Below are 55800 nucleotides of genomic sequence, written 5' to 3'. Positions count from 1 at the left end.
GGCGATCTTCGCCGGCGCCGGCGCCGCGACTCTCGTCGGCGGACCGGTGGCGGGACTCACTGCCGCGGCTTGGCTGTCGCTGGTGGACCCGAAGAACGAGGCCGTGAGTCTGCTCGACGCCCTCGTGAACACCGTGTCGAAGCGCTTGCGCGGCAGCCGCGAGAAGGACCAGCTGGACCTGGTCGTGGCCGCGCACACCATCACGGCCGTCTCGTCGTTCTTCGACGCGCTGCCGCAGGTCACCGGGCCCGCGCACCGCGACCTCACGCTGACGGACCGCGAGCGCAGCCGGCTGATGGAGGTGCCCGGAACAGACCACGCCGACCTGTTCGACGTCGCCGTACCGATGTCGTCGCCGGAGCTCGGGCTGGACGAGAACCTCGAGCGCAACCTGAAGCCGTACTACGAGCGCCTCGCGCGTCGGTGCGTCGACTTCTTCTCCGGTCTGGAGGCGTGGTCTCGCGACCCGGCGCCACCGGCCGGCGTACGGGACGCGATCGTGGTCCGGGCGGTGCAGCTCTACCGGAGCCGGATGCTGGAGCTCAGCCCGTCGGCGCCGTTCGGTCTGTGGGTCACGCTGAACGAGTTCGCCGCGACCCGCGCGGAAGTCCGTGCGCAAGGCGACGTCCAGGCGGCGGCGCTCGGTGAACTCCGGACGATGCTCACGATGGTGATGCCGGGCTCTCCGACCGGCCGGAACTGTTACCGCGAGAAGCTGGCGCTCGCGGCACGCGAAGTACTCGACGAGCCGCTGCTGCGGTCCCGTACCCAGTCGATCGCCTCGCCGACGGTCCGGGACGGGTTCGTCGAGCCGTCCTTCCACCACGCGATCGCGGATGACGCGTCGCAACCCGCGGACGAGGACTGGTGGTCGGCGCAGCCCGAATACTCGTCGCTGGTCGAGTACCTCGCGAGCTATCTCGCCAGTCCGGACGGTGCCCGGCGGCCGCTGCTTCTCCTCGGCCATCCCGGGGCCGGCAAGTCGTTGCTGACCGAGGTGCTGGCGGCGCAGTTGCCGGCCGATGCGTTCGCGGTGGTGCGGGTGCCGCTGCGTTCCGTCAATCCGGACGACGACCTCACGCTGCAGATCAACAAGGAGCTGCAGCGCACGCTCCAGCGGCCCAACGCCGACCTGGACGAGCTACGCCAGGAATGCGGCGCGTGCGAGACGTGCGGCGATCCCGACACGTGTCCGCACCGGTGCCATCTCGTCGTACTGCTCGATGGTTTCGACGAACTCGTCCAAGCGACCGGCGTGACCCAGTCGGCGTACCTGTCGAAGGTCGAGGCCTTCCAGAAACGCGCCCGCACCCTCGGCACCCCCACCTTGGTCATCATCACCTCCCGAACCGTCGTCGCCGACCGCGCCGAGATCGCCCCCGGCACCCCAATGATCAAGCTCCGCGAATTCGACGAGCCCCGCATCGCCCAATGGCTTGCAACCTGGAACGCGGCACACGACAGCATCGCGGGCTTCGCACCGCTCAAGGTCGCCGAGATGACGGCATCGGACGAGATCCGCGAGCTGACCGCTCAGCCGCTACTCCTGCTGATGCTCGCCGTCTACCTCGCCGAGCTGGGCACCAGCGAGCTGGGCAGTGCCGAACTCACCCGGAGCGAGCTCTACCGGCGGATCATGGACCGCTTCATCGCCCGGCAGATCACCGAGAAGTCCGCGCCGGACCGCCCACTGAGCGAACAGGAGCTGCTGCAGCGTCAACTCCGCCGCCAGCTGCAGTACGCCGCGATCGGAATGTTCAACCGCGGGCGTCAGCACATCACGGACAACGAGCTGAACGCCGACCTCTCCGCGCTCGAACCACGCCCCGCTGAGACGGCCTCGGACATCCAACCGCTGACCGCAGGCGACCGCGTACTCGGCGAGTTCATGTTCGTCCACAACGCCCGAGCCGACCGCGAACAGCGCAACGCCTACGAGTTCCTGCACGCAACGTTCGGCGAGTTCCTCGTCTCGGAGCTGGTCCTGGAACTTCTCGTGCAGCTGATGCGCCACCGCGACCTCGAAGCGACCGCGCTCGTCCCACAGTCCAACGGCCTCAACGACGACCTCCTCCGCCGCCTCCTCAGCCACCAGCCCCTCACCACCCGAGCCCCGATCACAACCTTCGTCACCGAACTCTCCAAGGGCCTCCCGGAGTCTCAGCGCCCGTCACTGCTCGCGACGATCGCCGAGCTGCTTCGTCGGGAGCTCACCCGCCCCGACAGCGGCGACCAGCTCTACCACCCGCTCCCCTACGACCCGGTCCGCCGCCGAGCTTGTTACACCGCCAACCTCACCCTGCTCCGCGTCCTGCTGGACGAGAACTCCGTCCCGGTCGAAGAACTCGTCGGCCCGGACGCAGCCGACCGCTGGCGCCCACTGGTCCGGCTCTGGAAAGCAGGACTCGACGGCGCCGGCTGGTTCAGCCTCATGGATTACCTCGGCGTCGAGGACTCGGCCAGCCCCGTTCCGTGGTGGGAGCTGCGGCTGTGCCTGCGCCTCGTGTCCGGGACCGATCCGCAGATCAACGAAGCGGAGCTGCTCGGAGACCTCGCGCACAAGGCCACGCTCAAGATCGGCGACGCCGCTACCCGGGCGGTCGACGAACCCTGGAGCGAGGCGGACGTGGCGGCGATCCACCAGCTCTCGGTGATCTTCTTCGGGAGCACCGGGACGCCGTACTTCGGTCGTCCGCTTCCCTTCGACTACGGGTGGTACCGGTCGCTGCTCAGCGACCTCTCCGGCCGGTCCGAGGTGAACGGCAACGTCAAGCAAGCGATCCTGATGCTGCTCTCCCGGACGAGCGCGGACCTCCCCGTCGAGTACGTCGCCGAACTGCTCGCGCACACCTTTCCCTTGCCCTCGTTCATGCGCTGCGACGTCGAACTGACGGCTGTCGTCGCCTCCCATCCGGTCTTGCTCGACAAGCTGCCCGAGGTCGAGGACACCCTGGTAATGGCAGAACTGGACATCGCGTCGACGGTCGTCGCCATGCTGTGGTGCGCTGAGCGGCGGGCTTCCGGCAGCGAGCGGGACCGGCTCCGTGAGTTCAGGCTGGCTCTCGACCGCCTGCACGCCGACAGTGGCCCGACCGGTTGCGTGGCCCCCTACTTCGCGCCCGAGTTCGCGACCTATCTGCGCGTCGAACAGCCACCGCACTGGACACCCGAGCTGCCGGTTCCACGGATCTTCGAGCGGCTCGACGGACCGATCCTCGCAAGCGTCGCGCCCGAGGATGCGCTATACGTCGCGGAGACCTGGACTGACCACGCGGGTGACTTCGTCACGAACTACTTGGCCAGCCGGAGCGTACCGCTGGATCACGCGGACGATCCGGTCGCCGTGCTGCGGGAGCTTGTGCGGAGCTGAGGGGACGCTGAGAGGGCCCGGAGTTGGCGTGCCAACCAGTTGATGTTGTGTCGCGTCTGGGGGGTGGGTCTACCTGATCTTGGAGGGGCTGAATGAGCGTTTCGCTGCTGAGCGGATGGTTCCCGCTGGTGCTGGATGTCGTGGCTGCCGGGGTGCTGGTGCTGGCCGTGGGGTGGCGGGATCGGCGCTGGCGGTTCCGCGTGCTGCCGTGCATCGCCGGTGGGGCCGCGCTGGTCGCGTTCATCGCGGCGTACCCGGGGGCGCGGTGGACCGGGATCACCGATCCGTTGCCGTTCTCCGTGTGGTTGTGGTTCGGGCTCGCTGTGGCGGCGCTGATCGTGCTCGCCGCGGGCTGGCGGACGGCGCAGTGGTGGCGGCGCGGTACGGCGGTACTCGCAGCGGCGCTCGCCGCGCTGGTGTGCGCCAACGGCGTCAACCAGTTCGTCGGCTACTACCCGACCATCGACTCTGCGGTGAACGACTGGACCAACACGCCGCTGCCGGGTCAGGTATCGATGGCGGGTATCGCTCACGACGCCGGAAGCAAGAAGCTGCCCGCGGCGGGCCGGCTGGTCGCCGTGAACATCCCGGCGACATTCAGCCACTTCCACCACCGCCAGGAGCTCGTCTACCTGCCTCCGGCCTGGTTCGGGGGCGGCCGCCATCGGCCGGCGTTGCCCGTGGTGGAGCTGGTCGGTGGCGAGCGGGGTGGCCCGGGTGACTGGGTGCGACTCGGCAACGCCGTACAGGTGTCCGACGCGTACGCGCACCAGCACCACGGGTGGGCGCCGATCCTGGTGTTCGCGGACGCGACCGCGCGGTTCGACAACGACACCGAGTGCGTGAACGGGCCGCGCGGGAACGCGGCCGACCACCTCGACCAAGACATCCCGCGGTACATCGAGAGAACGTTCGGCGCCGCCAAGGACCCGCGGCAGTGGGCCGTCGCCGGGTTCTCGATGGGCGGCACCTGCTCGCTCGACCTGGTCGTCGAGCACCCGAACGTGTTCGACCACTTCGTCGACATCTCCGGCGACCTCGTGCCGTACACCAGTACACCGGCCGCCAGCCTGCAGGATCTGTACGGCGGGAACGTGGCGCTGGAGAAGGCCAACGAGGCGCTGCTCGTGATGCACGCGCACGGCAAGTACACGAACGTGAAGGGTCTGTTCCTGACCAGCACCGAGGAACTGCGCCACCAGCACGAGGCGGAGGAACTGTCCAAGGCGGCCGCGAAGGTCGGGATCTGGTCCCGCGTGGAGATCTCCCCGGGCACCCACGTCTGGCAGTTCGCCGCGCCCGCTTTCGCGTCGGCCTATCCTTGGCTGGCGAACCAGCTTGCCCTCCCGGTGAGCCCGCACCCTGAGACGAGGCACACGAAACCGGCGTGATCCCCACACTGCGACGGCTGTCCATCGGCCTGCTGCTGATCGTGCTCGTCGCCGCCTTCCACGACGGCGACACGCTCAGCGAGGTCGTACGGCCGCAACCGCCGGGCGCGATCGACGTGGTCGCGCTCGGCGACTCGGTGACGTCAGGGACCAGCTGCAACTGCTCCGGCTTCCCGCAGATGTACGGCGACCTGCTGCACGCCCGGACCGGTCGGAACGTGCACGTCGACAACCTCGGCGTCGGCGGCCTCGACTCCAACGGTCTGCTCCAGACCCTCAACCAGACGAACTCCCCCACCCAGGTGGCCACGGCGCGCGCCTCCGTCGTACTCCTGACGATCGGCGCGAACGACTACGGCGATCACCAGAAGGACGTCACCAGTGGTCAGTGCGACACCGACTGTGTCGCCGACGACTTCGAGCAGCTCACCGTCAACCTCGACCGGATCCTGAACCGGATCCACAGTCTCCGCGACGGCCTTCCGACGACGATCCTGGTCACCGGCTACTGGAACGTGTTCCAGGACGGCGACGTGGCCGCGCGGCAGTACCCGACGAGCGGCCGGGTCGCCAGCGACCAGCTCACCCTCCGCACCAACGCCGCGATCGCCGCCGCGGCGGCCGCGGACGACGCGATGTACGTCGACATCTACACGCCGTTCGAGCACAGCGGGAACATCACGTCGCTGCTCGCCGACGACGGCGACCACCCGAACGCGGCCGGCCACGCCCTGATCGCCAAGATCCTGCTCGCCGCAACACCCAACCCTTTGCCGCCGTCCTCACGTCAGGGAGGGTAGACAGACCAAGGGGGACGAGATGGCCGACCCGACGGCGTTCGCCGAGTTCGCCACCAGCCGGCACGGCGCGCTCTACCGGTACGCCTATCTCCTGGCCGGCGACCGCGGCCTCGCCGAGGACCTCGTCCAGGAGGCGCTGGTCAAGACGTACGTCGGATGGCATCGCCTCCGGGACCCGAACAACGCCGAGGCCTACACCCGCCGCGTGATCACGACGACCGCGATCGGCTGGTGGCGCCGCAAGTCGTGGCGGGCCGAGCAGCCGCACGACGACGTGCCCGATCGTCCGGCTGACGGCGATGACGCGACCGCGCGGGTCTGGTTGTGGCACGAGCTGCAGAAGCTCCCGCCACGGCAGCGAGCGGCGCTGGTACTGCGCTACTACGAGGACCTCACCGAACCGCAGACCGCCGAAATCCTCGGCTGCTCGGTCGGGACCGTGAAGAGCCAGGTTTCCGACGCGCTCAAGAAGCTCCGGACCCGTCTGGGGGCCGACGTCGTGCTGAAGGCAGGGATGACCGAATGACCGAGCTCCTCAGGGACACCCTCGCCGAGCGGGCGCAGGGCGTCGAACCGGCCCCGCTCGACCTGGACGCGATCGTCGCGGCCGGAAACCGCCGGGCCGGCCGACGCCGCGCACTCGGCGTCATCGGCGGCGCGGTCGCGACCGCGGCAGTCGCCGTCAGCGGAGCGACCGCCCTCCGACCCCGCGACACCCGGCCGCAGCCGGCCCGACCGCAGCCGACCCGACCGGCGCCGTTCGCCCAACGCCGGGCGACCTTCGCGCTCGGCAACAAGATCCACTACGGCGACGAGATCATCTCCGTCGGTTCGCACCGGATCGGCGCCTTCGCGCAAACCGACGCCGGCTTCGTCTTCCTGGACGACAGCAACGGCATCCACGTAGCCGACCGCTCCGGCGTCCACGACCTCGGCAAGAGCGCCTGGCGGGTGACCACCGACTTCCACGGCAACCTGGTCGCCTGGGTCGAAAGCTTCAACGACCACTGCGAGTCGGTCGTGTACGACGTCGCCGGCCGCCGCGAGCTCGTCCGCACCGCGATCGGCAACAAGATCCCGCCGAACGCCAGCCTCGCGGTCTCTCCGCGCATCGTCGCGATCGACGGAAGTTCGGCGTACTTCGGAACGCTCGACGGCCTGTACCGCTGGGACATCCCCACGAACAAGGGTGTCCTGATGGCCGACGTGTCCCCCAACGCCGTCCGGACGGTCACCTCGGGACAGCTGGTGTATCAGCAACCGCTCGCCCAGGCCGTCGGCCTCGCGCTCAAGGTCGGTCCTACGCTGACCACCGGAACCAAGACCACGTTCAACGGGCAGCAGGCGTTCCTCTCACCCAACGCGACGTACCTCGTCACCCAACCGGATGACGCCCGGATGGGTATCCAGCCGAGCTGGGCGGGGCTCCAACTGTTCGGCGTGAAGGTCCAGCACACCGGCCAGCTGCCGCGACCGTACTGGACGTTCGTGTTCGGTCAGTGGCTCGACGACACGACGTTCATCGCGGCCGGAGTGCGGTATACAGCTCGGGTGAACGTGGTCGACCTGCTGACGGTGTCCGCCACGACCGGTGCACACACGGTCGTGGCACGCGAGTTCTCCACGTTCACCTTCAGTACGAGCGCACCCCGCCGGACGCCGTTCGCGATGCCGACCGGCGCCCCCATCCTCGACCTGTACTGATCAGCTCTTTGGTCAGCTCTTGGCGGCTGCTTGAGCCGTCTGCTCCTGCTCCGGCGTCGCGTTCTCCGGGAAGTGGCACGCGGTCTGGTGTCCCTCGGACAGCTGGATCAGCGGCGGCTCGACCGTCTTGCAGATCTCCTGCGCCTTCCAGCAGCGGGTGTGGAAACGGCACGCCGGCGGCGGGTTGATCGGGCTCGGGACGTCACCCTGCAGCCGGATCCGCTCCTGCTTGGCCTTACGTTTGGTGTCCGGAACCGGCACGGCCGACAGCAGCGCGACCGTGTACGGGTGCATCGGGTTCTCGTACAGGCTGACCCGGTCGGCGAGCTCGACGATCTTGCCCAGGTACATCACCGCGACCCGGTCCGACACGTGCCGCACGACCGAGAGGTCGTGGGCGATCATCACGTAGGTCAGGTCGAACTCGTCCTGCAGGTCCTCGAGCAGGTTCACCACCTGCGCCTGGATCGACACGTCCAGCGCGGACACCGGCTCGTCGGCCACGATCAGCTTCGGCCGCAGCGCGAGCGTCCGGGCGATCCCGATCCGCTGCCGCTGACCGCCGGAGAACTCGTGCGGGTACCGGTTGTAGTGCTCCGGGCTCAGACCGACCAGCTCGAGCAGCTCCTGCACGGCTCGCTTCACGCCGTGCTCGGTCTTCACGTTCTGCAGCCGGAACGGCGCGCCGACGATCTTGCCGACGGTGTGCCGCGGGTTCAGCGAGCCATACGGGTCCTGGAAGATCATCTGCACGTCGCGACGCAGCGGCCGCATCCGCCCCTCGCCGAGGTGGCTGATGTCGCGCCCCTCGAAGACGATCTTGCCGGCCGTCGGCGTCTCCAGCCGGGTCAGCAGCCGGCCGGTCGTGGTCTTGCCACAGCCCGACTCACCCACCAGCGACAGCGTCTCGCCGCGGCTCACGCTGAAGGACAGTCCGTCAACGGCCTGGACCGCTCCGACCTGGCGCTGTAGCAAACCCTTGCGGATCGCGAAGTGCTTGACCAGGCCGTCGACCGACAGCAGCTCCTCGCCCAGCTTCGGGACCTTCGGAGTCGATTCGGCGTCAGTAGATGTCACAGTCGGCGTCCCATTCCCAGTGCCGCTCACAGCTTCGGCTTGATGTCGGTCTCCCACGCCTTCTGGCGGTTCTGTGGGGAGAGGTGGCAGGCGACCAGGTGACCGTCACCGGTGTCGAGCAGCTCCGGCCGCTCGGTCTCGCTGGCGCCGCCGTTCAGGTGCGCGTAGTTGCAGCGCGGGTTGAACGCGCAGCCCTTCGGCACGTTGATCAGGCTCGGCGGCGTGCCCTTGATCGGGATCAGCCGCTCGGTGCGCTCCCGGTCGATCCGCGGCATCGAACCGAGCAGACCCCAGGTGTACGGGTGCAGCGGCCCGTCGAAGATGTCCTCCGCGGTGCCGTACTCCGCCGCGCGGCCGGCGTACATCACCTGGATGTCGTCGGCCAGCTCGGCCACCACGCCGAGGTCGTGGGTGATGATGATGACGGCCGAGTTGAACTCCCGCTGCAGGTCCCGGATCAGGTCCAGGATCTGCGCCTGCACGGTGACGTCGAGGGCCGTGGTCGGCTCGTCGGCGATCAGCAGGTCGGGGTCGCAGGACAGCGCCATCGCGATCATCGCGCGCTGCCGCATGCCGCCGGAGAACTGGTGCGGGTAGGCGTCCACGCGCCGGTCGGGCTGCGGGATGCCGACCCGGTCGAGCATCTCGATCGCGTGTTTGCGCGCGACCGCCTTGCTGACGTCGTTGTGCACCCGGTAGGCCTCGATGATCTGGTGGCCCACCGTGTAGAAGGGGTGCATCGCGGACAGCGGGTCCTGGAAGATCATCGCCATCCGCTTGCCGCGCAACTGCCGGACCTCCTCGCGCGACGAGGACACCAGGTCCTGGCCGTCGAGGAAGATCTGGCCGCTGATCTTCGCGACCCCCGGCTTGTGCAGCCCCATGATCGACAGGCTGGTGACGCTCTTGCCGGAGCCGGACTCGCCGACGATCCCGAGCGTCTTGCCGCGCTCCAGCTTGAAGGAGATCCCGTCGACGGACTTCACCACACCGTCGTCGGTCGGGAAGTGCACCTTCAGGTCCCGGACATCGAGGAACGCCTCGCCGCGCGCGACCCGGTGGACGGGATCCTGGACAGAATCCTGGACTTCTTCGATCGGCTCGTTCACGAGATCCGCACCCTCGGGTCGACTACGGCGTACAGCACGTCCACGATCAAGTTCGCCATCACGATGAAGAACGCGGCGACGAGCGTCACCCCGAGCACCTTCGGCAGGTCGTTGGCCTGCAGCGCGATGACGGCGTACTGACCGATGCCCGGCAGCGAGAACGTGGTCTCGGTCAGGATCGCACCACCCAGCAACAGGCCGAGGTCCAGACCGAAGATCGTCAGGATCGGCGTCAGCGCCGACCGCAGCCCGTGCTTGATGATCACGTCCCGCTCGCCCAGGCCCTTCGCCCGCGCGGTCCGGACGAAGTCCTCGTTCATCGTCTCGAGCATGCCGGCCCGGGTGAGTCGCGCGTACGCCGCGGCGTACAGGAACGCGAGTGTCACCCACGGCAGGATCAGGTCGTAGGCCCACCACAACGGGTTCGTCTCGTCGAGTGGATTCGTCCCGCCCTGCGCGGTCCAGCCGAGGCCGTAACTGAAGATGGACAGTGACAACAGGCCGGTGAAGAAGATCGGCAGCGAGACCCCGGCCAAGGCCACGCCCATGAGTGATCGGTCCAGGACCGAGCCGCGTCTCAATGCCGAGACGATGCCGGTCCCGACTCCGGTGACCAGCCAGATCAACGCCGCACCACCCGCCAGTGAGGCAGTCACCGGTATTCGCGCGACCAGGTCCGGCCACACCGGGGTCTGGGTCAGGTACGAGTACCCGAAGCAGGGCGCCGGACAGTGCTCGGTGCCCGGACCGTAGTTGTACTCCGTGCCGACGAACAGGCCCTTGATGAACCGGCCGTACTGCACGTAGAGCGGGTCGGTGAAGCCGAGCTTGACCGCGGTCTGGTGGATCTGCTCCTTGCCGACGCTCCGGCCGACGTACCGCGAGGCCAGGTCGTCCGCCGTGGCACCGCCGAGCCGCGGGACCAGGAAGAAGATCGAGAACGTGACAGCCGTGACGATGAAGAGCAGGATCACTGCCCCGATCACCCGGCGGATCAGATATGCGAGCACCGTGCGCGGCCTGGTGGCCGATGGTCATCGAAGACGATCATCGGCCACCGTCAGCCTTCACCTACCTCTGCTGGCGAAATGATGGTTGGTCAGAGCAACTACTTCTGGGCGAGGCCGATCGCCGCGTAGTCGTACATGTTCTGACCGTCGTTGCTGAAGACGTTGGCCAGCGTGTCCGGACGGTACAGCAGGCCCTTGGCCCAGATGCCCGGCAGCGCCGCCGCCTGCTCCATGACCTTCTTGTCGATGTCCACCCAGATCTTGTTCCGGGCGGTCTCGTCGGTCGTCTTGAGGGCCTGGTCGATCATCGCGTCGACCTCGGGGATACGGATACCGAGGTTGGTGTTACCACCGGAGTCGCGGATCACCCGGCTGTCGACGATCTGGCTCAGGAAGCCGAAGCCGTCGTTCCAGTCGGCGCCCCAGCTGTAGACGATCAGGCCGAGCTTGTTCGCCTTCGCGAAGTCCGGCTTGCCGGCGTACAGCTTGGTGTAGTCACCGGTCGGGTAGGGCTTGGTGGTCAGGTTGATGCCGACCCGCTTCAGCGACTGCTGCAGCGTCTCGGCAACGGCCTTCTCCTTGGCCCGGTCGGTGCGGTAGGTGATGTTCATCGCGAAGCCGTTCGGCTGGCCGCACTGCTGCAGTTCCTGCTTGGCCTTGTCGACGTTGCCGTTCTTGTCGGTCTTGAAACCGTAGTCGTCGAACTGCTCCGACCCGGAGACGCCCGGCGGCATCAGGTTCGTCGCGATGTCGCCACCGATCGGACCGCCGTACGCGCGCTGGTAGCCCTCGTGGTCGGCGGCGTACAGCACGGCCTTGCGGCAATGGATGTTGTCCAGCGGCGGGACCTGGCTGTTGATCACGGTCCAGTTCAGCCGCGGCGCCGGCACGTTGTCGGCGTGTGCCTTCAGCTTCGGGTCGGCGAGGATCTTCGCCTGGGTCTCCGGCTGCACACCGGTACCGGCGAGGTCGACGTCCAGGTCACCGGCCAGCAGCCGGTTGTCGATGTCGGTGCCCTCGACGTTGTACGCGATGGTGATCTGGTCCGGCAGCGCCTTGCGGCCCGAGTCCGGGTCGGTCGCCGGGTCGTACTGGTCGTTGCGGACCAGGTTGAAGCCGCTGTTCGGGTTGTAGGTGCCGAACTTGTACGGGCCGGTCGCGATCGGGTGTTCCTTGTACTTCGCACCGGTGTCCTTGGCCTGCGGCACCGGGGCCGTCGACGGCAGCTGCGCGAAGTAGTCGAAGGACGCGAACGGCTTGTTCAGGTGGAACACGATCGTCTGGTCGTCCGGCGTCTCGATCGCCTTCGCGACACCGGCCAGCGACTTGTCCTTGTAGACGCTGTAGCCCTTCGGGATGTCCAGCAGGAAGTCGTTGAAGTACGTCGGGCCGTTGGGCAGCGTGACCTTGTCCAGCGAGCGCGCGACGGCGTACTTGACGTCCTTCGAGGTGACCGGCGTACCGTCCTCGAACTTCACGCCCTTGCGGATCTTGTAGGTCCACGTCTTGGCGTCGTCACTCGGTACACCCGGCGCCTCGGCCAGGTCCGGCACCGGCTTGGCACCCTCGGCGCCCGGCTTCGCCGCGAACGTCATCAGCGGCCGGACATAGTTGCGCACCAGGTTCCAGGACAGGCCGTAGTAGGTGTCGCCCGGGTCGGTCGAGTCCCATTGCTGGGTGATCGCCATCCGGAGCGTGCCACCCTTCTTGTCACTCGGGTTGAACACCTTGCCGACCGCCGCGTTGTACTCCGCCGTCGCGCCCCCCTCGGAGGAGGAGCCGCCCGGCTTCGCCTTCGGTCCCCCACAAGCCACCAGGCTGAGGGCGACGGCCGCACTGACGGCGGTCGCCGTCGTGATGCGATTCCATCTCATCTCTTGTAGCACCCCTTTATTAGTGAGAGCCCAGGCTCCCTGGTTGGAGAGAAGTCCTACCGCGACCGCGGGTCGAGTGCGTCGCGCAGCCCGTCGCCGAACAGGTTGAAGGCCAGCACCGTGACGAAGATCGCCAGGCCCGGCGAGATCATGTACCAGGGGTCGACCGAGTACCACTTCGCCGCGATCGACAACATGTCGCCCCAGCTGGCGGTCGGCGGGCGGACACCGACGCCCAGGTACGACAGCCCAGCCTCGAAGAGCACGTTGGTCGGGATCAGCAGCGTCGCGTAGACGAGGATCGGGGCGATCAGGTTCGGCAGCAGCTCGGAGAACAGGATGTACGGGCGTCGCGCGCCCAGGCTCCGGGCCGCGTCGACGAACTCCCGCTCACGCAGCGACAGCGTCTGACCACGGATGATCCGGCCGATGTACGGCCAACTGAAGAACCCGATGATGAACACGATCAGGCCGACCCGCAGCGAGTCACCGCTGAGCCCGAGGATGGAGTCCGGTACGGCGCCGACCAGCGCCAGCGCGAACAGCACCAGCGGGAACGCCAGGAAGATGTCCATCACCCGGCTGATCAGCGTGTCCACCCAGCCACCGAAGTACCCGGCGGTGATGCCCATGACGACACCGATCACCACCGACACCAGCGTGGCCAGGAACGCGATCAGCAGCGAGATCCGGGCGCCGTAGACGATCCGGGCGAAGATGTCGCGGCCGTTCACCGGCTCGACGCCCAGCGGGTGGTCCCAGCTGACGCCGCCGAACTTGCCGATCGGCGTCTGCAGGGACGCATCGACGAGGTCCTGGTGAAAGTCGTTCGGTGTGACGCCGACCAGCTTGCACAGCAGCGGCGCGAAGATCCCGACCAGGATCAAGAGCAGGACGACGAAACCTCCGGCGATCGCGACTTTGTCCCGCTTCAGTCGCATCCAGGAGATCTGCCAGAGCGACCGGCCCTCGATCTTGCCGGCGCCTTCGAGTACCGCCTCCGGCTGTGCCGACGATGATCCCGGCTCGACCTCGAGTGGCGTGCTCACGCGCTGTGTACCCCTGCCTCGGTTCGGGTGAACCGGAACGAAATCCGGTGTGGCTGCGGCCTTAACCTGCCGCCATTACAGCGCGGAGTCAAACGCGGAAAGTGCTGCGTTGCCCGATCGTGATCGTCAGGAAATCGTCCCGGAATGTGGACTTTCCGCAGTAAACCACGGCGTCGCACCGACGGTCGCGGGAGCCTCGCGAACCGTTACTGCCATGGCATTTTTGTGTCAGCCCGAGGTCAGCGGCGTAATCCGGAGAAATACAGGAACGACAGCGGGTCGACGGCCGTCTTCACGTTCTCCACGTCGTTGCTCGCGACCACCGCGAGACGTCCCTGCCAACTCGGGATCACCGGGGCGTCCAGCGCGATCACTCCCTGTAGTTGCGCGATCAGGTCGTCGCGCTTCAGACCGTTCTGCTCGGTCCGTTGCTGCTGCAGCAGCTTGGTCGCCGCGGCCGAGCGGTACCCGTTGGCCGCGAACGCGCCGTCACTGGCGATGAACGGAGCGAGATAGTCGTCGGCGTCCGGGTACTCCGGCACCCACCCGCCCTGGAACAGGTCGTACGCCCCCGCCTTGGTCCCCACCTGGTACTGCGGCCACTCGGCGCTCCGCAATGTCACCCGGAACAGCCCCGACGCCTCCAGCTGACGCTTCAGCTCGAGTACTTCGGCCTTCGCGCCGGCCCCGTACTGCGTCGGCGTCCAGCCGACCGTCAACGGGACCGGTACGGCGATGTTCGCCTGCTTCAGGATCGCCGCGGCGGCCGCCTTGCTCGGCTGCTTGTACTCGGTCCGGAACGCGTCGACCTGCCCACCGAAACCGGGCGGCACGACCGAGTACAGCGGCGACACATGGTCGCCGTACGCCCGCTTCGCGATCGCCTGGCGGTCGATCAGCTGCGCGACGGCCCGCCGTACGGCCGGATTGCGGGCCAGCAGCGACTTCATCTGGAACGCGAAGAACCGGATCTCCGCGGAGTTGGTCTCGACGACCTGGACCTTGTCGGACTTGCGCAGCTTGTCCAGCAGGCTCGGGCCGAACCCGTGGAACGCGAGGTCCGCCTTGCCGGTGGTGACGGCCTGGTAGAGCGCGGCCGAGTCCTTCATCAGGCTGATCGTGACGCCGTCGTTCTGCGCCGCCCGCGGACCGCGGTATCCGGAGAACTTGGTGAGGGTCACTTCCGACCCCGGCTTGTACGCCGCCAACTGGTACGGCCCACTGCCGACGGCCTCGGTCTTCAGCAGCTTGTTGGCCGGGTACACCTGCTCGTCGACGATCGAGGACGCGGTCGTGGTGAGCAGGTACGGGAGCCGGGCGTCGGGGGTGGTCAGGTTGAACACGGCCGTCAGGTCGTCCGGCGTACTCACGGACTTCACCGACGCGAACAGCGAGGCCGCTCCCCCGGGTGTCTTCAGCCGGACCAGCCGGTCGAAGCTGAACTTCACGTCCGACGAGGTCAACTCGTGCCCGTTCGGGAAGGTCAGGTGCTCCTTCAGGCTGCACGTGTACGTCGTCGGCGAGTCGAACTGGCAGTCGGCCGCGTCCGGCACCGGCGTGGGCTTGTCCGGGAGGATCGTCAGCAGGGTCTGGTACAGGTTCGCCTGGACGGTCCGCGAGCCGACGTCGTACGGACCGGCCGGGTCGAGGGACGAGATCGCGTCCGTGGTGGCGAGCCGCAGCATCGCCAGCTTCGGCGTCTGCTCGCCCGGCAGCGGCGCCTTGTCGTCCGGCTGACCGCATGCCGCCAGCGACACGCCCAACGCCCCCACCGCCGCGGCCGCCGATACCCGGCGCACCCACTCGCTCACCGTCTCACCTTTCCCAGCCCGTTACCCCAACAACGCCCCCGAGGGCACCAAGTGACGGTAGCTCCTCAATGGAGCAGAGCGCGCAGAGACTCCGGTGTGAGCGGCTCGAGCGACTTCACCACGAGCCGGCGCGGCGCCTCCGGAACGGTCACCAACTGCGGTACGGCGACCACGTACAGCCCCGCCGCGGTCGCGGCCTGCGTACCGGTCACCGAGTCCTCGATCGCCACGCAGTACGCCGGATCGACGCCCAGCCGCTCCACACCGGTCAGGTACGGCTCCGGGTGCGGCTTGCCGAGCGTCACCTCGTCGCCGGCCACGATCACGTCGAACGGGTCCGGCGGCAGATGCCCGAGCACCGCCTCGATCATCACCCGGTACGACGCGGAGACCAGCGCGCACGGGATCTCCTCCTTGCGCAGCGCCTGGAGCAGCTCCAGCGCCCCCGGCATGAACGTGACCTGCTTGCGCAGCGCCTCGACCACCTCGGAGAACATCCGGTCGGCCAGCTCGTCGGCGGTGATCACGCCTTCCGGGATCCGCGCCAGCCACACCTGGACCGCGTCCCGCAGGTCGCTCCCGATCAAGGTCATGCAGTCCTCGATCGTCCAGGTCGCGCCGAGCTCGGCCATCAGCTCGAGCTGCACCTCCGCCCAGACCGTCTCGGAGTCGACCAACGTCCCGTCCATGTCCCACAACACCGCTTGCAGGGCCGGCAACTACCGCTCCTCTACGTCGTCCACACACCGATCAGGTCTCTTTGCCGTGCCCATTCTCCCTGGTCGCCCCAGATCCGGACATTTCGGGTCCGCGACACGGTTCGCCCGGGGTGAAACCCGACGCACGGCGAGGAGCGAACACGTAGGCTGGCAGTCCGGTCCGGCGAGCGCCGGAGAGTTGGCTACAGAGACGACAGGGGGCCTGCGAGTGGTTGATCTCGCGAACCTGAGGGACCCGGTCGTGATCGCCGCGTTCGAGGGCTGGAACGACGCGGCCGAGGCGGCCACCGGCGCGGTCGACCACCTGATCGACGAGTGGGACGCCGAACTCGTCACGGAGATCGACCCCGAGGACTACTACGACTTCCAGGTGAACCGCCCCCAGGTCGGCCTCGACGACGACGGTGTCCGGCAGCTGACCTGGCCCACCACCCGGGTCTACGTGGCCCGCCCCGAGGACAGCGACCGCGACGTCCTGCTGATCCGCGGCATCGAGCCGAACATGCGCTGGCGGGCGTTCTCCAGCGAGCTGCTGGAGATCGTCGACGAGTCGAACGCGCAGATCGTCGTCGTCCTCGGCGCCCTGCTCGCGGACTCGCCGCACACCCGGCCGATCCCCGTCTCGGCGACCTCGTCGGACCCGGAGCTGACCGCGTCGTGGAGCCTGGAGCCGTCGACATACGAGGGCCCGACCGGGATCACCGGGGTCTTCGCCGACCTCTGCGGCACGCTCGGCGTCCCCTCGGTGAGCATCTGGTCCGCGATCCCGCACTACATCGCCGGCACGCCGTGCCCGAAGGCGTCGCTCGCGCTGCTCGGCAAGATCGAGGCACTGCTCGACGTCGCGATGCCCGAAGGTGACCTGCCCGAGCTGGCCCGCGCCTGGCAGCGTGGCGCCGACGAGCTGAGCGAGGAGGACCCCGAGGTCGCGGAGTACGTGCACTCGCTGGAGGAGCAGCGCGACACCGCCGACCTGCCGGAGGCCACCGGTGAGGCGATCGCCGCCGAGTTCGAGCGCTACCTGAAGCGGCGCAACAAGAACCACCCGAGCGACTAGGGCATTTCCCGGTTCGCTGTCGCGATGACGTCGTCGAGGACGCCGCGGGACGTGGTGAGATCGGCGATCATTCGGTCGATCCGCTCCCGCTCGGCGGTCAGTTCGGTGACGAGTTCCGGCGTGGCCCGCTCGTTGGGCCCGCCGTCGGGGTCGCGCATGCAGGGCAGCAGCTGCGCGATCTTCTTGCTGTGCAGCCCGGCCGCGAACAGCTCCTGGATCAGGATCACCCGGTCGACGGCGCGCTCGGCGTACTCGCGCTGCCCGCCGGTCGTCCGTTCCGAGACGAGCAGGCCCTGAACCTCGTAGTACCGCAGGGAGCGCACGCTGACCCCGGTCCGCTCCGCGAGCTCACCGATCCGCACCCGACCGACCTCCGGACTTGAACCTGACACTGATGTCAGACTCTACCGTCCAGACATGACGCTCTACGACTACAGCCCGCTCCCGGAACGACCCCGCCTCGACTGGCCCGACGGCAAGCGCGTGGCCTTCTACGTCGGCCTCAACATCGAGCACTTCCTGCCCGACCAGCCGTCCACCAGCATCTGGCCGCTCGACCTCAAGCCCGACGCCCTCAACCAGGGCTGGCGCGAGTACGGCGAACGCGTCGGCATCTGGCGCACCATCGACATCCTCGACCGGTACGGCGTCCGCGCCAGCGCGCTCGTCAACTCGCTGGTCGCCGAGCACAACCCGCAGATCATCGAGGCCGGCGTCGCGCGCGACTGGGCCTGGCTGGCGCATGGCAAAACGAACACGACCCTGCACACCGGGTACGAGCCCGACGAGGAACGCCGCGTCCTCACCGACATCACGGAGACCATTGAGAAGGCGACCGGGCAGCGTCCGAAGGGCTGGATGGGCCCCGGGCTCACCGAGACCCACAACACCCCGCAACTGCTGTCCGAGCTCGGCTACAGCTACGTGCTCGACTGGACCAACGACGACCAGCCGTACCGCCTGAACGTCCCCGGCATGCTCAGCGTCCCGTACACCGTCGAGCTCAACGACCTGGGCCTGTTCCTGCGCGGCCTCAGCGGCCCGGACTTCCTCCAGATGGTGAAGGACCAGTACGACGTCCTTCGCGAGGACTCCGCGGAGACCGGGCGGGTGATGGCGCTCGCGCTGCATCCGTTCGTGATCGGGCAGCCGTTCCGGGCGAAGTACCTGAACCTCGCGCTCGAGTACATTGCGGCGCAGCCGGACGTCTGGCTGACCACCAGCGACGCCATCGCGGAGCATTTCGCCCGGCCGTAACCCGACGAGGCGTGGCGCGTTGTTACCGATGGGTTTATTCTCGACCGGACAACTGGGGGGGGTGACGGCGTGCCGTCACCGGGACCACGGGGAGTAACAGCATGCGCGACGAGCGGGGCGCCAGCTCCATCCCTGCGCTCGCCGTGCTCGTGCTGCTCGGGATCGTCGCCGCGGTCGGGATCTTCGGCAACAAGACGAAACACATCGACGTCGACCTGAGCACGCTGACCGCCTCGACGACTGCCACCACGATCGCTACCGCTCCCCTCGACACCCAGCCGTTCTCCGGGACCGGCGGGCTCGTCGTACACCCGCGTGGCGAGGCCGCACTGTTCAGCGCACCCGACGCGGACGCCGTCGGCAAGATCGGCCCGACCCAGTTCGGGCCGACCTGGCTGCCGGTCGTGGAGCAGACCGACGGGTGGGTCCGGGTCCTGCTCCCCTCCAAGCCGAACCGGTCCACGGGCTGGCTCCAGGACGAGGACCTCGATCGCGCGACCTCGTCGTATCTGATCCGCGTGCACACCAGCTCGCGGACGCTGGAGCTTTTCCTCAACAACAAGAGCCTCGGCTCCTGGAAGGCCGGCGTCGGCGCGACCAAGACGCCGACACCGCCCGGCCGGACGTTCCTGCTCGGTTCGATCATCGACCACAAGCGCTCGGCCTCTCCCGTCGTGCTGCCGTTGGGTGCGCACAGTCCCACTCTGGACACGTTCGGTGGCGGACCTGGTACGGTCGCGATCCACGGCTGGCCGAATCCCCATGTCTTCGGGGCGGCGATCAGCGCCGGCTGCGTCCGGGTGCCGAAGACCGCTCTCGCCCACCTGCAGAAGGTTCCGCTCGGGACGCTCGTCCTGATCGACAGCAAATAAGGAGGTCCGATGCGACGACAGTTGACTCCGACCGTGCTGACGGCTGCGGCCGTGGCAGGCGTCGTGACGTTCAGCCTGGTCGCGAGTGCGCCGGTCGGCAACGCGGCGGCCCGGCCGTCCTCGGCGTACGCCGTGAGCGCGGAAGGCCAGGTGCCGATCGCGAAGACGCCGTACGCCGAATCGCTGGACGGCAAGCGGCAGACGACGTCCGCGCTCGAGCTCCCGAAGAACCCGCTGCTCTCGGTCCGGGCCGGTACGGCGACCGCGGGCAACGACTCCGCCTCGGTCGAGCTGTTCGACATCGTGGTCGGCCCGGACATCCTGAACCAGGTGCAGATCCCGCCGGAACTGAAGGAGCAGTGCAACTCGCTCCCGTCCACCGGCGCGAACGACCTGCCTGTCCCGGACATCGCACTGCCCGACCTCGGCCTGCCGTTGCCCAAGTTCAGCACCAAGGACCTGCCGGTCAAGAACCTGCCCGACCTGTGCAAACTGCTGCTCACGCCGCCGAAGTCGCTGCTGTCCATCGACGCGCTGAACGTCTATTGCTCCGGTGACCAGGGCGGCGTCGACATCGGCGGGCTGACGCTGCTCGGTCAGGCGATCAAGCTGCCGAGCACCAAGCAGGGCGCGTCGCTGCCGTCCAACCCGCTGGCGACCATCACGGTCAACAGTCAGGGCAAGCACTCCGACGGCGCGTTCACGATCACCGGTCTGAGCATCAATCTCGGTGGCGGTGCCGAGACCATCAACCTGGCGTCGGCGACCTGCGCCAAACCGGCCGCGAAGCCGAAGCCCAAGCCGACCCCGCACCCGGAGAACCCGGCCCCCGCGCAGATCGACACCCCGCCGTCGGCGCCGGTCCCGACCCCCGTCAAGACCCACCAGCCCGTCACCGGCTGATCTCCAGTCTGGGGAGGACGGTCGGCCCTCCCCGAACTGTTTGCTAGAGCTTGAGACCGAGGAGAGCGTCGACGGCGAGGGCGACCAGGGCGGGCGCCTCGTGGTCGTCACCCTCGGCCTCGGCCCACGCGTCGACAGCCGCCAGCGCGCCCGCGCTGTCCAGGTCGTTCGTGAGTGCCGCCCGTACGGCGTCCACCGCGGCCGAACCGTCCGGTCCCGCGCCGCGACCGATCGCGCCGCGCCAGACGTCCAGCCGCGCCTGCGCGTCGGTCAGGTCGGACTCGGTCCAGAACCAGTCCGTCCGGTAGTGGTGGGTGAGCAGCGCGAGGCGGATCGCCATCGGGTCCACGCCGGCCAGCCGCTCCTTCGACACCAGCACCAGGTTGCCCTTGGACTTCGACATCTTCTCGCCGTCGAGACCGACCATCGCCTGGTGCACGTAAGCGCGCGCGAACGGGTGCTCCCCCGTCGCCACCTGAGCGCCGCTCGCGGACATCTCATGGTGCGGGAAGATCAGGTCCGACCCGCCGCCCTGGACGTCGAACGTCATCCCGAGGTACTTCAGCGCGATCGCCGAGCACTCCACGTGCCACCCCGGGCGGCCGCGTCCGAGCGGTGAGTCCCAGGCCGGTTCACCCGGCCGCTCGTGCCGCCACAGCAGGCTGTCCAGCGGGTCCTGCTTGCCCTCGCGCTCCGGGTCGCCACCGCGCTCGGCGAACAGCTCGTTCATCGTCTCGCGGTCGTAGTTGGACACCCCGCCGAAGGCCGGGTCAGTCTTCACCGCGAAGTACAGATCGCCGTCGACCGAGTAGACGGCGCCCGCGCGCTTCAGGTCCTCGATCGCGTCCGCGACCAGGTCGATCGACTCGACGACGCCGATGTAGTGCTGCGGCGGGATCACCCGGAGTGCGGTCATGTCGTCGCGGAACAGCTGGATCTCCTGCGCCGCGAGATCGGTCCACTCGACGCCGGTCGCGGTCGCGCGCTCGAGCAGCGGGTCGTCGACGTCGGTGATGTTCTGCGTGTACGAGACGTCGTACCCCGCGTCCCGCCAGAGCCGGTTCACCAGGTCGAACGTGACGTACGTCGCCGCGTGCCCCATGTGCGTCGCGTCGTACGGCGTGATGCCGCACACGTACATTCGCGCGGGCCCGTCGGTGTCGCCAGGGGCCGGCGGGACCTCGACCAAGCCGCCGGACGCGGTGTCGTAGAGGCGAAGCCGCCGGGCCGGCCCGGGTACGACCGGGATGTCTGGTTTCGTCCACGCCTGCATGTGTCGGAGCTTATGCCAGTCCGATTTTCAATGACGCGACACGGTTCCATTCCGTGGTCCGGGCTGCGGTGGACAGTGGGGTGAGCTATGCGCCCGATGGCCGGTAGCCTCGCGGGTGATGAGCGCATCAGCAGACTTCAGCCCCGAGTTCCAGGCGTACGGCGCCTGGATCGCCGCCGCTTCGATCCAGCAGCAGGACCTGTTCAACGAGGTCGTCGGGCCCGACTCGCTGCAGGCCGACCTCGACGCCCGCACGCTGACCGGCGAGCGCGGCGTCCTCGGCCGGGTCTCGCTGCTCGGCAGTTTCTCCGAGCTCGACCACACCTGGCTGTGGGGCTGGGCGAACCCGGGCTTCGGCGCGGACGCGCCGGCCGTCGCGCCGACGGCCGGCATCCGCGCGTTCGGCGAACAGCACCGGATCGCCGAGTTCACCACGGACAGCCCGGACCTGAGCGGCTTCCCGCAGCCGGAGCAGGCCGCGATCACGCTGGCGATCACGGCCGGCGCCGTACTCGGCGGTCGTGGTGTCTGGTCGACCGCGATCAACGAGGGCCGCGGACACGTCTACCTGCACGTGGCTGACGAGCAGCTGCCGCGCGCGGGCTTCGACGCGCTCGCGACACCCCGGCTGTTGACGACCGCGGTGAGCGTGTTCCCGGCCGACCACCGGCGAGTGGTCCGCGGCTACTTCCAGCACTTCGGCTTCCAGTTCCAGGAGAACGCCGAGTTCCTCCGGGGTACGGCGCCGAACGGCAGCATCGTGGTCACGTCGTACGACGAGCAAGGTCGGCTCGCCAACGTGAACGTCGAACCGAAGGCCTAGAACGCGGGCCAGGGAATCGCCGGCCAGTCGTCGCTCGGGTACGGGAACGTGCCAGTCTTGAGCAGCGCCGCGCAACGTTCCCTGGTCGCCGTCAATTCGACAGTGGTGATCAGCTCGCAGAGTTGCTGACCGAGCGCACCGGCCAGCTGATCCGCCAACCGCCGTACGTCGTCGAGCAGGTCGGCCGAGATCGGGTCGCCGGCCCAACCCCACAACACCGTGCGGAGCTTGTCGTCGGCGTTGAACGTGACGCCGTGATCCACGCCGTACACCCGGCCGTCGCCCGGGTTCAGCACGTGGCCGCCCTTGCGGTCGGCATTGTTGACCACGGCATCGAATACGGCCATCCGGCGCAACGCGTCATTGTCCGCGTGCACCAACGTCACCGGGTTGTGGCGGCCGTCGAGAGCCTCCAGCACACCGACCCAGCCGGACGGCACGCGGCCCTGCGGGACGATGTCGACCAGCTCGGTCTCCCCCGCCTTGAGCTCGGCCTCGTCGATCCACAGCTGCACCATGCCGACACCGAGCGGACCGTCGCGCAACAGAGTCGGTGGCACGACCGACCACTCGAGCGCCTCCGAGACGACGTACGCCGCGAACTCGCGCTGGGCCAGCGTGCCATCGGGGAAGTCCCACAGCGGGCGCTCCCCCTCGACCGGTTTGTAGACCACCGTCGCGGTCTCGCCGGCCAGGCTCACCGAACCCTGGTAGGTACCGTTCGAGGCGGCCACCAGGCGGCCGTGCAGCGCGAGCTCTCCGAGGGCGAGGAGCTCCGGGTCGACCGTCATTCCGGGAGGTGCCTGCGATAGCCGTTGGCGCGCGGGCAGATGTGGCCGTCGGCGTCGATCGGCCGGCCGCAGAACGGGCAGCTCGGGCGACCGGACGCGACCAATGCGACCGCGCGGCGGGCGAACGACCGCGCCTGCTCCTCGGTGATCCGGACCACGAACACCTCGGCGTCGTCGGACTCCATCGCCGCGGCGACCGGGTCCTCCTCCTCGAGCTCGACCTGCTCACCGGTGACGACCGCGAACACCTCGATCACCACGCGTTCCGCGTCGGCCTCCCAGGCCAGCGTCATGGTGCCGGCCCGGAACTCCTCCTCGATCGGCTGCTCGAGCGGCGCGTTGTCGTCCGACCCGCCCTGCGCGACCGGGTCCCGGTCGAAGCGCCGGGCGACCTCGTCCAGCATCACGTCGAGCCGCTCCGCGAGGGCCATCACCTGTTCCTTCTCACACGCCACCGAGGTCAGCCGATGCCCGGCCCGGGCCTGCAGGAAGAAGGTCCTGGCACCGGGTTCCCCCACGGTGCCGGCGACGAACCGCTCGGGGTCGTCGAAGGAGTGCACAACTCGCGCCATACCTAGACCCTATTACCGTCCACCGACTACCGCGTCCGAGGACTGCTTCTTCGGCTTGGCTTTCGCTGACGGCTTAGGAATCAGGGAGGCCAGCTCGCTGCCGGAGTCGTTCAGCCGGACCAGGAACGGGCGCACCGGGGTGTAGGTGATGATCGTCGTCGACGCGGTGTCCACGACGATCCGCTGGAACGTGTCCAGGTGCTGACCGAGCGCGTCCGCGACGATCGCCTTGATCACGTCGCCGTGCGAGACCGCCACCCAGATCGCGCCGTCTCCGTGGGTCTTGGCGAGCTCGGCGTCGTGTGCGCGCACCGCGTCGACGGCGCGTTGCTGCATGCCGCGCATCGACTCGCCGTTCGGGAAGGTGACCGCTGACGGGTGCTGCTGTACGACGGCCCACAGTGGGTCTTTTGCGAGTGTCGCGATCTTCTGGCCGGTCCAGTCGCCGTACCCGCACTCGGTCAGCCGGCGATCGGTTGCCGGACGCAACTCCGGATGGTGTTTGGCGATCGCGGCCGCGGTCTGCTTGCAGCGCTCCAACGGCGAGGTGACGATCGCGGCCAGCGGCAGCTCGGCGAGCCGGCCCGCGACGGCGGCGGCCTGTTCGATCCCGGTGGCGTCGAGCTTCACGCCGGGCGTCCGCCCGGCCAGCGTTCCGGAGGTGTTCGCGGCACTACGACCGTGGCGGACGAGAATCACGGTGGGCATGGAAGGCACGTTATCCGGTCGGCGCAACCCCTGATGCAATGATGGGTGGCGTGATCGTCGACTGCGGGGTCTACGCCGAGGGGGAACGGCAGGACCTGCCCAAGAATCCCGAGACGGTTGCCCAGGCCATCGACGACGACGGGCAGTGCTTCGGGTGGATCGGTCTGCACGAGCCCTCGGACGCCGAGATGGCGCGGGTACAGCGGCTCTTCGGGTTGCACGACCTCGCAGTTGAGGACGCGCTGCAGTTGCACCAGCGTCCCAAGGTGGAACGCTTCGGCGACACGCTCCTCGTCGTGCTCCGGACCCTCTGGTACGTCGACGAGGGCGACGCCGTCGAGACCGGTCAGGTGACCGTCTTCGTCGGCCCGCGGTACGTCGTGACGGTGCGGCACGGTGAGGGTGGCGAGCTCGCCACGACGCGGCACGAGCTCGAGGAACGCGCGTCGATGCTCGGGCACGGGCCGGCCGCCGTACTGTGGGCGATCTGTGACGAGGTAGTGGACGACTACGAGCACGTCGCCGGGCAGGTCGAGATCGACGTCGACGAGATCGAGTCCTCGGTGTTCTCCCCCGAGCGGACCAGCGACGCGGAGCGGATCTACCGGTTGAAGCGTGAGGTGCTGGAGATGCGCCGGGCGGTCGATCCGCTGCGCGAACCGATGGAGCAATTCGCGCACGGTATGGCCGGCCTGGCCGCGAAGGCCGGGCCGTTCTTCCGCGACGTGGCCGACCACCTCAGCCGGGTCTCCGACCAGACCGAGGCGATCGACACACTGCTGTCCTCAGCACTCAACGCGCATCTCGCGCGCGTGTCGGTGCAGCAGAACGACGACATGCGGAAGATCTCGGCGTGGGTCGCGATCGCCGCCGTGCCGACGATGCTGGCCGGCATCTACGGGATGAACTTCGACAACATGCCCGAGCTCCGCTGGCACTTCGGCTACTACGCGATCCTGCTGGTGATGGCGCTGGTCTGCGTCACCATGTACCGCTTCTTCCGCAAGGTCGGCTGGCTTTAGGTCGGGTCTGGCGGTCCGGCGCCGTAGCGAGCAGGTGCTCGGTGCGGTAGCTCGCCGCACGGGAGTGAAGGTCTCGATGCGGAGCATCGTGGCCTTTGCTCCCGTGCGGCGAGGTGCCGTGCCGAGTGCCGCGCAGTAGGCGCTGGACCGCCAGACCCGACCTCAGGTTGCGGTGATCGTGCTCGTCGAGAGCAGGATGATCAGGACGACGCCGAGCAGCAGCCGGTAGAACGCGAAGACCTCGATCGTGTGCTTGGCGACGAACCGCAGCAGCCAGGCGATCGACACGTAGGCGACGACGAAGCTCACCACGGTCCCGACGATCAGCGGGACAACCCCGACGTTGCCGTTGACCGCGTCCTTCAGTTCGTAGACGCCGGCCCCGACGAGGGCCGGGATGCCGAGCAGGAACGAGATCCTGGTCGCGGCGACCCGCTCGAGTCCGCGGAACAGACCGGCCGAGATCGTCGCGCCCGACCGCGAGATGCCGGGGATCAGCGCCAGGCACTGGACGAGGCCCATCACCAGCGCGTCGACGAACGTGATCCGCGTCAACGGCCGGCTCTTGCTGCCCAGGCGCTCCGCGGCGACCATCACGAACGACCAGCCGATGAGCGCCGCGGCCACCCACCACAGGCTGCGCAGCGGTCCGGAGATCAGGTCCCGGGCGAGGAAGCCGACGATCACGATCGGCACCGAGCCGACGATCACGTACCAGCCCATCCGGGCATCGAACTCGCCGCGGTACTCCGGTTTGGCCAGCCCACGGACCCAGGCGACCGCGATCCGCTGGATGTCCTTCCAGAAGTACAGGACGACGGCGGCGATCGCGCCGACCTGGATGACGGCCGTGAAGCCGGTGATCGACGGGTCGTCGATCTTCAGGCCGAGCATCTTCGACACGATCGTCAGGTGCCCGGTGCTGGAGACCGGGAGGAATTCGGTCAGGCCCTCGACGATGCCGAGGATGATGGCGTCCAGGATCGTCATCAGCTGCCGACCCCGGCCAGTTCGAGGGCTTCGGCCGCGGTGTGCAGGTCGGCGATCCGCTGCTCCACGGTCGACGCGAACGGCGTCAGCGCGACGGTCGTCGCCCCCGCCTCGGCGTACGCCGTCAGCTTCTCGGCCATCCGCTGCTTGTCACCGAGCAGCGAGATCGAGTCCAGGAAGCCGAACGGTACGGCGGCCATCGCCTCGCGGTGCTTCTTGTCCAGGTACAGGTCCTGGATCTCCTTCGCCTCGTCGGCGTAGCCCATCCGGACCGCGAGCGCGTTGTAGAAGTTCTTCTCCCGGCCGCCCATGCCGCCGATGTACAAGGCGGCGTACCCACGGATCGGGTCGGCCGCGGCCTGCAGGTCGTCTCCGGCCATGACCGGCACCGACGCCACGACGTCGAAACCGTCGAGGCTCTCGGAACCGTGACGGGTTTGCCGGCCCGTCCTGATGTGCGTCAACTGCTCTCCAAGGAATCCGGGGTCGTTCAGGATCCCGAGCCAGCCGTCGGCGATCTCGCCGGCCAGCTCGAGCTTCTTCGGTCCGACCGCGGCCAGGTACACCGGTACGTGGTCGCGGATCGGCCGCACAGTCAGTTTGAGGGCTTTGCCGGGTCCGTCGGGCAGCGGGAGCGTGAAGTACTTCCCCTCGTAGGCGACCGTCTCGCGACGGAGCGCCGCGTTGACGATGTCGACGTACTCACGGGTCCTGAGCAGTGGCTGAGAGAAACGCACCCCGTGCCAGCCCTCCGACACCTGCGGCCCGGAGACGCCGAGGCCCAACCGGAAACGGCCGTTCGACAGGCGGTCCAGGGTGGCCGCCGTCATCGCGGTCATCGCCGGCGTCCGGGCCGGGATCTGGAAGACCGCCGCGCCGACGTCGATCGTGGTGGTCTGGGCGGCGATCCAACTGAGCAGTGTGGCGGCGTCCGAGCCGTACGCCTCCGCGGCCCAGGTGACCGAGAAACCGAGCGCCTCGGCCTCCTTGACCAGCCTCAGGTGGTCCAGATGGTCGTCGCCGCCGTAGACGAAGCCGATGTTGAGTCCGAGTCGCATGACTGGCGAGCCTAGCGAGAACATGTCGGTGGGCCGCAATAGGCTCGGGTCATGCAACAGCGCTATCTCGGTCACAGTGGACTCGCGGTGAGCAGGCTCGGCCTGGGCACCATGTCGTGGGGCCGCGACACCGACGAGCACGAGGCGCGCGAGCAGCTGGCCGCGTTCGTGTCCGCCGGTGGCACGCTGATCGACACCGCCGCGGCGTACGGCGACGGTGACAGCGAGCTGTTGATCGGGTCACTGCTCGGCGACGTGGTGGACCGCGACGACGTGGTGATCGCGACCAAGGCCGGGTTCAGCGTGCGCCGCGGCGAGCGGATCACCGACACGTCCCGCGGCGCCCTGCTCCGCGACCTGGACGGGTCGCTGCGCCGGATGGGCGTCGACCACATCGATCTCTGGCAGCTGCACACCTGGTCCGACGACGTGCCGCTGGAGGAAACGCTCTCCGCGCTCGACTACGCCGTCAGCTCCGGCAAGGTGCGGTATGTCGGCGTCTCGAACTACGCCGGCTGGAAGGCCGCCCGCGCCGTCACCTGGCAGCAGGCCTGGCCGGGCCGCGCGGTCCCGGTCGCGAACCAGGTGGAGTATTCGCTGCTCGCCCGGGACGCCGAGGTCGACGCGATCCGGGCCGCCGCGGGGCTGGGGATCGGGATCCTGGCCTGGTCGCCGCTCGGTCGCGGCGTGCTGACCGGGAAGTACCGCACCGGCATCCCCGCGGACTCACGGGCCGCGTCCCAGCATCTGTCCAGATTCGTCGACCCCTATCTCGACGGCCGGTCTTCGGGCATCGTGGAAGCGGTCGCGCGCGCCGCTGACGGGCTCGGCTGGACCCCGCTCGAGGTGGCGCTCACCTGGGTGCGGGACCGGCCCGGAGTGTCGGCGGCGATCGTCGGGGCCCGTACTGCGCTACAACTGAAAGCAGTCCTCGGAGTGGAGGAGCTCACTCTGCCGCCGGCGATCGCGGCGGCGCTGGAGGATGTTTCGTGAGGTCGTTGGCGTTCTGGTAGTGCGGAGGTGTGGATGGCCGAGTACGAACTGCAGCAGTTCGAGGTGTCCAGGACGGAGTCCCGCGGCGCGGTGCGCAAGCTGCTCACCGAGCACGCGGAGTACGGCGGCTGGGAGCTGGCCCGGCTGCGACGCTATCCCGACGGTTCGCGCCGGGTCTGGCTCCGGCGCCGCATCATCAGGGTGATGCGGACCATCTGAGCAAGGCGCTCACCAGCTCCCGTCGGCTGCCGACGCCGACCTTGTCGAACGACGCCCGCACGTGCTCCTGCACGGTGTGCGGCGACAGACACAACCGCTCGACGATCTGCCGCGTGGAACAGCCGCGCAGCAACAACTCGGTCACCCGCTGCTGAGCCGCGGTGAGCCCGTGCAGATCGAGCAGCAAAGACCCCAGTTGAGCCGGCGTCACCGGCTCGATCACCACCACGATCTGCCCGTCGTCACCCAGCCGCGACGCCTGCAGCTCGAGCCACTCACCGCCACGCGCCCTGACCTTCAGCCGCGCGGTCGCCCGATCCAGCTGCATCCGTGCAGCCACCGCCCGCACCGCCACCGGCAAGTCCCCCACGGGCAACTCCACCACCGGCCCGAGCTCCCCGAGCCAGTACTCCGCCTCAGCCGTCACCGCTTGCGTCCGCAGCGACCCGTCAAGCACCACGACCCCCGGACCCACGTCGCGCCCGGTGCCCGCGGGTGGCCGGCCCCGGAGGCTCAAGCGCAGTCCTTCGGCGAGGTGCGGTGCGAGGCGGCGTACCAACTGGAGTTCCTGGACGGCGAAGCCGGCGTCCGCATTCTCGCGGTGCAGGCACAAGACCCCCCAGCAGCGGCCGTTCGACCGCAGGGCAGCGCGGAGTTCGTCGCCCAGACCGAGCGGCCGCATCACCTCGACGTACCGCGAACTGCTCCCCCAGTCGCCCCTGGTCGCCTGGCCGAGCGACCGCACCGGGTCGCGGCCACCGGCCAGTACGGCGAACTTGTTCACGTCATCCTGCCCGAACTCGTTCGCGAGGAACTGCTCGGTGACCGCACCGAGCGGCTCGTCGACGACCGCCGACGTGAACAGCATCGTCGCCGGATCGACCGTCGCGAAGAACGCCACGTCGACCGTCAACACGCCCCGGAGCCGCGCGAGCACCTCGGACCGCAGCTGATCGGCGTCCAGCCCCGCGTAACAGCGCTGGATCAGCATCTCCAGGCGATCCCCCGCCCCCATGGTCAGGATGCTACGCCGAGCTGCCGAGCGAAGCCGAGCTCGTCGAGCAGCCCCCAGCGTTCGACGATCAGCCCGTCCCGGAGCCTCCAGATGTTGATCCCGGCCAGGCTGACGGTGTTCCCGCTCGGCGGCACACCCATCACCTCGCCGCGCTGCGTCCCACCGGCTGTGAACCGCTCGACGACTACCTCGCCCTCGGCGATCAGCGCGTGCAGGTCGCTGTGCCAGTCGGGGAACGCGGCCCGCATCATCTGCGCGGCGTCCCGCATTCCTTGGCGGTCCGGCGTGACGCCGAACGGCGGGTCGTGGTTGATGAAGTCCTCGGCCAGGTGGGCGTCCACCGCACCGAGATCTCCTTGGCTGAACAGTCCGTCGATGAAGTCCTTGACGACGGTTTTGTTGCTGTCTGTTGCGTTCATACCTCGAGCGTGCGCGGACCGGGATCCGGCGGATACCCCGATTAGTTGGGGTTCTGCCGGTGAAATATCTCTGCGACAGAGGTATTCTGTCAGACGTGACCGAGGATCTCGCCGAGGACCTGCTGGCGGCGATCGGGCTGGTGCGCCGGCATCTGCGCCGATCGGTCGGCCGGCCGTTCCCGTTGTCCGCACTCACCGACTCGCAGGCCGAGCTGGTCCGAACGGTTCGCCGCAACCCGGGCATCTCGGTCGCCGAGGCCGCGGCCGAGCTCGGCCTGGTCGCGAACACCGTCTCCACGCTCGTCGGCCAGCTGACCGAGCGCGGGCTCATCCAGCGCACCCCGGACGCGTCCGACCGCCGGGTCGCGCGACTGACGCTCACCGATCCGGCCCGCGAACAGGTCGAGGCCTGGCGCGACCGGCGTACGGCGCTCGTCACCCGGGCACTCGACGACCTCGCGGACGACGACCGCGAGGCGCTCCGAGCCGCCTTGCCCGTGCTCGCCGGACTGGCCGAGCGCCTGCACCCCGCAGAGCAAAACCTCGAGCAAGACCGGAAGGAGCGCGTATGAGTGCCGATCCCACCGCCGATCGCACCGCCGATCCAGCGCCGGCCGTCGCGATCAGCGGGTTGAGCCACCGCTTCGGCGAGCATCTCGCGGTCGACGGCCTCGACCTGACTGTCGCCCCAGGCGAGTGCTTCGGTCTCCTCGGTCCGAACGGCGCCGGCAAGACCACCACGCTCCGGGTGCTGAACACGCTCTATCCCCCGCAGTCGGGCACGGTCCGCGTCTTCGGCCTGAACGTCCGCACCGACGCGATGCCGGTACGCCGGATGCTCGGGTACGTCCCGCAGCAGCTCTCGATCGAGGGCGCGTTGTCGGGCCGGGAGAACGTGTCGTGGTTCGCCCGACTCTTCGACGTACCCCGGCGGGAACGCGCCGCCCGGGTGGCCGAAGTACTCGAGATCGTGGACCTGACCGATGCGGCCGACCGGCTCGCGTCGACGTACTCCGGTGGCATGGTGCGGCGGCTCGAGCTGGCGCAGGCGCTGGTCAACCGGCCCGCGCTGCTCGTGCTCGACGAGCCGACGGTCGGGCTGGACCCGGTCGCGCGGGACTCGGTGTGGGCGCGCGTGCAGGAGATGCAGGAGATGTACGGGATGACCGTGCTGCTGACCACGCACTACATGGAGGAGGCCGACGTGCTCTGCGACCGGGTGGCGCTGATGCACCTCGGCCGGTTGCGAGCCATCGGTTCGCCCGCTGACCTGAAGGCCGAGCGCGGTCCGGACGCGAGCCTCGAGGACGTGTTCCGGCACCACACCGGCGAGAGCCTGGCAGCTGCGGAGAAGGGAGGGCTGCGCGATGTCCGTGGCACCCGTCGCACCGCCCAACGCATGGGTTGATTCGCGGCCGCGAGCGGTCCTGCGGCTGTTCTCGCGGATCGGTACGTTCTGCCTGGTCGAGCTGCAGAAGCTGCGGCACGACCGGACCGAGTTGGTGACCCGCGCCATCCAGCCGGTCCTCTGGCTGGTGATCTTCGGCCAGACGTTCAGCCGGATCCGGGCGATCCCGACCGGCGACGTCCCGTACCTCGACTATCTCGCGCCCGGGATCATCGCGCAGTCGGCGCTGTTCGTGGCGATCTTCTACGGCATCCAGATCATCTGGGAACGCGACGCCGGCATCCTCACGAAGCTGCTCGTGACCCCCAGTCCGCGCTCGGCGCTGGTCGCCGGGAAAGCGTTCGCGGCCGGCGTCCGGACCATCTCCCAGGCCATCGTCGTGATGATCGTCGCGGCGCTTCTCGGCGTCAGCATGACCTGGAACCCGCTCAAGCTGCTCGCCGTCCTGGTCGTCGTCGTGCTCGGCGCGGCGTTCTTCTCGTGCCTCTCGATGACGATCGCGGGCCTGGTCCTGCGTCGCGACCGGCTGATGGGTATCGGGCAGGCGATCACGATGCCGCTGTTCTTCGCCTCGAACGCGCTCTACCCCGTCGCCCTGATGCCCGGCTGGCTGCAGGCCGTCTCGCACGTCAATCCGCTCACCTACGAGGTCAGTGCGCTGCGCGGCCTCCTGATCGGCCAGCCGACGACGTACTGGCTCGACTTCACCGTCCTCATCGTCGCCGCCGTGGCCGGCATCATCGCCGCATCAACGCTGCTGGGCCGCCTCGCCCGTTAGAGATCCCGCGGTCTGACACCGCAGGAGGACCAGTCCGGCGACGAGCGCGGTGATCAGGCCGGCGCCGACCAGGCTGTACTCCGCTCCGATCGCGCCGATGATCGGTGTCCGCCCACCAACAGCCCGGCCGCGCTCCCGGCGCTCACCACCACGCTCTGGCCCGAGAGCAGCGTTCGACGTTCCGCCCCTTGGGACGATCGCGTGATGAGGACTGAGATGGCCGCGATCCCGATCACCACCGTCACGCCCGACAACGCGCCCATCACCGCGATCACGGGAGGTGTCGTCCAGACGCCCATCCCGACCCAGCACAGTCCTGACCAGCCCCACGCGACAGCCGCCGTCACCACCGGTTTGGTACGCCGCACCACTGCCAAGGACACCGCGGTTCCGACCAGCGAGCCCACGCCGTACCCGGTCATGCCCGCGGCGAGGTAGACGCCTGGTTGTCCGCGTTCCTCGCCCACCACGGAGAGACCGAGCGTGAAGGCGAACCAGGTCACGCAGCCGGTGCCGCGCACGATCCACCCGTACAACACGTCGCTCCGCCCGCGCAGGCTCTCGCGGATGGAAGGACCTCCGGCGGCCACCGGGTCTGCGGCGGGCGTGCGCTCGGGCTGGACCGTGCAGGCGAGGAGCCCGGCCGCCACGACCGCGACGGCTTCCGCCCAGAGCAGCTCGTTCGTGAAGCCCGCGGACACCGCCAGCGCCCCCACCGTCGGCCCGATGAGCATTCCGATCCGCCGTAGTCCGTCCTGCCACGTCAGCAGCAGGACTGCCCGTCCCTCGCCCCATCGGTCCCCGGTGTCCGCGAGCAACGCCGACCGCCCCGGATTCGACAAGGCATCGCCAAACCCCAGTAGCAGGCCACTCAGCACGAGCAACGGCGGTGACAACACCCCGAGGCCGGCTGCTGTCGGCACGGACGCCAACGCCATCGCGGAGATCAGCGCGACCACGGCCAGCCGCGGCCCGGAGTCGACCCACTGTCGCGCCTTCCGCGCCCACCAGGGTGACAACAACACCGGTACGCCGGCGGCGCCACCGACCAACCCGGTCGCTGCCACCGATCCGGTCTCGCGAAGGATCACCAAAGGCAGTGCCACTTGCGCGATCCGGAACGCGAAGTCCGCCGTACCGCTGCCGGCCAGCAAGGCCAGTGCTTCGAATTTTGCCCTCACAGCAAGGATTCTTGGCGTCCCGGCGCACCTCAGGTAGCTACCGGCGGTTGCCCGCTTGCCATAGGCTCACCCTATGACCTCATTACCATCGGTCGAGGACCTCCGCCTGGTCCAGGCCGTCGCGCGGACCGGCGCCGTCGGTACGGCGGCCCGCGAGCTGCGGATCTCCCAGCCGTCAGCCTCGCAGCGGCTCGCCCGGCTCGAACGGCTCTGCGGCGCCAAACTCTTCGAACGCGACACCCGCGGCGCCCGCCCGACCCTGGCCGGCGCCGAGCTCAGCCGCCGCGCCGACCACATCCTCGGCCACCTCGAGGAGGTGTACGACGCCACTCGATTGGCCGCCACCGGCCGGCGACTGGTGATCGGCACCTTCGTCAGCATCGCCCCGATCCTGTTCCCCGTGCTGGACGCCGATCTCCCGAACCTCGAGATCCAGCAACAGGTCGACCACGGCCACTTCCTGGTCGAACGCGTCGCGGAAGGCACCATGGACGCCGCCTTCATCGCGATCGCCGAGCAGATGACACTCCCTCGCGGCACCGTCGCGCAGCGCGTCGGCCACGATGAACTCGTCCTGTTCGTGCCGCCCGGCGCCCGTCCGCCAGGCCGCGGCCGGCAACCGCTCAAGGACCGCCCGATCGCCTTCTCCACCTACGACAAAGGCAGCGACGAGGTCCACACCCGCCTGGCCGCGCTGGGTGCCTTGCCCCGTCGCGGCGTCACGCTCAGCACCACCGTCGCCATGGCCCGCCGCCGCTCACACCTCGCGCTGATCCCGCGCAGCGCCCTCGCCACCGAGCTCCGGCCCGGCGAGCACCTGGTCCCAGCACCCTTCCGGTACCGCCTGACGCTCTCGGTCGTCACCACGCCGACCCCGCCGGAACCCCTGATGGCCTATCTCCCGGACCTCCGCGCCACATTGAACTTGTCATGAACACCGGTGAGTTCTGGCGCCGTCTGCGGCACACTCGGAAATATGAACCTGGGGAGGTTGGCGCGGGGGCGCCGGGTGTTGGCGGGGTTCTGGGGCGCGACGGTGGTGCAGGTCGCGGCTGTGGCCTTCGATGCCAAGATCCTCAAACTGGTCAGTAAGCCCACCCTGATGCCGCTGTTGTGGCAGTGGTCGCGCACGCAGGACGCCTCACCGCTCCTGCAAGCCGCGCTGCTGGCCTCGGCCGCGGGCGATCTGTTGCTCGAGACGAATCTCGAGTTGGCCGGCATGGCGGCGTTCGGTGCGGCCCATGCGTGCTACCTCGCCGTCTTCCTCGCCGACCCGTCACAACGTTCCTGGCGCGTGCTCGCGGCGTACGCGGCACTCTGGGCGGCGCTGATCGCGGTGCTGTCCCCCAGGCTCGGCGGCCTGCGGGTCCCGGTGGCGGCGTACGCGTTGTTGCTGACGGCAACCGCGATCACGTCCCGCTGGCACAACTCGCGCAGCGGCGCCGGCGGTGCGCTGTTCCTGATCTCCGACTCGCTGATCGCGCTCCGGATGGCCGGCCGTGATTTCCGCGGCCGCGGGGCCCTGACGATGGCGACGTACGCCGTCGGCCAGTACCTGCTCGCCTCGGGAGTCACCGAGTCGCGGGACAGAGTGACCGGTACTGGTCATCCGCGTTGACCCGCGTCGCCGGTCGCGATGGGGTGAAGGGTATGGCGACCGTCGACGACGTACGACGACAGTTCCGGAACCCGCCGCCCGAGGGGCGGCCGATGATGCGCTGGTGGTGGTTCGGTCCGTCGGTGCAGCGGGACGAGCTCGACCGGGAGCTCGAGGCGATGGCCGCGGCCGGGCTCGGCGGGGCCGAGGTCGCGTTCGTGTACCCGATGGGGCCGGTGACCGCGCCGTTCGGATCGCCTGAGCTGCTGGAACTCGTCGGCCACGCGGCGCGGAAGGCACGCGAGCTGGGCCTGCGGTTCGACGTGACGCTGGGCAGCGGATGGTCGTTCGGCGGTCCGCACATCGGACCGGAGCTGGCCGCGCGGCAGTTGCACTGGGACCGGCGCGAGATCGGCTCCGCGGCGTACGACGTACCGATCGCGGCGTCCTGGCCTGGTGACGAGTTCGTGGCCGCCTTTGTGGGTGACGGGTCCTCCGGGGCGCCGTCGTCGTACGTCGAGGTGCCCGCGCGCGACGGGGTGATCCAGGTACTGGCTGGTGGTCAGCCGCGCGAGGTGCTGATCGCGACGTCCCGCGTGACCGGGCAACAGGTGAAGCGGACCGCGTCAGGCGCCGAGGGACACACGCTCGACCACTACTCGGCTGCCGCCGCGCACGAGCACATCCGGACGGTCGCGGAGCCGTTGCTGAAGGCAGCCACTCCCGAACTGCTCGGATCGGTGTTCTGCGACAGCCTCGAGGTGTACGGCGGCGACTGGACGCCGGCGATCTTCGACGAGTTCGCGAAGCGTCGCGGCTACGACCTGCGGCCGCGGCTGTTCGAACTGCTCGTGAACACCGACGGGTCGAAGCAGCTGCGGATCGACTTCGGCCGGACGCTGTCGGAGCTGTACGAGGACAACTTCCTCAAGGTCTTCCAGAGCTGGGCGGCCGGGTACGGCGTACCGTTCCGGATCCAGAGCTACGGTGAACCGCCCGCGACGATGAGCAGCTACCGGCACGCCGACATCTTCGAGGGCGAGGGCTGGGGGTGGACGCGCATCCCGGAGACCCGGTGGGCGTCGTCGGCGGCCGCTGTCTACGGCCGGTCGGTGGTGTCCGCCGAGGTGTGGACGTGGGTGCACTCGCCGTCGTTCCGGGCCACGCCACTCGATCTGCAGGGCGAGGCACACGAACACTTCCTGTCCGGCGTCAACCAGCTGATCGGTCACGGCTGGCCGTACTCCCCCTCGAACGGTCCCGGCCTCGGCTGGATCTTCTACGCGTCCGGCGCTCTCGATGACCGCAACCCTTGGTGGCCGACGGCAACGGCTCTCTTCGGCTCCCTGCACCGACTCTCGTGGCTGCTGCAGCAGGGCACACCGGTGCGGCCGGTGAAGATCTACATCCCGGCCTCGGACGCGTACGCCGCCGTGCGGGCCGGGTTCTCGGAGCCGAACAACCTGTACCGCGTGGTTCGGCAGCTGATCCCGGAGAGCGTCCCGCGCACGATCCGGGAAGCGGGTCTCGACTTCGACCTGATCGACGACGACGCGATCTCCGTGGTCGACCCGGCCGACGTTCCGCTGATCGTCGTCCCGGACGGGACCACGATGCCTCCTGCCACCCGGGACTGGCTCGACGCCGTTGCCGCGGCCGGCGGGTCCGTGGTGACGGATATCGACGCCCTTCGGCTTCCCGCCGCCCCGCTGGCAGCCGTGCCCGACGTCGGCGTGGTGCACCGGCGGTTGGACGACGGCGACTTCTACTTCGTCGCCAACACCGGCGCCGCGCCGCGCGAGCTGACCTTCGACCAGCCGATGGAGGTCTGGAACCCGCGCTCGGAGGACATCAGCGTCCGCCGCTCCACGACCCTGCACCCTTACGAGTCAGCCGTCCTCGTGCCCGCCACCACCGCGGTCGACACCGGCGCGCCCGCGGATCAGCTGGTCAGCACGCTCGACGGCGAGTGGACGGTTGCCTTCGACAACGACGTGCGTCCGGTGGAACTCCCGCACCGCTGGGAGGACGACCGCGAGCGAGCGACGTACTCCGGCTCGGCCACGTACCGCACCACCTTCGAGGTCCCGGACACCGGCGATCACCTGGCCCTCGACTTCGGCGCCGGCTCGTTGGTCGCGCCCGACAGCGAGCCGTATCTCCCGGGCAACTCGTACCGGGCGCTGATCAATCCGCCGGTCGGGGTCGCCGCAGACGTGTGGCTGAACGACACCCACTGCGGTTCGCTGTGGGCGCCGCCGTACCGGATCGATCTCAGCGACGCCGTGCGTCCGGGTGTGAACGAGCTGCGGGTTGTCGTCCACAACACGGCTGCGAACGCGCTGTCCGTCGATCAGCATCTGCTCGACGCGGCCGCCGAGGTGACCGCGCAGAACGGGCGCCGCTTCGATCTGCAGCACATCGAGCACGCGATTGACTACGTGTACTCCGGGCTACTCGCCGTACCGACGATCGTCCGTCAGGCCTGATCCAAGAAGCGGTCCAGGACCCGCGAACCGAACTCGAGTGCCGAGGTCGGCACGCGCTCGTCGATGCCGTGGAACATGCCCATGAAGTCCAGGTCCGGCGGCAGCTGCAGCGGGACGAACCCGAAGCACCGCACGCCCAACCGGCTCCACGACTTGGCGTCCGTACCGCCCGACATCAGCAGCGGCGCCGTCCGGCTCTGCGGGTCCTCGGCGGCCAGGCAGGCCTTCATCGCCTCGACCAGGCCACCGCTGAACTCGGTCTCCAGCGCGATGTCCTGGACGACGGTCTCGCGCTGCACCTTGTCGCCGAGCAGTTCGTCGATCGTCGCGAAGAACTCGTCCTCGTACCCGGGGAGGAACCGGCCGTCGATGTGCGCCTCGGCGTCGCCGGGGATCACGTTGACCTTGTAGCCGGCGTTCAGCATCGTCGGGTTCGCGGTGTTCCGGATCGTGGCGCCGAACATCCGGCTGAAGCTGCCGAGCTTCGCCAGCGTCGTCGTCATGTCCTCCGGGTCGAGCTCCACCTCGAGCACGTCCTCGAGCGTCTTCAGGAACTCGCGGACGGTCGGCGTGACGCGCAGCGGCCACTCGTGCGAGCCGATCCGCGTGACCGCCTCGACCAGGTTGGTGACCGCGTTGTCGGTGTTCACCATCGACCCGTGGCCCGCCGTACCGCGAGCCTTCAGGCGCATCCAGTTCATTCCCTTCTCGGCCGTCTCGATCAGGTACAGCCGCAGGTCGTCCTTGACCGTGATCGAGAAGCCGCCGACCTCACCGATGCCCTCGGTGCAGTCCGCCACCGTGTCCGGGTGGTTGTTGATCAGCCACTGGGCGCCGTACACACCGCCTGCCTCTTCGTCGGCGGTGAAGACCAGGCGGACCGGCCGCCGCGGCTTCACGCCGGCGCGCTGGCGGGCCCGGACCACGGACAGCACCATCGCGTCGAAGTCCTTCATGTCGACGGCGCCGCGACCCCACACGCACCCGTCGAAGATCTCCCCCGCGAACGGGTCGACCTTCCAGTCCTTCGGATCCGCTGGTACGACGTCCAGGTGCCCGTGCACGAGCAACGGGTCCGCACTCTGGTCCTCGCCGTCCCAGTGCGCGACCAGCGTTGCGCGACCCGGCTCCGACTCGTAGATCGTCGACTCGATGCCGACCTCGTCCAGCTGCGCGGCGACGTACTCCGCCGCGACCCGCTCGCCGTTGCTCTTGCCGTTGCCGTAGTTCGTGGTGTCGATCCGGATCAGCTCACTGCAGAGCTCCACCACCTCGGCATCGGGGGCGTACGACGGACGGTCGCTGGGGGTCGTCATGCGCCCCATCCTCTCGCACCACGGGCGCGGAAGGGGACTCAGGTCAGGGTGATCGTGTCCCCGCTGATCTTGAGCGGTTTCGGCGGCAGCGGGCGCGGCGCCGGGCCGGCCTCGACCGAGCCGTCCTTGATCGAGTACTTGCTGCCGTGGCAGTCGCAGTTGATCGTCCCGTTGGACACGCTCGCGACCGGGCACCCCAGGTGGGTGCAGATCGAGCTGAAGCCCTTGAAGGTGCCCTTGACGGGCTGCGTGACCACGGCCTGCCGGGACGCGAAGATCTTGCCGCCGCCGACCGGGATCTCGTCCGTGGTGCCGAGGACGACGTTGGCCGGCGCCGGGGGTGGGGTGCCTTTCGGTTCGCCGTACTTGGAGCACCCGGTCAGTCCCGCGGCAGCGCCGGCCGCGGCGCCGGCGAGGAACGTCCTACGGCTGGGTGGATTCACGGCGAGGGTCCTTTCAGTGGGTGGCGTCTCAGCGGGTGATGCCGAACGTGGTGAAGAACCAGAGCGCGGAAGTGAGCCACAGCCCGATCAGGCCGGTGAAGACGGCTCCACCGGCGACCGGGAGCAGCCAGGACGGCGTGTCGGTGCGGCTGAGCGCCAGCATCTTCACCACGAAGGCGCCGTAGAAGAAGCAACCGAGCAGCGAGTGAACGAGCACGCGCGGCTCGCCGTACTGGAAGCCGAGCGCGTACAGGCAGTGCGCGACGACCGGGAGTGTGACCGCGACGGCGGCTCGCCCGGACCAGCGGTGCAGCGGCGCGAGCTTGGAGCGCCCGCGGTAGATCGCGACCGCGCTGGCGAGTTGCACCAGACCGAGCACGGCCGCCAGCGTCGCCAGCCAGGTCTTCACCGCCTGGAAACTGGAGAAACCCGCGATGTCGATCGCGACACCGGTTGGGTGATGCACCCGCCCGTAGACCCCGAGCGCGACAGCCGCCGCGGCCCCGGCGATGAGCGGTACTGCGACCGCGCCACGCTTCGCGACTGACGTCGTACTCATCGGCCCTCCTCGTCTCCGGTGATGGGTTGGGCGGTGACCTGCGCGCCGTTCACCGTCGCCGAGCGTGTGGTCGGGTCGAGCGGTGGAGCGGGGGCGGGTGTGCCGTCGTTGTCGATGCCGACCTGGGAGCCGTCGGGGAGGACGATCCAGCCGATGGTGGCGGTGCTGTTGCGGGCGCGGTAGAGGCCGGCCGGTGGTCCTGCTGGGCGGGCTGCGAATCGGAGGGTGCGTCCGTTCAGCGTGAGGGTTCCGGCGGCTGCATTCGCGGTGGTGGCGCCGGTGAGGTGTTCTCCGGTGCGGGCCTTCAGCGTGAGGCGACCTGGGGTCGCGGTTCCGGTGAGCCACGCTTCCAAGCGGCGGCCGTCGCAGATGTAGGCGACGGAGCGGGTGCCCTTGACGGCTATTGCCAGGGTGGCTTCTCGGCCAGTCGTTCGGCCGATGTAGACGACGGTCTTCTGAGCTGGCGTCGTCTGCGCCGGCGGTGTCGGTTGAGTCGCTGTGGGTGTCGGCGTCGGTTCAGGGGTGGGCGTCGGGCTGGCTGAGGCGGGCGTCGCGGCGTACCCCGGCGGGCCCGCTGCCTGGGTGCTGTTCACCACCAGCAACGCGACCAACCCGACGGCCGTCGCCGCCAGCGTCACCAAAGGACTGCGCTGCCCCATCTCCCCGATTCACCCCGAGACTCGCCCCCAGACGAGAATCTCGCCGACACCGCGGCTGGTCAACGGCTGGCCGGTCCTTCTAGGCGGGACTTCCACAGCGGGCCCGCTTCAGAGCACTTTCAGGCCGTACATCTCACCCAGCGGGTCGGAGATCAGCTCGATCCGGGCGCCATCAGGGTCGCGGAAGTAGATCGACGTACCGCTCTCCTCCTGGAAGTCGACCCCGTGCTCGGTGAGGCTCTCCTTGAGCCGCTCCCACTGCGACGGCTCGACCGAGATCGCCAGGTGGTGCAGCCCGCCGAGCACCTCGGCGTACGGACCGAGATCGAGCCCCGGGAAGTCGAAGAACGCCAGCAGGTTCCCGTTCCCGATGTCGAAGAAGAAGTGCGTCGAGCCGGCGTAGTCGCGGTTCCCGACCATCTCGGTCAGCGGGAACCCGAGCACGTCCTGGTAGAACCGCACCGTGCGCTCGACGTCCGCGCTCAGCAACGCGGTGTGATGCAGTCCGCGCGCCGACGACGGACCGGCGGGCTTCAGGTACGCCGACCTGATCCGGTCCCGCTCGGCTTCGATCGCGGGCAGGTCGATCTCGGTCATGCCATCCCCCTCAGATCCGGAAGAACAGGTTCAGGTACCGGTCGGCGACCGCCCGGTCGCCTCGGATCGTACCGGCGTTGCTCCGGCCGAAGGCGGTCAGCACGAAGCTGCCGGGATCGAACTCGATGACCGCCGACAGATCGCTCGCGTCACCGGCCGTGTAGTCCATGCCGTCCGGACCGACGGACACCCTGGTGTCACCGGCGTTCGGGCCGCTGGTGATCCGGATCCCGAGCTGGCACGGATCCTTCGCGCCGGTCGTGTACTTCCACAGCACGAACATGAACGGCACCAGCAGATCGGCCGCCTCCCCCGACAGTCCGTGCGCGCGGCCGGTGCCCTGCCGGATGTCCCACGAGTGGACGCCGTAGTCCATCAACTGGAACGCCGGGAAGAAGAACGCCGGCAGCGGACCCATGTAGAAGTGCGGCACGGTGAACCCACCCCACTCGTCGGGCCCGAGCGCGTCGAAGATCCCCATCATCTTGTCGAAGTCCGTCCGCAGCCGCTCCACCAGCTCCGCCCGCGGCACACTCCGCAGCGCCAACGCTTGCTTGTCGACCCGCTCGGCCATCCCCGGCAGCCCGTACGCCGGTGGTACCTCGCTGTGCGACCGCGCCGCGTCGAACGCCACGAAGTACGACTCGGTCGTGTCCGTGAGATGCGCCACCACATCGCGCACTTCCCAGTGCCCGGCCCCGGTCGGCGCCTCCCACACGTCGTCGGTGTCGACCATCCCGAAGAACAGCTCCGCTTCGTCCCGCACCACCCGGAGCATCGTGTCCTTACCCTCGAACGACATCCCGTTCCACGCGTCCACGGCGTACCACCTCCACCCCCAGAGGCCACTCCTTGAATTTCAAACTACGCCGATCACACCCGGTCGTCACCACCCCGGCGCCCCGATGTGAATTCCACCCCTGGAGTTTGCTACTGTTCTCCGGTCGGCACCGCGCAAGCGGTGAGACCACTCGTCCGGGTGGCGGAATAGGCAGACGCGCTAGCTTGAGGTGCTAGTGCCCTTCGCGGGGCGTGGGGGTTCAAGTCCCCCCTCGGACACACTCCATCCAAAAGGTCGGCCCATCAGGCCGGCCTTTTTCATCTCCCCCAGATTCAATGCCTTACGCAACTTCTTCGTAACGGTCTCTGCGGCGACCGCCTGATCACGCACTTGTTCAACGCGTGCGCGGCGTAGGTGATCGTCAGGGGCCCGGCGCGGTTGGCCAGCCGGCTTGGCGTGTGGCCCAGGCGAGGGCGTCGTCGGCTACTTGGTCCCAGCCCTGGTGGGCGGGTAGCAGGTGGGGCATGCCTTCGTATTCCTTGTTCTCGGTGATGGTCTTCGACGACTTGTAGTGCTTGGCGTTGGAGCGTTGCACGGCCGGCGGCATCAGGTGATCCTCGCTGCCGGAGACGAACAGCAGCGGCGGCCGATTGTCGTTGTGATAGTCCACGTGGACGTCCTGCGGGCCGGGCTCGAAGTTCGCCAGCACGCTGTTCCAGAAAATCCGCCCGGACACCGGCACGTGATACCGGTGATACAGGTCGAGCGACTCCTCGTCAGTGAAGGTATTGGCGAACGTGTACTTCCACTGCTCCGGTGTGAGACCGACGGCCTTGTGCCGGTTCGCCGGGTTCTTCAGCACCGGGAACGACGCCTTCAGCTGAGACAGCGGAATCACACGCACACCCTCGGTCGGCGCCGAGTTGACCGCCACCCCCACAACGCCGTACCCGTGATCGAGCAGCACCTGCGTGAACGCACCACCCGCCGAGTGGCCCATGATGATCGGCGGCTCGTCCAGTCCCCCGACGACCGACTCCAGATGCTCGATGATCGCCGGCGCCGTCAGCGCCTCGATCGGCGTCGGGTCGGCGTTGAGCGCCTCGACCTCCACCTCGAGCCCCGGGTACGCCGGCGCGACAACCTGGTACCCGGCCGCTCGGTACCGGTCGATCCAGTGCTCCCAACTCCGCGGAGTCACCCAGAACCCATGAACAAGAACGATGGTCTTCACGGGGGCTTCCTTTCACGCGAGGTTTCGGACTACTCAGTGCGACTGAGCAGGTTCTCCAGATGCAGGGCTCACGACTCGACCGTCATTGCGGTTTCCCGTTGTCGATCCACCGCTCGAACAGGCTGACCTGCGCGTCAGTCCAAGCCCCGTCGCAGGGCATCGAGCCGTCACGGACGCGGGAGGATCGCAGCGGCGTGGCGGCTCACGTCGTCGTAGGACCATAGGTCGAAGTGCCTCAGCATCGATCTGCGGTCGACTTCGCGGAACAACGGCTTGATGTCCGACACGAAGCCGGCCGGGCCGTCCTGATCTTCGGCCAACGTTCCTCCCCCGGCCGAGTGACTCCCAACCTCCACCATCGCGCGAACATACGGCCCCCGCCAGACCGGGCGCGAGGCCGGTACCTCGTCCGACCACTGTGGCGGTCCGGGCGTACCGTGAAGATTCGAGGCCGGGAACTGCCAAAGGGGGATCAATGGCGACTCACACGAAGGCCCAACTGCTGGCCGCCATCCGCCGCGCCTACGGACCGGACAGGGCCGAGTCGATCGCGGAACAGCTACCTGACCGGATCGACCCCGATAACGACGCGGACGCCGAGATGCTCCGTCGTCTCGGCTTCACTCGCGAAGGACTGACCGAGGCCCTCGGCGCCGAAATCTGACAGCCGGTGAGCATTGGTGCACGCTCGCACGTCACACCAATGTTCTTATTGATCAAATTCTGTACGGCGCTTGTGTGAGCCCGGCTCGGACCGGATCGTGGATGAATGGACAGGTCAGATGAGGACCGGGCAATTGCCGAGGTCGTCGACCGGTTGGGGAGGCAGTTTCCGCATATTGCGCCAGCGGAGGTCGCGCAGGCCGTGAGCCAATCCCGGCCGGAGTTCGACGATGTTCCGATCCGGGATTTCGTACCTTTGTTCGTCGAGAGGGGCGCCAAGTCGCGGCTGCGTGAGATGGCATAGTCACAATTCATGCACGACGGCCCGAAGTACTTGCCAGACGCGACGCCGGGCTGGTGCCCTGGCAGCCTCGAATCTCAACGCGGAAAGCGCGTCGATGAGGGGAGGTGCTCGGGTGACTTACAGCGCGGAGGGACCACTGCAGGAGGCGGGCGAGCGGCTTCGTTGCGCCGTTGAGATCCTGCGCCGACGTCCGGCTGACGACGTCGCCGCGAAGTGTCTGGTGGACGAGCTCCACGAATTGCGCACCATGATGTCGGCTACGGCCTTGTTGATGGAGTCGTTCGAGCTGCCCCGCTTCGCCATGTTGCTGCACCCGCGGGATCGCGGTAGCTCGACCGCCGTACTCTCCCGGGCCGACGCCGACCTGCGCGCCGCCTTCGACCATCTCAACAGCGCGGCGGCAAATCTCACGGCCGCCCGACAAAGGCTCGACACCCTGAGCTGAGAGCCGTTCCGTGCCGCCCCAGGCCGGCCGAGCACGCATCACGTGCACCGCCTTGCCTCTGCGATCATGGAGGGAGAGGTTGGGAACCAGGACCGGCGTTCGATCAGCCAATGCCGCCGGAATGGAGGAATCATGACGGACCCCGCCGACCGGATCGACTTCGCTAATCTCCCGGCGCCCGAGGACGGCATCGTGGTGACGTTGTTCATCACCGTCCGCGAGATCGCGAGGTCCCGGGACTTCTACTCGCGTGTCCTCGGCGGCACCGTCGTCCTGGAAGAGAATCCGTGCATGGTCAAGCTGGCCAACTCGTGGATCATCATGAACCCCGGCGGGCCGCCCACCCCCGACAAGCCAGGGATCTCGGTGGTCAACTATGAGCCCGGCGACACGACCTCGATCTTCCTGAACCTACGGGTCGCTGATATCAAGGCTCGCTACGAGGAATGGAAGAGCAAGGGTGCGGAGTTTGTGACGCCACCGATCGACCGCGGAGCAGAGACCCGCTGCTACATGCGGGACCCGGACGGGTACCTCATCGAGGTCGGACAGTCCACCGGACTGCTGCACGGCAAGCTCGCCGCAAAGCGCTCGGAGGACCTCCCGGGCTGACTGGTCTCGTCCCACCCGGCGAAGACCAGGCCGACCGATTCTGCGACCAGGCGGAACCGCGGTGCCCCCGTCGGCGGCGACGATCCGGACGGAGGTGCGGAGGGGGATGGCGAACTCATCGTCCTACAGCGGGAGTTCGGCGCCGGCGTGCTCGGCGACCATGTACGCCGCATACCGGTCAGGCCAGTCGGGGTCCGCCTCGCGATGGGGCTTCTCGTGCTCACCGTGGGCGGTCGCGGCCCGCACGAGCGCCTCCTTCAGGTCGTCCACCGAGGTGTACGACGCGGTGAACGTGTCCGCCCGGCCGGGGAGCCTGCTGTTGACCTCCTGCAGGATCCAGGCGTTCCCGTCGGGATCGGCGAAGGTGGTACGCGAACGGTACGAACCTCGCTCGGGATCCACGCCCGGGGCCGGGCCTTCCGCCCCGATGTGGGTGATCTCGCCGACCTCGACGCCGGCCGCCACGAGCGCGTCGCGGGCGGCCAGGATGTCGGACACGACCAAGTACGCCTTGGACGAGCCTGGCTGAGCGTAGCTCCGAACTGGATCGAGCCGTACCTGGTCAGCCGGAACGACCGCATCATTTGCGCCGCGGCCGACATCAGCGAGCGCAGCTCGTGAAGGTCCGACACGGCCAGCGCCGTGTCGGCCCGATCGTCCGGTCGGCGTCGCGCCGGCTCTACGGCCCGCACCACACCGCTGTACGCATCCTGAAGCGCCGTGGTCACCTCGTTGCCGCCGTCCATCGGGACATCTCCCTCCTGGTGATGGTTACCTATCGCAGCCGCTCCGTCACAGGCAAGGCGAAACTGGTTGAAGGTAGTACTTCGTTACCGGAGGGCCGATCACCAGGAACAGAAAGAGCCCGCTGATCGGTCGTGCTACCAGCGGGCTCGTGGGAGCGGCATCAGGAGCGTCGCTCGATGGCGCGAACCGAGTTCTGGATCGCTTTCGCCGGGACACCCTTGCCGACCGTCGCGAACAGGGCGGCGAATAGATGGCCGCGGTCGACGTCCGTGGTGCCGTCCGGCCTCGGAGTCAGGTCGTAGCTATGGCTGGACTTGCCGCCCCAGGCATTGGAGTCGGTGGTCGTCGCGACAAGGCGGTGCGGGTCCGACCAGTCGTAAGACAGGCGTTCCCAGACGCCACTGGAACCCTCAGTGACGTCGGCGTGGTCGGCGGCCTTGCTGTGCACCTTCAGGTCCTGGTCGGCGCTGTTGCCGAACAGCTCCTGGCGACCAGGACCGAAGTCGGTCAGACCCGCGATGAACTGCTCCGGCGTTGGGGTCGTGTTCGCGTGCAGATGGATGGTGGTCATCGGTCTTGCTCCCTCCCTTGCTCACCTCCACTATGAGCGGGCGCCAGGACGCTCACCCCAGGCACAATCCCTGGTCCGGACACGGGCGAGATACGTCATTTGACGGAATCCGGCGACCGCTGCCGCGACTTAGCTTCGGGCCATCGGTACTGAGGCTCGCGGTGTTGCGGGCGAAGGAGGCGCACGATGAGTGAAGCAGTGAAGAACGTCGTACTCGTGCACGGCGGCTTCGTCGACGGATCAGGGTGGCAGGGCGTGTACGACGAGCTCACCCAGAGCGGTTACCGAGTGGCCGTCGTACAGAATCCGACCATCTCGCTGGCCGGTGACGTAGCGGCGACCGAGGCGGTGCTCGACAGCCTGGACGGTCCCGCGGTGTTGGTCGGTCACTCGTACGGCGGCGCGGTGGTGACCGAGGCGGGCAACCACTCGAGCGTCGCGGCGGTCGTCTACATCGCGGCGTTCGCGCCGGACAAGGGTGAGTCGGTGAACACGCTCATCGCCGATCCGCCGCCCAATGCGCCGGTGCCGCCGATCCTGCCGCCGAAGGACGGGTTCCTGTTCCTCGACCGGGAGAAGTTCGCGGCGTCGTTCGCCGCCGATCTGCCGCCGCAGCAGGCCGCCTTCATGGCCGACTCGCAGACGCCCTGGGGCGTCGACGCGCTCGCCGGGACGGTGTCCGAGCCAGCTTGGCGGGTGAAGCCGTCGTGGTACCTCGTCGCGACCGATGACCGGATGATCCCGCCGCCGGCACAACGCGCGATGTCCGAACGCGCCGGCGCCACGGTCACCGAGGCCGCCGGAAGCCACTCGATCTACGTCTCCCAGCCCGCGAAGGTCGCGGAGGTGATCGCTCAGGCCGCCGCAGGCGCGTCCAACTAGCGGGTACGGCGGCGGCGCCGCACCCTTATGCTCGGGTGCGGGGCCGCCGTCTGTGAGGGGGATTTCGTGGGCGCGCTGGTGGGGCGGGACGCAGAGATCGAGCGGCTGCACCGGTTCGTCGCGGACATCGCCGAGAACGGCGGAGCACTATTGCTGTCGGGTGACGCGGGCGTGGGCAAGAGCGCGCTCCTCGAGGAGGCGGCTGCCCGCGCATCCGCCGACAACACACGAGTGCTTCGAGCGACTGGTGCGCAGTTCGAGGCCGACATTACCTACGCGTCACTCCATCAACTGTTGGAGCCTTGTCTGTCGGCGTTCGACCAGTTGAACCAACGGCATACAACGATCTTGCAGGTCGCGCTCGGGCTCGCCGACGGCCCGCCGCTCGCGCCGCTGATGCTCGCCGGCGCGGTGCTCGCGGTTCTCGAGCACCTGGCCGCAGAACGCCCTGTGTTGCTGGTGATCGACGACGTCCCGTGGCTCGATCGAGCGAGCGGGCTCGTGCTCGGCATGGTCGCGCGGCGCCTCGCCGGCAAGCGCGTCGCGCTGCTCGCTGCAGCTCGGACCGGCGAGCCGACCTTCCTCGATCACACCGACCTGGCCGTCGCCAGCATCGATCCGTTGACCGACGATGCCGCCGTACAACTACTGTCCACGCACTATCCCGCTCTCGCACCGCGGGTACGTCAGCGGCTGCTGACCGATGCCCAAGGCAACCCTTTGGCGTTGCTGGAGCTCCCGGTTGCCTTGGGCATTCGCATCGAGGGTCCTGCTGCGCCGACGATCCTGCCGTTGACCGGCCGGCTCCAGACGGCGTTCGCGTCGCGGATCACAGCGTTGCCGAGTTCGACGTACAAGCTGCTGTTGTTGGCGGCGTTGGACGGTACGGGCGACTTTCGCCTGATCCGGCGGATCGCGCAGGGACGGAACGGGAAGGGTCTCGCACCGGCCGAGCGTGCGCGACTCGTGCGCGCCGACAACACCGCCGAGCTATTGGTATTCCGGCATCCGCTGATCCGTTCGGCGGTCGTCGAACTCTCGACCGGCGACCAGCGTCGCGAGGCGCACCGAGTACTGGCTGACCACCTCGAAGATCAGCCGGAGCGACGGATCTGGCATCTCGCCGAAGCCACTGCCGAGCCTGACGAGACCGTTGCGGCGCTCCTGCAGGGTGTCGCGCACGCCAACCTCCGACGCGGCGACTCCGTCGGTGCCGTCACCCAGCTACTGCGCGCCGCGGAACTCAGTCCGACGGGGAAGGGGCGGAGCGGGCGGTTGGCCGAGGCGGCGTACCTCGGCTCGATCGTGACGGGTGACCTTCGCGATGCCCCGCGACTCCTCACCGCCGCCAGGCGATCAATCCAAGGCTCCGACGGGCCGCTGTCCCTCGCCGTCGCCGGTGCGTATCAACTGCTGCACAGCGACGGCGACATCGACACCGCGCACCGCTTGCTGATCGACGCGATCGACAACCTCGACGACCCCGGCGACGCGCACAACAAGGTGCTGATCGAGGCGCTCTACACCTTGCTGATGATCTGCTTCTTCGGCGGACGGGCCGAGCTCTGGCCTCCGTACGAGAACGCGATCGCCCGATTGAAGCCGCGCGTCCCCGAACTGCTCGGCATCCTCAGCAAGACCTTCAGCGATCCCGCTCGCGCATCGCAGGACGCACTCGGCCAGCTGGATGCATCGATCGCCGGACTCAGCCACCAGGTCAGTCCGGCCCGGATCATTCGCACCGGCACCGCCGCGGCGTACCTCGACCGCCTCACGGACTGCCGGGACGGCCTGCTCCGCGCGGTCCAGCACGGACGCGAGGGCGGCGCCGTGACCTCGGCGATCGAAGGACTCTTCCTGCTCGGCCAGGACTCCTTCCACACCGGGCAATGGGACCAGGCACAGCAACTGATCCACGAAGGGCTCGAGCTGTGCGAGAAGCACGGCTACAAATTGCTCAGCTGGCCTGGGCTCCTGATCAACGGTCTCCTCGCCGCCGCCCGCGGCGACACCACGACTCCCGGCGTGATTGCACGCCAGATGAGCGCCTGGGCCGCGCCACGCCGAGCGCGCACCACTCAGCTGTACGCCGCGCACATCCAGACACTCGCCGCGCTTGGCCGCAGTGACTTCGAGGCCGCCTACCAGCACGTCACGTTCATCAGCCCGGCCGGCACGATCACGCCGTACTGCCCGCACGCGCTCTGGGTCTTCCTCGACCTCGTCGAAGCCGCCATGCTCACCGGCCGCGACACCGAGGCCGTCGCGCACGTCAAAGCCGCCCAGCAACTCGGCCTCGACAAACTGTCAGCACGCCTGCGCCTCGTCGTCCTCACAACAGCCGCCATCACCGAAACCGACATCGACGACGACCGCCTCGAGGACGCCATCGTCTCCCCCGCCAACGATCGATGGCCGTTCGAGCTCGCCCGGATCCAGCTCACGTACGGCGCTCACCTCCGGCGTACCAAGAACACCGCCCGCGCCCGTCACCACCTGATGGCGGCGGCCGATGCGTTCCGGCGCCTCAACGCCCGCCCCTGGACCACCCGAACCACGACCGAGCTCCGAGCCACCGGCGTACCTGTGGACTCCCCGGCCAAGACGCCCCTCACCGCCCAACAACGCCAGATCGCAGAGCTCGCAGCAGCCGGGCTCACGAACAAGCAGATCGCCGAGCGCCTGGTGCTCTCCCCACGCACCGTCTCGACCCACCTCTACCAGGTCTTCCCCAAACTCGGCATCACCACCCGAGCCGCCCTCCGAGACGCCCTCGCCGACCTCCCCCACGACCCGCAACCGCCGATTGTCACCTAGCGGCGTGGGGTGCGGGTGAGTTCGAGGACGGGGATGGTGCGGATTCCGGCAGTACGACGTTCGTAGTCGGCGAAGCCCGGGTAGCGGCGGGCTTGTTCGGCGTAGACGCGGTCGCGGTCGGCACCGGTCAATTCGTGGACGGTGACGTCGTACGTCTCGGTTCCGCGTTCGACGGTCGCGGCGCCGGCCGTGATCACGTTGACGTACCAGTCCGGGTTGGTGGGTGCGCCGCTCTTGGTGGCGAAGATGTAGATGGTGTCCGGATCGGTCTCGTGCGGCAGGTACATGGTCGGGGTGACGTAGTCGCGGCCGGTCTTGCGGCCGCGATGGTGCACCAAGAGCATCGGAGCGCCTTCGAACGGCCCGCCGACCTTGCCCTCGTTCGCCCGGAACTGCGCGATGGTTCCGGCGTTCCAGTCACTCATGTCGAACTCCTGTCGTTCTAGGCGTTGATGCGTGCCGCGGCCGTGAGGTACGCCCTCAGGAGCCGTCCGGCCCGGTCCAGCGCCGCGGTGCCCTCGTCAAGCATCGCGTGATAGGCCTGGAAGACATGGGGCACCCCAGGGCTGATGTCCAGTGTGACCTCGACATCAGCGGCTGCCGCCTGACGAGCGAGGCGGGTGGCATCGTCGAGAAGCACCTCGTGCGATCCGGCCTGGATGATCAACGGCGGAAGCCCGGACAGGTCGGCAAAGATCGGGCTGATGAGGCCGAGCGTGGCATCGTGCCCGGCCGTGTAGTCGGGGATCCTGGCGAGAAGGGCGTCCGGGCTCATCAGCGGATCGGCCTCGCGCTTGGTTTCCATACTCTGCCCGGTCAGCGTCAGGTCGGCGTACGGCGACATCACGTACGCCGCAGCCGGCATCGGCAGCCCGTGGTCGCGGGCGTTCACCAGCGTGGCGACGGCGAGCCCGCCACCGGCGGACTCTCCCGCGAAGATGATGTCCGCGGGAGCGATGGCATTGTCGAGCAGAGCGTCGTACGCCGCCAACGCGTCCTCGACCGCCGCCGGATACGGGTGCTCGGGGGCGAGCCGGTAGTCGACCGAGATCGCCTTGGCGTCGACCCGCCGAGCGATCTGCGAGGCCAAGTCGGCGGAGAGAGCGGCGTCGCCCATCACGTACACGCCGCCGTGAAAGTACAGGACGACATGGCGAGGTCTGACCCGGTCGACAGTGACCTCCGCCGTCGGTACGTCGCCCAGGCTCGCCGAGGTTACGGTCACGTCGGCCGGGAGCGGCTGAGCCGACAGCAACGCCTGCAGTTGCTGACGCTGCTCAGCCAGCCCGATGTCGGCCGGAAACGCTCCCTGTCGCAGGATCGCGTCGAGATTCTCTCGCTGTTCGGTGCTCACCGAAGATCTCCCCTCGCTCGCGGATTCGCCGCAGGAGGCGGCTCATTCCGAGCCTGGCCGCCGGGCAGATGAGGAGTCCTCACCAGATCACAGTGATTCGCGGGTGAGTTTTCGGATCTCGAGGAGGTCCAGGCCGAGCGCCTCGATCACCGCGAGTACGCCGTACAACGCGGACCGATCCATCTGTCCGGTGAGGATCGTCCGTGTGCCGTCCTGCCGCGGCTCCAGCGCCGGGAACGCGGACAGCACAGTCGCACCGAGGCGTCCGTTGATCCGGATCATGTACAGCGCAGGTGCCGAGTCCACGTGATCATGGTCAGGAGCCGCCAGGTGAACCCGCATCACCGTGATGAGGTGAGTCCCGGCCGCCCGCAACTGCCAGCAACCGGAGTCCCCGAGCACGCTGGACAGCCGACGACCGGTCGCCGGCCTGGAGCTTGGCATAGATGCTGCGGATGTGCGTGCTGACCGTGTTCACCGAGACGGAGAGTTCGCTGGCGATCTCGGGCCGGGACAGGTTGGTCGGCAGGTAGCGCAGCACCCGCAGCTCCGCCGCGCTGAGTTCCTCCGTCGGCGGCAACGAGGGCGGCGCTTTGTCCGCCGGGGATGAGCCGCGGAGGATATCGAGGATGTCGGCAACGAGGGCGGCATGCGCAGTCGCATGTGGGGGAAGCGCCTCGAGTAGCTCCGCCGACCCCGTGATCGCGAACGGCAGGACCAATCGGTCGGGCTCCGCGAGGGCCAACGCCCGTTCAGTCGCCTCATTCGCGGCCCGCAGGTCGAGGCGTGTGGTTAAGGTGCGTGTTCCTCCTCGGACACACTTCTTAACCCCACGCAGGGCGGGAGTAATCGACACTTCCGCCACCTGCACTCGATGGTCACAAGCAACCGTCAGGCCCAAGGCTTCGTACAGCTCGGCCAAATCGTTACGGTCCGCGAGATCCAGCGCCTTCGCCATGTCACCAAGCTGCGTCACGATCGCGCGGACGTCGTCTGCGGTCAGTTGAGGCACTGGATCGACAGCCTTCAGACCGACTTCCGCAGCTCGCTTGTCGGCCGCTGCCGCGTTGTATTGCTCGGTGAGGGTCTCCGGATCCCAGCCCACCTCGATCGCCCGCCGCAGGCGCTCCATCGTCGACTCCGCGGCCGCGATACGGCGCCGGAACGATTGCGCCTGGGTCTCGATCCTGTCCGCCAGCTCGTCGGCGTCGGCCAGCGCCTCCACAGTGCGCTGGATGTGGGCCGGGGCGAACAACCGGGCGATCCACGCGTTGATCTTGGCTGTCAGGTGGTCCTCGCGCAGATAGACGTTCACCGGATGGTCCTGCAGCGCGGGTGACCCGGGAGCCAGGCTTCGGGCCCGACAGCGGTAGAACGTCGCGTGTGACCGGTGCGAGCCCTCCATCCGTCGCCCGCAGATCGTGCAGTGGATCCGTCTACGCAGCACGTAGGTGTGCGACGACGCGACGCGGGTCCTTGTTGCTCGCGCTCGCTCGGACATGCTCGCTCCAGCCCGCGCGGACATCTCCAGCTGCACTCGCGTGAAGTCCTCGACCGACACGATCGCCGGATGGGCAGGCTCGCGTGATCGCACGATCTTCGACGCCGGCGAACGCTTGTACCTGACGACGTGGCCCGCCGCGACGTCATCCGGGTCTTGCAGTTCCTCGACCTTCTGCCACCTGCCGTAGATCGCATACCCCGTGTACCGCGGATTGCACAGGATCGCCCTGACTGTCGAGCCCTGCCAGCCGTCGCCTGAACGATGCCGGTTCTGATGAGGAGGGTGGGCGGCCGGGCACGGGACATGCTCGGCGTTCAGCAACTGGGCGATGCCTTTGTGGCCGATGCCTTCCAGGTACAGCGCCAAGATCCGCTCGACGATCGGAGCCGCCACCTCGTCTATGGCAAGGACTCTCAGTCGATAGCCCTCCTGCGCCTTTCGTGGGTTCGGGTGCGGTCCTGCGTCGACGACGACATAGCCGTACGGCGCTCGCCCGCCCTGATGCTTGCCATCGATCAGAACCTGGGCTGCCATCGCAGCTCGAACTCGACGTTGCACATGCTGCCGCTCCGACTTCGACAGTCCACCCGTGATCGTCATCGCCATGTCGTGCACAGTGTTCTCGGCATCGAACCGACCACCGAGACTCGGTACCCAGAGCGATACGCCGTACCGATCGAACTTCGGCCAGGTCAGACTGAACTGATTGCCGAACCAGCATCGAGTCGCCTCGCCGACGACCAATCCGTCCCATCCGCGATTGGGATTCTTCAAAGCCTGCAACGCACGGCTGGCCTCGTCTCGTCGTTCCCACGGCAACGAACGCGACTGCCCGATGTCGAAGAACTGCTCCACCACCACGCCACCAAGCGGCTCGACGAACCGCGTCGCCTCCCCCAGCTGCCAAGCCTTGGACGTCTTCGGATCCTGGTTGTCCTCGGTCGAGCACCGCCCGTAGAACGCCAGCCGTCCAACGCCACTGGCCGTCGAGTGGTGAGGCAACGCCTCTGTGCCCAGCAGGTCGTCGAGAGTCGCCCACGGATCGAGGCCGTCGCCGCTCATGATGCCTCCTCCCCCGACTGCGACGCAGCGCCGGTTCCGCGCCTCGCCCGCGCCAGTCGCAAAACGATCCGGCGCAGCACACGAGCTGCCTGCGGATAGAGCGCCGGCGGCCTGCTCGGCATCCTCACCCGGACTCGCGGCTCATTCCCGGAATCCCCACTGACACCGTCCGCATCTGACTTGTCCATGCGTGTTCAACGCATGAGCTATGCACAGTCCTCAACGCTTCGCAACGTCAGCGGGTTGTCCCGCGCGGGTCAGTCGTCGAGCCACTCTTCGCCAATCGCGTCCCGATGCGGACCCTGGTGATAGCCGAGGAGGCACGGTTCATCCGTGCGGGGATTCCGCCCGTCGCAGTCCAGTTCTTGCGCCGAACGGAGTACCGGCCATTCGCGTCCGCTCTGCCTGGTCAAATCCACTTCCCCGTCCTCCGATCACAGCCATCGCTTGGATCGGCCAGGGCGACGGGGCAGGAGAACCGCACACCACCCGGCGCACGCTCGGGGCTCACCCGCCGCCCTGACCGTGCCCCCAAATCTGCCGCCAGCAGCGCGTAGGAACCACCGAGACAGCCAGTGACCATTCACCCCAAACCTCCCCGCACAACAGGGAGTTTGTGACACCATGGGATGTATGAGCATCAACGTCGGCGCCCGTCCCGCCAAGGCGAGCAGTCTGCGCCAGCAGCGACGAGACTGGGCCACCGAACTGCGCGCCCAGGGATCAACCTGGGTCGAGATCGCCGACGCCTTCGCCGACCGGTACGGCGTGAACCCACGGGTGGCGTTCCGCCTCGCCCACGACTGGAGCCAGCGCGACGCAGCCGACCAATGGAACCATCACTGGCCGGACGACCCCAAGACCTTCAAGAACTTCTCCTACTGGGAGCAGTGGCCGGCACCGACCGGTTACGCCCCATCTCTCGACGTCCTCGCCCGCCTGGCCGAGCTCTACCAGTGCTCCGTGGCCGACCTCGTCATCGACCTAGCCGACTACTCGAATCTCGACACAGCCCGAGCCACAAGCGGCGACCTCAACGGCCTCTGGCTCTCCCGCTACAGCTACTTCTCCACCGGCCGCGACGCCAGCCTGCAAGGCGAACACACCATCCGCCTCCACCACACCGGCAGCCGGCTCCACGGCACCAACGATCCCGCCGACGGCGAATCACGGCTGACACTGGATCTGTCCGTCAGCGGAGCCATCGCCACCGGAACCTGGAAAGAACGAACTGCACCCACCGGCTACTACCGCGGCGCGGTCTACCACGGCACCATCCAGCTAGTCGTCAGCCCTCACGCCCGCGGCATGAACGGCCGCTGGCTCGGCTTCGGAAAGAACTTCATCGTCAACTCGGGCGACTGGCACCTCGAGTGGCTAGAAGCCTGACCATCAGACCTCCGGCACCTCGCCGGACCCACTGATCAAGGCAACGATCGTCGTACCGTTCGGAAACGCGCCGCGCGCAATCTGGTCGAACAGTGCGTACATCATCTTCGCTTCGTACACCCAGTCCAGCCGCACACCGTGCCGCTTCTCGAAGTCGTCGATGAACTCGCCGAGCTCAGGTGTCCGCTTCGCGTAGCCACCGAAGTGGTAATCACACTCAAGCCGCCAAGTTCCAGTACGCGCGCCGTACACCTGCTCCTGGAGCGCAACGATGTCATCCTCAAGGAACGCGCCACCCTTGAGGACCGGAACCCCGATCGCCAGCTGGTCCGGCCGCATACCGGCAGCGACACCGGCGATCGTCCCTCCGGTGCCAACCGCGCAGAACACGACGTCGACGGACGCATCCAGCTCGGCCGGCAACTCCGCACATCCCCGGACGGCATCGGCATTGCTACCACCCTCCGGGATGAGATAGAAGTCGCCGAACTCCTCGTGCAGCGCCTCGATCACAGCCTCCGA

The 55800-nt window shown here is 68.4% G+C and carries 58 protein-coding genes and 1 tRNA gene (2 of these 59 cut by a window edge); 27 read left to right on the top strand and 32 right to left on the bottom strand.

Annotation, left to right across the window (positions count from 1 at the left end; translation table 11 throughout):
- The 5 genes from AC0662_RS05375 to AC0662_RS05355 form a co-directional block, all read left to right on the top strand.
- Positions 1-3370: the 3' portion of an NACHT domain-containing protein gene (locus AC0662_RS05375; protein WP_478298710.1), read on the top strand. The gene continues 92 nt to the left of window position 1, outside the view; the window shows 3370 of its 3462 coding nt (coding positions 93-3462); its start codon lies beyond the left edge, outside the window; it ends in the stop codon at positions 3368-3370.
- A gap of 92 nt (positions 3371-3462) precedes the next feature.
- On the top strand, positions 3463-4761 hold the full coding sequence (locus tag AC0662_RS05370; RefSeq protein WP_478298708.1) for an alpha/beta hydrolase: 1299 nt from the start codon (positions 3463-3465) through the stop codon (positions 4759-4761).
- On the top strand, positions 4758-5561 hold the full coding sequence (locus AC0662_RS05365; protein WP_452198507.1) for an SGNH/GDSL hydrolase family protein: 804 nt from the start codon (positions 4758-4760) through the stop codon (positions 5559-5561). Before AC0662_RS05370 ends, AC0662_RS05365 begins: the two co-directional genes overlap by 4 nt.
- Before the next feature lie 19 nt (positions 5562-5580).
- Positions 5581-6087, top strand: coding sequence for a SigE family RNA polymerase sigma factor (locus AC0662_RS05360; protein WP_452198506.1), 507 nt, complete (start codon positions 5581-5583; stop codon positions 6085-6087).
- Entirely contained in the window at positions 6084-7265 is a 1182-nt protein-coding gene (locus tag AC0662_RS05355; RefSeq protein WP_478298705.1) for a hypothetical protein, read from the top strand. The genes AC0662_RS05360 and AC0662_RS05355 overlap by 4 nt, the downstream gene beginning before the upstream one ends.
- Positions 7266-7277: 12 nt before the next feature.
- On the opposite strand, the gene AC0662_RS05350 is transcribed toward AC0662_RS05355, so the two are convergent.
- The 7 genes from AC0662_RS05350 to AC0662_RS05320 form a co-directional block, all read right to left on the bottom strand.
- The gene (locus AC0662_RS05350; protein ID WP_452198503.1) at positions 7278-8342 is read right to left on the bottom strand and encodes an ABC transporter ATP-binding protein; all 1065 of its coding nucleotides are present in this window, start codon (positions 8340-8342) and stop codon (positions 7278-7280) included.
- 26 nt (positions 8343-8368) lie between these two features.
- The gene (locus tag AC0662_RS05345) at positions 8369-9439 is read right to left on the bottom strand and encodes an ABC transporter ATP-binding protein (RefSeq protein WP_478300194.1); all 1071 of its coding nucleotides are present in this window, start codon (positions 9437-9439) and stop codon (positions 8369-8371) included.
- Between the two features lie 8 nt (positions 9440-9447).
- Positions 9448-10461, bottom strand: coding sequence for an ABC transporter permease (locus tag AC0662_RS05340; protein WP_452198501.1), 1014 nt, complete (start codon positions 10459-10461; stop codon positions 9448-9450).
- A 98-nt stretch (positions 10462-10559) separates the two neighbouring features.
- Positions 10560-12335 carry an ABC transporter substrate-binding protein gene (locus AC0662_RS05335; protein ID WP_452198499.1) on the bottom strand — a complete coding sequence of 592 codons (1776 nt, stop codon included), beginning with the start codon at positions 12333-12335 and terminating at the stop codon, positions 10560-10562.
- Positions 12336-12391: 56 nt separating this feature from the next.
- Entirely contained in the window at positions 12392-13384 is a 993-nt protein-coding gene (locus AC0662_RS05330) for an ABC transporter permease (protein WP_452198497.1), read from the bottom strand.
- Positions 13385-13623: 239 nt separating this feature from the next.
- A complete protein-coding gene (locus AC0662_RS05325) occupies positions 13624-15195 on the bottom strand; it encodes an ABC transporter substrate-binding protein (RefSeq protein WP_478298701.1) in 1572 nt (523 codons plus the stop codon).
- A 65-nt stretch (positions 15196-15260) separates the two neighbouring features.
- On the bottom strand, positions 15261-15914 hold the full coding sequence (locus AC0662_RS05320; RefSeq protein WP_452198493.1) for an HAD family hydrolase: 654 nt from the start codon (positions 15912-15914) through the stop codon (positions 15261-15263).
- Between the two features lie 208 nt (positions 15915-16122).
- On the opposite strand from AC0662_RS05320, the gene AC0662_RS05315 reads away from it, so the two are divergent.
- Positions 16123-16971, top strand: a complete 849-nt coding sequence (locus AC0662_RS05315; RefSeq protein WP_452198491.1) for a PAC2 family protein — start codon at positions 16123-16125, stop codon at positions 16969-16971.
- Here AC0662_RS05315 and AC0662_RS05310 read toward each other — a convergent pair.
- Positions 16968-17333: a MerR family transcriptional regulator gene (locus AC0662_RS05310; protein ID WP_452198489.1), complete on the bottom strand. Its 366-nt coding sequence runs from the start codon at positions 17331-17333 to the stop codon at positions 16968-16970. The genes AC0662_RS05315 and AC0662_RS05310 overlap by 4 nt on opposite strands.
- A 55-nt stretch (positions 17334-17388) precedes the next feature.
- Between AC0662_RS05310 and AC0662_RS05305 the strand changes: the two genes are divergently transcribed.
- From AC0662_RS05305 to AC0662_RS05295, 3 genes are all read left to right on the top strand, one after another.
- On the top strand, positions 17389-18228 hold the full coding sequence (locus AC0662_RS05305) for a polysaccharide deacetylase family protein (RefSeq protein ID WP_452198488.1): 840 nt from the start codon (positions 17389-17391) through the stop codon (positions 18226-18228).
- 101 nt (positions 18229-18329) lie between these two features.
- Entirely contained in the window at positions 18330-19100 is a 771-nt protein-coding gene (locus AC0662_RS05300) for a L,D-transpeptidase family protein (RefSeq protein ID WP_452198486.1), read from the top strand.
- A 9-nt stretch (positions 19101-19109) separates the two neighbouring features.
- Positions 19110-20003, top strand: a complete 894-nt coding sequence (locus AC0662_RS05295) for a hypothetical protein (protein WP_478298697.1) — start codon at positions 19110-19112, stop codon at positions 20001-20003.
- 43 nt (positions 20004-20046) lie between these two features.
- Here AC0662_RS05295 and mshC read toward each other — a convergent pair whose 3' ends face one another.
- Complete coding sequence (gene mshC / locus AC0662_RS05290) at positions 20047-21276, bottom strand: cysteine--1-D-myo-inosityl 2-amino-2-deoxy-alpha-D-glucopyranoside ligase (protein ID WP_478298695.1); 1230 nt, start codon at positions 21274-21276, stop codon at positions 20047-20049.
- 118 nt (positions 21277-21394) lie between these two features.
- On the opposite strand from mshC, the gene AC0662_RS05285 reads away from it, so the two are divergent.
- Positions 21395-22099, top strand: a complete 705-nt coding sequence (locus AC0662_RS05285; RefSeq protein ID WP_452198482.1) for a DUF6882 domain-containing protein — start codon at positions 21395-21397, stop codon at positions 22097-22099.
- Here the strand turns inward: AC0662_RS05285 and AC0662_RS05280 are convergent.
- From AC0662_RS05280 to AC0662_RS05270, 3 genes are read right to left on the bottom strand one after another with little or no spacing between them, the layout of a single operon-like run.
- Positions 22096-22890 (bottom strand): SCO1664 family protein, encoded by a 795-nt coding sequence (locus AC0662_RS05280; RefSeq protein ID WP_452198480.1) that lies wholly within the window; start codon positions 22888-22890, stop codon positions 22096-22098. The two genes, AC0662_RS05285 and AC0662_RS05280, sit on opposite strands and share 4 nt — an antisense overlap.
- A complete protein-coding gene (locus AC0662_RS05275) occupies positions 22887-23462 on the bottom strand; it encodes a DUF3090 domain-containing protein (RefSeq protein WP_452198479.1) in 576 nt (191 codons plus the stop codon). Before AC0662_RS05275 ends, AC0662_RS05280 begins: the two co-directional genes overlap by 4 nt.
- A gap of 12 nt (positions 23463-23474) precedes the next feature.
- Entirely contained in the window at positions 23475-24170 is a 696-nt protein-coding gene (locus AC0662_RS05270; RefSeq protein ID WP_452198477.1) for a histidine phosphatase family protein, read from the bottom strand.
- A 41-nt stretch (positions 24171-24211) separates the two neighbouring features.
- Here AC0662_RS05270 and corA point away from each other — a divergent pair, with 41 nt between their 5' ends.
- Positions 24212-25192: a magnesium/cobalt transporter CorA gene (gene corA / locus AC0662_RS05265; RefSeq protein WP_452198475.1), complete on the top strand. Its 981-nt coding sequence runs from the start codon at positions 24212-24214 to the stop codon at positions 25190-25192.
- Positions 25193-25354: 162 nt separating this feature from the next.
- Here corA and AC0662_RS05260 read toward each other — a convergent pair whose 3' ends face one another.
- Both AC0662_RS05260 and AC0662_RS05255 read right to left on the bottom strand, forming a co-directional pair.
- Positions 25355-26182, bottom strand: coding sequence for an undecaprenyl-diphosphate phosphatase (locus AC0662_RS05260; protein ID WP_452198473.1), 828 nt, complete (start codon positions 26180-26182; stop codon positions 25355-25357).
- Positions 26182-27240: an LLM class F420-dependent oxidoreductase gene (locus tag AC0662_RS05255; protein WP_478298691.1), complete on the bottom strand. Its 1059-nt coding sequence runs from the start codon at positions 27238-27240 to the stop codon at positions 26182-26184. The genes AC0662_RS05260 and AC0662_RS05255 overlap by 1 nt, the downstream gene beginning before the upstream one ends.
- 51 nt (positions 27241-27291) lie before the next feature.
- Here AC0662_RS05255 and AC0662_RS05250 point away from each other — a divergent pair, with 51 nt between their 5' ends.
- On the top strand, positions 27292-28233 hold the full coding sequence (locus AC0662_RS05250) for an aldo/keto reductase (RefSeq protein ID WP_452198469.1): 942 nt from the start codon (positions 27292-27294) through the stop codon (positions 28231-28233).
- A gap of 33 nt (positions 28234-28266) precedes the next feature.
- Complete coding sequence (locus tag AC0662_RS05245) at positions 28267-28452, top strand: DUF5703 family protein (RefSeq protein WP_452198467.1); 186 nt, start codon at positions 28267-28269, stop codon at positions 28450-28452.
- On the opposite strand, the gene AC0662_RS05240 is transcribed toward AC0662_RS05245, so the two are convergent.
- Together AC0662_RS05240 and AC0662_RS05235 are read right to left on the bottom strand one after the other, a co-directional pair.
- Entirely contained in the window at positions 28430-29467 is a 1038-nt protein-coding gene (locus AC0662_RS05240; protein ID WP_452198465.1) for a helix-turn-helix transcriptional regulator, read from the bottom strand. The two genes, AC0662_RS05245 and AC0662_RS05240, sit on opposite strands and share 23 nt — an antisense overlap.
- Positions 29468-29469: 2 nt before the next feature.
- Complete coding sequence (locus AC0662_RS05235) at positions 29470-29886, bottom strand: ester cyclase (RefSeq protein ID WP_452198463.1); 417 nt, start codon at positions 29884-29886, stop codon at positions 29470-29472.
- Between the two features lie 95 nt (positions 29887-29981).
- On the opposite strand from AC0662_RS05235, the gene AC0662_RS05230 reads away from it, so the two are divergent.
- The 3 genes from AC0662_RS05230 to AC0662_RS05220 are packed head-to-tail and all read left to right on the top strand — an operon-like array spanning position 29982 to position 32072.
- Positions 29982-30458, top strand: a complete 477-nt coding sequence (locus AC0662_RS05230; protein WP_478298687.1) for a MarR family winged helix-turn-helix transcriptional regulator — start codon at positions 29982-29984, stop codon at positions 30456-30458.
- Positions 30455-31294: an ABC transporter ATP-binding protein gene (locus AC0662_RS05225; protein ID WP_478298685.1), complete on the top strand. Its 840-nt coding sequence runs from the start codon at positions 30455-30457 to the stop codon at positions 31292-31294. Before AC0662_RS05230 ends, AC0662_RS05225 begins: the two co-directional genes overlap by 4 nt.
- On the top strand, positions 31254-32072 hold the full coding sequence (locus tag AC0662_RS05220; protein WP_478298683.1) for an ABC transporter permease: 819 nt from the start codon (positions 31254-31256) through the stop codon (positions 32070-32072). The genes AC0662_RS05225 and AC0662_RS05220 overlap by 41 nt, the downstream gene beginning before the upstream one ends.
- Positions 32073-32125: 53 nt before the next feature.
- Here AC0662_RS05220 and AC0662_RS05215 read toward each other — a convergent pair whose 3' ends face one another.
- Entirely contained in the window at positions 32126-33253 is a 1128-nt protein-coding gene (locus tag AC0662_RS05215) for an MFS transporter (protein WP_478298681.1), read from the bottom strand.
- Between the two features lie 73 nt (positions 33254-33326).
- Here AC0662_RS05215 and AC0662_RS05210 point away from each other — a divergent pair, with 73 nt between their 5' ends.
- The 3 genes from AC0662_RS05210 to AC0662_RS05200 are packed head-to-tail and all read left to right on the top strand — an operon-like array spanning position 33327 to position 37339.
- Entirely contained in the window at positions 33327-34187 is an 861-nt protein-coding gene (locus tag AC0662_RS05210; protein WP_478298679.1) for a LysR family transcriptional regulator, read from the top strand.
- Positions 34188-34229: 42 nt separating this feature from the next.
- Positions 34230-34871: a lysoplasmalogenase gene (locus AC0662_RS05205; protein WP_478298677.1), complete on the top strand. Its 642-nt coding sequence runs from the start codon at positions 34230-34232 to the stop codon at positions 34869-34871.
- 32 nt (positions 34872-34903) lie between these two features.
- Positions 34904-37339 carry a glycosyl hydrolase gene (locus AC0662_RS05200; protein WP_478298675.1) on the top strand — a complete coding sequence of 812 codons (2436 nt, stop codon included), beginning with the start codon at positions 34904-34906 and terminating at the stop codon, positions 37337-37339.
- Here the strand turns inward: AC0662_RS05200 and AC0662_RS05195 are convergent.
- The 6 genes from AC0662_RS05195 to AC0662_RS05170 all read right to left on the bottom strand — a co-directional run bounded on the left by AC0662_RS05195 (position 37330) and on the right by AC0662_RS05170 (position 41733).
- Positions 37330-38655, bottom strand: coding sequence for a M20/M25/M40 family metallo-hydrolase (locus AC0662_RS05195; protein ID WP_452198449.1), 1326 nt, complete (start codon positions 38653-38655; stop codon positions 37330-37332). The two genes, AC0662_RS05200 and AC0662_RS05195, sit on opposite strands and share 10 nt — an antisense overlap.
- A gap of 38 nt (positions 38656-38693) precedes the next feature.
- Entirely contained in the window at positions 38694-39098 is a 405-nt protein-coding gene (locus AC0662_RS05190; protein WP_452198447.1) for a Rieske (2Fe-2S) protein, read from the bottom strand.
- A gap of 28 nt (positions 39099-39126) precedes the next feature.
- Entirely contained in the window at positions 39127-39657 is a 531-nt protein-coding gene (locus tag AC0662_RS05185; protein ID WP_452198445.1) for a DUF6529 family protein, read from the bottom strand.
- Positions 39654-40316 carry a hypothetical protein gene (locus AC0662_RS05180; protein WP_452198444.1) on the bottom strand — a complete coding sequence of 221 codons (663 nt, stop codon included), beginning with the start codon at positions 40314-40316 and terminating at the stop codon, positions 39654-39656. Before AC0662_RS05180 ends, AC0662_RS05185 begins: the two co-directional genes overlap by 4 nt.
- Before the next feature lie 108 nt (positions 40317-40424).
- Entirely contained in the window at positions 40425-40913 is a 489-nt protein-coding gene (locus tag AC0662_RS05175) for a VOC family protein (RefSeq protein WP_478298671.1), read from the bottom strand.
- Positions 40914-40923: 10 nt separating this feature from the next.
- Complete coding sequence (locus tag AC0662_RS05170; RefSeq protein WP_478298669.1) at positions 40924-41733, bottom strand: maleylpyruvate isomerase family mycothiol-dependent enzyme; 810 nt, start codon at positions 41731-41733, stop codon at positions 40924-40926.
- A gap of 153 nt (positions 41734-41886) precedes the next feature.
- Here AC0662_RS05170 and AC0662_RS05165 point away from each other — a divergent pair.
- Positions 41887-41972 (top strand) — tRNA-Leu (locus AC0662_RS05165).
- A gap of 143 nt (positions 41973-42115) precedes the next feature.
- Here the strand turns inward: AC0662_RS05165 and AC0662_RS05160 are convergent.
- Both AC0662_RS05160 and AC0662_RS05155 read right to left on the bottom strand, forming a co-directional pair.
- Entirely contained in the window at positions 42116-42928 is an 813-nt protein-coding gene (locus AC0662_RS05160; RefSeq protein WP_478298667.1) for an alpha/beta hydrolase, read from the bottom strand.
- Between the two features lie 167 nt (positions 42929-43095).
- A complete protein-coding gene (locus AC0662_RS05155) occupies positions 43096-43287 on the bottom strand; it encodes a hypothetical protein (protein WP_478298665.1) in 192 nt (63 codons plus the stop codon).
- 116 nt (positions 43288-43403) lie between these two features.
- On the opposite strand from AC0662_RS05155, the gene AC0662_RS05150 reads away from it, so the two are divergent.
- From AC0662_RS05150 to AC0662_RS05135, 4 genes are all read left to right on the top strand, one after another.
- A complete protein-coding gene (locus AC0662_RS05150) occupies positions 43404-43592 on the top strand; it encodes a hypothetical protein (RefSeq protein ID WP_478298663.1) in 189 nt (62 codons plus the stop codon).
- Positions 43593-43697: 105 nt separating this feature from the next.
- On the top strand, positions 43698-43895 hold the full coding sequence (locus tag AC0662_RS05145; RefSeq protein WP_478298661.1) for a three-helix bundle dimerization domain-containing protein: 198 nt from the start codon (positions 43698-43700) through the stop codon (positions 43893-43895).
- 112 nt (positions 43896-44007) lie between these two features.
- The gene (locus AC0662_RS05140; RefSeq protein ID WP_478298659.1) at positions 44008-44340 is read left to right on the top strand and encodes a hypothetical protein; all 333 of its coding nucleotides are present in this window, start codon (positions 44008-44010) and stop codon (positions 44338-44340) included.
- Between the two features lie 132 nt (positions 44341-44472).
- The gene (locus tag AC0662_RS05135) at positions 44473-44952 is read left to right on the top strand and encodes a VOC family protein (protein ID WP_478298657.1); all 480 of its coding nucleotides are present in this window, start codon (positions 44473-44475) and stop codon (positions 44950-44952) included.
- 123 nt (positions 44953-45075) lie between these two features.
- Here the strand turns inward: AC0662_RS05135 and AC0662_RS05130 are convergent, their stop codons facing one another.
- Both AC0662_RS05130 and AC0662_RS05125 read right to left on the bottom strand, forming a co-directional pair.
- Positions 45076-45450 (bottom strand): hypothetical protein, encoded by a 375-nt coding sequence (locus AC0662_RS05130; protein ID WP_478298655.1) that lies wholly within the window; start codon positions 45448-45450, stop codon positions 45076-45078.
- Between the two features lie 409 nt (positions 45451-45859).
- A complete protein-coding gene (locus tag AC0662_RS05125; RefSeq protein ID WP_478298653.1) occupies positions 45860-46270 on the bottom strand; it encodes a hypothetical protein in 411 nt (136 codons plus the stop codon).
- A gap of 186 nt (positions 46271-46456) precedes the next feature.
- Between AC0662_RS05125 and AC0662_RS05120 the strand changes: the two genes are divergently transcribed.
- Together AC0662_RS05120 and AC0662_RS05115 are read left to right on the top strand one after the other, a co-directional pair.
- Positions 46457-47152 (top strand): alpha/beta fold hydrolase, encoded by a 696-nt coding sequence (locus AC0662_RS05120; protein WP_478298651.1) that lies wholly within the window; start codon positions 46457-46459, stop codon positions 47150-47152.
- Positions 47153-47218: 66 nt separating this feature from the next.
- On the top strand, positions 47219-49969 hold the full coding sequence (locus tag AC0662_RS05115; RefSeq protein WP_478298649.1) for an AAA family ATPase: 2751 nt from the start codon (positions 47219-47221) through the stop codon (positions 49967-49969).
- Here the strand turns inward: AC0662_RS05115 and AC0662_RS05110 are convergent.
- The 4 genes from AC0662_RS05110 to AC0662_RS05095 all read right to left on the bottom strand — a co-directional run bounded on the left by AC0662_RS05110 (position 49966) and on the right by AC0662_RS05095 (position 53889).
- Positions 49966-50394 (bottom strand): nitroreductase family deazaflavin-dependent oxidoreductase, encoded by a 429-nt coding sequence (locus AC0662_RS05110; RefSeq protein ID WP_478298647.1) that lies wholly within the window; start codon positions 50392-50394, stop codon positions 49966-49968. The two genes, AC0662_RS05115 and AC0662_RS05110, sit on opposite strands and share 4 nt — an antisense overlap.
- Before the next feature lie 17 nt (positions 50395-50411).
- Complete coding sequence (locus AC0662_RS05105) at positions 50412-51323, bottom strand: alpha/beta hydrolase (RefSeq protein ID WP_478298645.1); 912 nt, start codon at positions 51321-51323, stop codon at positions 50412-50414.
- An 87-nt stretch (positions 51324-51410) separates the two neighbouring features.
- Positions 51411-51629, bottom strand: coding sequence for a hypothetical protein (locus tag AC0662_RS05100; protein ID WP_478298643.1), 219 nt, complete (start codon positions 51627-51629; stop codon positions 51411-51413).
- A 10-nt stretch (positions 51630-51639) separates the two neighbouring features.
- Positions 51640-53889: a recombinase family protein gene (locus AC0662_RS05095; protein ID WP_478298641.1), complete on the bottom strand. Its 2250-nt coding sequence runs from the start codon at positions 53887-53889 to the stop codon at positions 51640-51642.
- Between the two features lie 633 nt (positions 53890-54522).
- On the opposite strand from AC0662_RS05095, the gene AC0662_RS05090 reads away from it, so the two are divergent.
- On the top strand, positions 54523-55278 hold the full coding sequence (locus AC0662_RS05090) for a hypothetical protein (RefSeq protein ID WP_452198420.1): 756 nt from the start codon (positions 54523-54525) through the stop codon (positions 55276-55278).
- A gap of 3 nt (positions 55279-55281) precedes the next feature.
- On the opposite strand, the gene AC0662_RS05085 is transcribed toward AC0662_RS05090, so the two are convergent.
- Positions 55282-55800, bottom strand: partial view of a 1-aminocyclopropane-1-carboxylate deaminase/D-cysteine desulfhydrase gene (locus AC0662_RS05085; protein WP_452198418.1) — the 3' portion only. The gene runs 408 nt beyond the window's last position; only the last 519 of its 927 coding nucleotides appear in the window; its start codon lies off the right edge, out of view — the gene reads right to left on this strand; the stop codon is at positions 55282-55284.

This window comes from Kribbella sp. NPDC043289, assembly GCF_056436705.1.
Note: the sequence above shows the minus strand (reverse complement) of the source record. Positions and strands in the feature narration are given on the sequence as shown.

Excerpts from the sequence above, each read along its gene's own strand:
- corA (WP_452198475.1), top strand. The coding sequence starts at position 24,212 with ATGGGTGGCGTGATCGTCGACTGCGGGGTCTACGCCGAGGGGGAACGG.
- AC0662_RS05235 (WP_452198463.1), bottom strand. The coding sequence starts at position 29,886 with ATGAACGCAACAGACAGCAACAAAACCGTCGTCAAGGACTTCATCGAC.
- AC0662_RS05370 (WP_478298708.1), top strand. The coding sequence starts at position 3,463 with ATGAGCGTTTCGCTGCTGAGCGGATGGTTCCCGCTGGTGCTGGATGTC.
- AC0662_RS05270 (WP_452198477.1), bottom strand. The coding sequence starts at position 24,170 with ATGCCCACCGTGATTCTCGTCCGCCACGGTCGTAGTGCCGCGAACACC.
- AC0662_RS05110 (WP_478298647.1), bottom strand. The coding sequence starts at position 50,394 with ATGAGTGACTGGAACGCCGGAACCATCGCGCAGTTCCGGGCGAACGAG.
- AC0662_RS05260 (WP_452198473.1), bottom strand. The coding sequence starts at position 26,182 with ATGACGATCCTGGACGCCATCATCCTCGGCATCGTCGAGGGCCTGACC.
- AC0662_RS05220 (WP_478298683.1), top strand. The coding sequence starts at position 31,254 with ATGTCCGTGGCACCCGTCGCACCGCCCAACGCATGGGTTGATTCGCGG.
- AC0662_RS05210 (WP_478298679.1), top strand. The coding sequence starts at position 33,327 with ATGACCTCATTACCATCGGTCGAGGACCTCCGCCTGGTCCAGGCCGTC.
- mshC (WP_478298695.1), bottom strand. The coding sequence starts at position 21,276 with ATGCAGGCGTGGACGAAACCAGACATCCCGGTCGTACCCGGGCCGGCC.
- AC0662_RS05125 (WP_478298653.1), bottom strand. The coding sequence starts at position 46,270 with ATGACCACCATCCATCTGCACGCGAACACGACCCCAACGCCGGAGCAG.
- AC0662_RS05155 (WP_478298665.1), bottom strand. The coding sequence starts at position 43,287 with ATGGTGGAGGTTGGGAGTCACTCGGCCGGGGGAGGAACGTTGGCCGAA.
- AC0662_RS05090 (WP_452198420.1), top strand. The coding sequence starts at position 54,523 with ATGAGCATCAACGTCGGCGCCCGTCCCGCCAAGGCGAGCAGTCTGCGC.
- AC0662_RS05195 (WP_452198449.1), bottom strand. The coding sequence starts at position 38,655 with ATGACGACCCCCAGCGACCGTCCGTCGTACGCCCCCGATGCCGAGGTG.
- AC0662_RS05185 (WP_452198445.1), bottom strand. The coding sequence starts at position 39,657 with ATGAGTACGACGTCAGTCGCGAAGCGTGGCGCGGTCGCAGTACCGCTC.
- AC0662_RS05225 (WP_478298685.1), top strand. The coding sequence starts at position 30,455 with ATGAGTGCCGATCCCACCGCCGATCGCACCGCCGATCCAGCGCCGGCC.
- AC0662_RS05255 (WP_478298691.1), bottom strand. The coding sequence starts at position 27,240 with ATGCGACTCGGACTCAACATCGGCTTCGTCTACGGCGGCGACGACCAT.
- AC0662_RS05360 (WP_452198506.1), top strand. The coding sequence starts at position 5,581 with ATGGCCGACCCGACGGCGTTCGCCGAGTTCGCCACCAGCCGGCACGGC.
- AC0662_RS05250 (WP_452198469.1), top strand. The coding sequence starts at position 27,292 with ATGCAACAGCGCTATCTCGGTCACAGTGGACTCGCGGTGAGCAGGCTC.
- AC0662_RS05205 (WP_478298677.1), top strand. The coding sequence starts at position 34,230 with ATGAACCTGGGGAGGTTGGCGCGGGGGCGCCGGGTGTTGGCGGGGTTC.
- AC0662_RS05175 (WP_478298671.1), bottom strand. The coding sequence starts at position 40,913 with ATGACCGAGATCGACCTGCCCGCGATCGAAGCCGAGCGGGACCGGATC.
- AC0662_RS05305 (WP_452198488.1), top strand. The coding sequence starts at position 17,389 with ATGACGCTCTACGACTACAGCCCGCTCCCGGAACGACCCCGCCTCGAC.
- AC0662_RS05300 (WP_452198486.1), top strand. The coding sequence starts at position 18,330 with ATGCGCGACGAGCGGGGCGCCAGCTCCATCCCTGCGCTCGCCGTGCTC.
- AC0662_RS05335 (WP_452198499.1), bottom strand. The coding sequence starts at position 12,335 with ATGAGATGGAATCGCATCACGACGGCGACCGCCGTCAGTGCGGCCGTC.
- AC0662_RS05135 (WP_478298657.1), top strand. The coding sequence starts at position 44,473 with ATGACGGACCCCGCCGACCGGATCGACTTCGCTAATCTCCCGGCGCCC.
- AC0662_RS05275 (WP_452198479.1), bottom strand. The coding sequence starts at position 23,462 with ATGGCGCGAGTTGTGCACTCCTTCGACGACCCCGAGCGGTTCGTCGCC.
- AC0662_RS05240 (WP_452198465.1), bottom strand. The coding sequence starts at position 29,467 with ATGGGGGCGGGGGATCGCCTGGAGATGCTGATCCAGCGCTGTTACGCG.
- AC0662_RS05200 (WP_478298675.1), top strand. The coding sequence starts at position 34,904 with ATGGCGACCGTCGACGACGTACGACGACAGTTCCGGAACCCGCCGCCC.
- AC0662_RS05245 (WP_452198467.1), top strand. The coding sequence starts at position 28,267 with ATGGCCGAGTACGAACTGCAGCAGTTCGAGGTGTCCAGGACGGAGTCC.
- AC0662_RS05150 (WP_478298663.1), top strand. The coding sequence starts at position 43,404 with ATGGCGACTCACACGAAGGCCCAACTGCTGGCCGCCATCCGCCGCGCC.
- AC0662_RS05095 (WP_478298641.1), bottom strand. The coding sequence starts at position 53,889 with ATGAGCGGCGACGGCCTCGATCCGTGGGCGACTCTCGACGACCTGCTG.
- AC0662_RS05295 (WP_478298697.1), top strand. The coding sequence starts at position 19,110 with ATGCGACGACAGTTGACTCCGACCGTGCTGACGGCTGCGGCCGTGGCA.
- AC0662_RS05355 (WP_478298705.1), top strand. The coding sequence starts at position 6,084 with ATGACCGAGCTCCTCAGGGACACCCTCGCCGAGCGGGCGCAGGGCGTC.
- AC0662_RS05145 (WP_478298661.1), top strand. The coding sequence starts at position 43,698 with ATGGACAGGTCAGATGAGGACCGGGCAATTGCCGAGGTCGTCGACCGG.
- AC0662_RS05285 (WP_452198482.1), top strand. The coding sequence starts at position 21,395 with ATGAGCGCATCAGCAGACTTCAGCCCCGAGTTCCAGGCGTACGGCGCC.
- AC0662_RS05120 (WP_478298651.1), top strand. The coding sequence starts at position 46,457 with ATGAGTGAAGCAGTGAAGAACGTCGTACTCGTGCACGGCGGCTTCGTC.
- AC0662_RS05280 (WP_452198480.1), bottom strand. The coding sequence starts at position 22,890 with ATGACGGTCGACCCGGAGCTCCTCGCCCTCGGAGAGCTCGCGCTGCAC.
- AC0662_RS05180 (WP_452198444.1), bottom strand. The coding sequence starts at position 40,316 with ATGGGGCAGCGCAGTCCTTTGGTGACGCTGGCGGCGACGGCCGTCGGG.